45 protein-coding genes, 1 other RNA gene and 1 riboswitch (2 of these 47 running past the window's edge) are annotated in these 57671 nt (G+C 41.8%); of the genes, 32 read left to right on the top strand and 14 right to left on the bottom strand.

Annotated features, from left to right (window positions below; genetic code table 11):
- From DESDE_RS19535 to glpK, 12 genes are all read left to right on the top strand, one after another.
- A protein-coding gene (locus tag DESDE_RS19535; protein ID WP_014795753.1) for a hypothetical protein crosses the window boundary here: on the top strand, positions 1-923 show its 3' portion. Its footprint begins 178 nt before the window's first position; only the last 923 of its 1101 coding nucleotides appear in the window; its start codon lies off the left edge, out of view; it ends in the stop codon at positions 921-923.
- 27 nt (positions 924-950) lie between these two features.
- Positions 951-2060, top strand: coding sequence for a toxic anion resistance protein (locus tag DESDE_RS19530; RefSeq protein WP_014795752.1), 1110 nt, complete (start codon positions 951-953; stop codon positions 2058-2060).
- A gap of 292 nt (positions 2061-2352) precedes the next feature.
- Positions 2353-4962: a molybdopterin-dependent oxidoreductase gene (locus DESDE_RS19525; RefSeq protein ID WP_014795751.1), complete on the top strand. Its 2610-nt coding sequence runs from the start codon at positions 2353-2355 to the stop codon at positions 4960-4962.
- Between the two features lie 13 nt (positions 4963-4975).
- Positions 4976-5554 carry a 4Fe-4S dicluster domain-containing protein gene (locus DESDE_RS19520; protein ID WP_014795750.1) on the top strand — a complete coding sequence of 193 codons (579 nt, stop codon included), beginning with the start codon at positions 4976-4978 and terminating at the stop codon, positions 5552-5554.
- 3 nt (positions 5555-5557) lie between these two features.
- On the top strand, positions 5558-6391 hold the full coding sequence (locus DESDE_RS19515) for a dimethyl sulfoxide reductase anchor subunit family protein (protein ID WP_014795749.1): 834 nt from the start codon (positions 5558-5560) through the stop codon (positions 6389-6391).
- Between the two features lie 187 nt (positions 6392-6578).
- Positions 6579-8273: an ATP-binding protein gene (locus DESDE_RS19510; RefSeq protein ID WP_172637637.1), complete on the top strand. Its 1695-nt coding sequence runs from the start codon at positions 6579-6581 to the stop codon at positions 8271-8273.
- 50 nt (positions 8274-8323) lie between these two features.
- Positions 8324-9025 carry a response regulator transcription factor gene (locus DESDE_RS19505; protein ID WP_019851452.1) on the top strand — a complete coding sequence of 234 codons (702 nt, stop codon included), beginning with the start codon at positions 8324-8326 and terminating at the stop codon, positions 9023-9025.
- A 100-nt stretch (positions 9026-9125) separates the two neighbouring features.
- Positions 9126-9812: a TorD/DmsD family molecular chaperone gene (locus tag DESDE_RS19500; RefSeq protein ID WP_014795746.1), complete on the top strand. Its 687-nt coding sequence runs from the start codon at positions 9126-9128 to the stop codon at positions 9810-9812.
- A gap of 250 nt (positions 9813-10062) precedes the next feature.
- Complete coding sequence (locus DESDE_RS19495; protein ID WP_014795745.1) at positions 10063-10353, top strand: DUF2325 domain-containing protein; 291 nt, start codon at positions 10063-10065, stop codon at positions 10351-10353.
- Positions 10354-10388: 35 nt separating this feature from the next.
- Positions 10389-10982, top strand: coding sequence for a DUF3793 family protein (locus tag DESDE_RS19490; RefSeq protein WP_014795744.1), 594 nt, complete (start codon positions 10389-10391; stop codon positions 10980-10982).
- Positions 10983-11059: 77 nt separating this feature from the next.
- Positions 11060-12649 carry a prenyltransferase/squalene oxidase repeat-containing protein gene (locus tag DESDE_RS19485; protein ID WP_014795743.1) on the top strand — a complete coding sequence of 530 codons (1590 nt, stop codon included), beginning with the start codon at positions 11060-11062 and terminating at the stop codon, positions 12647-12649.
- A 199-nt stretch (positions 12650-12848) separates the two neighbouring features.
- Entirely contained in the window at positions 12849-14345 is a 1497-nt protein-coding gene (gene glpK / locus DESDE_RS19480; protein WP_014795742.1) for a glycerol kinase GlpK, read from the top strand.
- Here the strand turns inward: glpK and DESDE_RS19475 are convergent.
- The 9 genes from DESDE_RS19475 to DESDE_RS19435 all read right to left on the bottom strand — a co-directional run bounded on the left by DESDE_RS19475 (position 14340) and on the right by DESDE_RS19435 (position 26704).
- The gene (locus DESDE_RS19475; RefSeq protein ID WP_014795741.1) at positions 14340-15668 is read right to left on the bottom strand and encodes an efflux RND transporter periplasmic adaptor subunit; all 1329 of its coding nucleotides are present in this window, start codon (positions 15666-15668) and stop codon (positions 14340-14342) included. The two genes, glpK and DESDE_RS19475, sit on opposite strands and share 6 nt — an antisense overlap.
- A 57-nt stretch (positions 15669-15725) precedes the next feature.
- The gene (locus DESDE_RS19470; protein ID WP_014795740.1) at positions 15726-18104 is read right to left on the bottom strand and encodes an ABC transporter permease; all 2379 of its coding nucleotides are present in this window, start codon (positions 18102-18104) and stop codon (positions 15726-15728) included.
- On the bottom strand, positions 18098-18802 hold the full coding sequence (locus tag DESDE_RS19465) for an ABC transporter ATP-binding protein (RefSeq protein ID WP_014795739.1): 705 nt from the start codon (positions 18800-18802) through the stop codon (positions 18098-18100). Before DESDE_RS19465 ends, DESDE_RS19470 begins: the two co-directional genes overlap by 7 nt.
- Positions 18799-19452 carry a TetR/AcrR family transcriptional regulator gene (locus DESDE_RS19460; RefSeq protein ID WP_014795738.1) on the bottom strand — a complete coding sequence of 218 codons (654 nt, stop codon included), beginning with the start codon at positions 19450-19452 and terminating at the stop codon, positions 18799-18801. The genes DESDE_RS19465 and DESDE_RS19460 overlap by 4 nt, the downstream gene beginning before the upstream one ends.
- Before the next feature lie 120 nt (positions 19453-19572).
- Positions 19573-20964, bottom strand: a complete 1392-nt coding sequence (locus DESDE_RS19455; RefSeq protein ID WP_014795737.1) for a sigma-54-dependent transcriptional regulator — start codon at positions 20962-20964, stop codon at positions 19573-19575.
- Entirely contained in the window at positions 20961-23102 is a 2142-nt protein-coding gene (locus DESDE_RS19450) for a PAS domain-containing sensor histidine kinase (RefSeq protein ID WP_014795736.1), read from the bottom strand. Before DESDE_RS19450 ends, DESDE_RS19455 begins: the two co-directional genes overlap by 4 nt.
- A 187-nt stretch (positions 23103-23289) precedes the next feature.
- A complete protein-coding gene (locus DESDE_RS19445) occupies positions 23290-24639 on the bottom strand; it encodes a YeiH family protein (RefSeq protein ID WP_014795735.1) in 1350 nt (449 codons plus the stop codon).
- A gap of 274 nt (positions 24640-24913) precedes the next feature.
- Entirely contained in the window at positions 24914-25279 is a 366-nt protein-coding gene (locus DESDE_RS19440) for a hypothetical protein (protein ID WP_014795734.1), read from the bottom strand.
- 72 nt (positions 25280-25351) lie between these two features.
- Positions 25352-26704: a YeiH family protein gene (locus DESDE_RS19435; RefSeq protein WP_014795733.1), complete on the bottom strand. Its 1353-nt coding sequence runs from the start codon at positions 26702-26704 to the stop codon at positions 25352-25354.
- A gap of 167 nt (positions 26705-26871) precedes the next feature.
- Here DESDE_RS19435 and DESDE_RS19430 point away from each other — a divergent pair, with 167 nt between their 5' ends.
- The 13 genes from DESDE_RS19430 (at position 26872) to DESDE_RS19375 (ending at position 42553) form a co-directional block, all read left to right on the top strand.
- Positions 26872-27207: a hypothetical protein gene (locus DESDE_RS19430; RefSeq protein WP_014795732.1), complete on the top strand. Its 336-nt coding sequence runs from the start codon at positions 26872-26874 to the stop codon at positions 27205-27207.
- A 109-nt stretch (positions 27208-27316) separates the two neighbouring features.
- Positions 27317-27667, top strand: a transfer-messenger RNA (tmRNA) gene (gene ssrA, locus DESDE_RS21390).
- Between the two features lie 392 nt (positions 27668-28059).
- On the top strand, positions 28060-29004 hold the full coding sequence (locus DESDE_RS19425) for a phosphoribosyltransferase-like protein (protein WP_014795731.1): 945 nt from the start codon (positions 28060-28062) through the stop codon (positions 29002-29004).
- On the top strand, positions 28997-30931 hold the full coding sequence (locus DESDE_RS19420; protein ID WP_014795730.1) for an ORC-CDC6 family AAA ATPase: 1935 nt from the start codon (positions 28997-28999) through the stop codon (positions 30929-30931). The genes DESDE_RS19425 and DESDE_RS19420 overlap by 8 nt, the downstream gene beginning before the upstream one ends.
- On the top strand, positions 30928-31842 hold the full coding sequence (locus DESDE_RS19415; RefSeq protein ID WP_014795729.1) for a hypothetical protein: 915 nt from the start codon (positions 30928-30930) through the stop codon (positions 31840-31842). The genes DESDE_RS19420 and DESDE_RS19415 overlap by 4 nt, the downstream gene beginning before the upstream one ends.
- Before the next feature lie 21 nt (positions 31843-31863).
- Complete coding sequence (locus DESDE_RS19410; RefSeq protein WP_014795728.1) at positions 31864-32943, top strand: HsdM family class I SAM-dependent methyltransferase; 1080 nt, start codon at positions 31864-31866, stop codon at positions 32941-32943.
- A 391-nt stretch (positions 32944-33334) separates the two neighbouring features.
- Positions 33335-34603 (top strand): TniQ family protein, encoded by a 1269-nt coding sequence (locus DESDE_RS20845; protein ID WP_158309880.1) that lies wholly within the window; start codon positions 33335-33337, stop codon positions 34601-34603.
- A gap of 244 nt (positions 34604-34847) precedes the next feature.
- The gene (locus DESDE_RS19400) at positions 34848-37511 is read left to right on the top strand and encodes a DDE-type integrase/transposase/recombinase (RefSeq protein WP_014795726.1); all 2664 of its coding nucleotides are present in this window, start codon (positions 34848-34850) and stop codon (positions 37509-37511) included.
- Between the two features lie 35 nt (positions 37512-37546).
- Positions 37547-38716: an AAA family ATPase gene (locus tag DESDE_RS19395; protein WP_014795725.1), complete on the top strand. Its 1170-nt coding sequence runs from the start codon at positions 37547-37549 to the stop codon at positions 38714-38716.
- Between the two features lie 101 nt (positions 38717-38817).
- Entirely contained in the window at positions 38818-40113 is a 1296-nt protein-coding gene (locus DESDE_RS19390) for a TniQ family protein (protein ID WP_014795724.1), read from the top strand.
- Positions 40114-40425: 312 nt separating this feature from the next.
- Positions 40426-41262: a ParA family protein gene (locus tag DESDE_RS19385; RefSeq protein WP_014795723.1), complete on the top strand. Its 837-nt coding sequence runs from the start codon at positions 40426-40428 to the stop codon at positions 41260-41262.
- 11 nt (positions 41263-41273) lie between these two features.
- Positions 41274-41831 carry a hypothetical protein gene (locus DESDE_RS19380; RefSeq protein WP_014795722.1) on the top strand — a complete coding sequence of 186 codons (558 nt, stop codon included), beginning with the start codon at positions 41274-41276 and terminating at the stop codon, positions 41829-41831.
- Positions 41828-42553: a hypothetical protein gene (locus DESDE_RS19375; protein WP_014795721.1), complete on the top strand. Its 726-nt coding sequence runs from the start codon at positions 41828-41830 to the stop codon at positions 42551-42553. Before DESDE_RS19380 ends, DESDE_RS19375 begins: the two co-directional genes overlap by 4 nt.
- A 504-nt stretch (positions 42554-43057) precedes the next feature.
- Here the strand turns inward: DESDE_RS19375 and DESDE_RS19370 are convergent.
- From DESDE_RS19370 to DESDE_RS19360, 3 genes are all read right to left on the bottom strand, one after another.
- On the bottom strand, positions 43058-44248 hold the full coding sequence (locus DESDE_RS19370; RefSeq protein ID WP_085938409.1) for an IS256 family transposase: 1191 nt from the start codon (positions 44246-44248) through the stop codon (positions 43058-43060).
- A 179-nt stretch (positions 44249-44427) separates the two neighbouring features.
- Positions 44428-46389 carry a methyl-accepting chemotaxis protein gene (locus tag DESDE_RS19365; protein WP_014795720.1) on the bottom strand — a complete coding sequence of 654 codons (1962 nt, stop codon included), beginning with the start codon at positions 46387-46389 and terminating at the stop codon, positions 44428-44430.
- A gap of 154 nt (positions 46390-46543) precedes the next feature.
- Positions 46544-46628, bottom strand: a riboswitch (cyclic di-GMP riboswitch).
- Positions 46629-47021: 393 nt separating this feature from the next.
- Complete coding sequence (locus tag DESDE_RS19360) at positions 47022-47207, bottom strand: hypothetical protein (RefSeq protein WP_014795719.1); 186 nt, start codon at positions 47205-47207, stop codon at positions 47022-47024.
- A gap of 492 nt (positions 47208-47699) precedes the next feature.
- On the opposite strand from DESDE_RS19360, the gene DESDE_RS19355 reads away from it, so the two are divergent.
- Complete coding sequence (locus DESDE_RS19355) at positions 47700-48110, top strand: PH domain-containing protein (RefSeq protein ID WP_014795717.1); 411 nt, start codon at positions 47700-47702, stop codon at positions 48108-48110.
- A gap of 134 nt (positions 48111-48244) precedes the next feature.
- Here the strand turns inward: DESDE_RS19355 and DESDE_RS21880 are convergent, their stop codons facing one another.
- Complete coding sequence (locus DESDE_RS21880; RefSeq protein ID WP_158309879.1) at positions 48245-48382, bottom strand: hypothetical protein; 138 nt, start codon at positions 48380-48382, stop codon at positions 48245-48247.
- A 131-nt stretch (positions 48383-48513) separates the two neighbouring features.
- Here DESDE_RS21880 and DESDE_RS19350 point away from each other — a divergent pair, with 131 nt between their 5' ends.
- Both DESDE_RS19350 and DESDE_RS19345 read left to right on the top strand, forming a co-directional pair.
- Complete coding sequence (locus DESDE_RS19350; RefSeq protein ID WP_014795716.1) at positions 48514-49485, top strand: DUF2935 domain-containing protein; 972 nt, start codon at positions 48514-48516, stop codon at positions 49483-49485.
- A 151-nt stretch (positions 49486-49636) separates the two neighbouring features.
- Entirely contained in the window at positions 49637-51211 is a 1575-nt protein-coding gene (locus DESDE_RS19345; protein ID WP_014795715.1) for an FAD-dependent oxidoreductase, read from the top strand.
- 133 nt (positions 51212-51344) lie between these two features.
- Here DESDE_RS19345 and DESDE_RS19340 read toward each other — a convergent pair whose 3' ends face one another.
- Entirely contained in the window at positions 51345-52760 is a 1416-nt protein-coding gene (locus DESDE_RS19340; RefSeq protein ID WP_014795714.1) for a PQQ-dependent sugar dehydrogenase, read from the bottom strand.
- A gap of 154 nt (positions 52761-52914) precedes the next feature.
- On the opposite strand from DESDE_RS19340, the gene DESDE_RS19335 reads away from it, so the two are divergent.
- The 4 genes from DESDE_RS19335 to xsc all read left to right on the top strand — a co-directional run.
- Positions 52915-54114 (top strand): MFS transporter, encoded by a 1200-nt coding sequence (locus DESDE_RS19335; protein ID WP_014795713.1) that lies wholly within the window; start codon positions 52915-52917, stop codon positions 54112-54114.
- A 198-nt stretch (positions 54115-54312) separates the two neighbouring features.
- Positions 54313-55383, top strand: coding sequence for a PrpR N-terminal domain-containing protein (locus DESDE_RS19330; RefSeq protein WP_014795712.1), 1071 nt, complete (start codon positions 54313-54315; stop codon positions 55381-55383).
- 394 nt (positions 55384-55777) lie between these two features.
- The gene (locus DESDE_RS19325; protein WP_014795711.1) at positions 55778-56530 is read left to right on the top strand and encodes a GntR family transcriptional regulator; all 753 of its coding nucleotides are present in this window, start codon (positions 55778-55780) and stop codon (positions 56528-56530) included.
- A 293-nt stretch (positions 56531-56823) separates the two neighbouring features.
- Positions 56824-57671, top strand: partial view of a sulfoacetaldehyde acetyltransferase gene (gene xsc / locus DESDE_RS19320; protein ID WP_014795710.1) — the beginning only. The gene runs 898 nt beyond the window's last position; only the first 848 of its 1746 coding nucleotides appear in the window; it begins with the start codon at positions 56824-56826; its stop codon lies beyond the right edge, outside the window.

Below are 57671 nucleotides of genomic sequence, written 5' to 3'. Positions count from 1 at the left end.
ATATCAACCTGAAGGTTGACAATTGGAGCAACAACGCCCTCATTAAGGACACACTCGCAACCAAGGACAATAAAGGCTATGACTTTGTTTTTTTCAGCGACGAAAGATTTTACGAATACTATAAAAAGCCCGCCGCAGACGGCGAAGCGCCAAGGCTGAAGACCTTTAAATCCCAGATCACCTTATCCACGCCCATCGTGGTCTACAGCTGGGACAGCATCTGCGATGTACTCGTGTCCAAAGGCATCGTTAAACAGTCCGGAGATACTTATTATATTGCCGATATGCCCGCCGTACTGTCCTATATCGAAAAGAATACCAAATGGTCGGATATAGGCATAGGGGATATTTACGGCAAGATTAATATTGCCAGCACAGACCCGGTAACCTCTTCGCCCGGTGCAACTTACTACGGTCTGCTGGCCTCGATTATGAACGAGGGGTATGTGGATGAAAGCAATATCAACAAGGTTCTTCCCAAGCTCAAGAGCTTTTACAAGCTTTCGGGCTTTATGAACAATACTCCCGCCGACCTGTTTGACCTGTATCTCAGAATGGGGAAGGGTGCTTATCCCATGATCGTTGACTATGAAAAATCCATTATTGATTTTGCCAATAAAAATCCTGATGGCTTTGCCAAGGTAAAAGATAAAATAAGGGTACTGTATCCCAGTCCAACCCTATGGAACTCTCATTGCATCATGAGCTTTACGGAGGGCGGCACAGCCTATGTGGACGCCTTGGCTGATCCGGAAATTCAAAAAATAGCTTGGGAAAAATACGGCTTCAGAACCGGTGTGGTCGGAGGGGAATATGACGTTAAAGCAGTGCCTGTACAGGGAATCCCCCAGGAAATAACTTCGGTAACCAAGGGATTGCAAAAAGAGATTTACGATAAGATCATTGAGGCTCTCAAAAATTAATCGATGAGAAAGGGGCTTGGGATAAAAATGGAAGAGATAAAATTAGACTTCGGCAACGAGGTACAAGCATCACCGGCGAAAATCAAGGATGAGCCTGGCGGCGTCAGCCTGGCTTCCTTAACGACTGAGGAGCAAAAGCTGGTTTTGGAATTTGTGGATAAAATCGATATTACGGACAGCAACTCCATCGTTACCTATGGTTCCGGTGCCCAGACAAAGCTGGCAAAATTTGCGGACGACACCCTGGCAAATGTTAAAACAAAGGATTCGGGTGAGGCGGGCAAGCTGCTTACCGATTTGGTCGTAACCATAAAGAACTTTGATGCCACCGGTGAGAGCAAGGGCTTTTTAGGCAATCTGTTCGGAAAGGCCAAAACGGAAATTGACAGGCTGATTGCACGCTACAGCGATGTGGAAGTCAACATTGACAAGATAAGTAACATGCTGCAGGCTCACCGTCATACTATGCTTAAGGACATTGTCATGTACGATGAAATGTATAAAACGAATCTGGTGTACTTTAAAGAGCTGACCATGTATATCGTGGCGGGCAAAGAAAAAATTAAGGAAATGAATGAAAAAGTGCTGCCTGCACTCAGAGAGCGGGTTGCCCAATCAGGGGATGAGGCAGAGGCGCAAAAGCTGAATGATTTGGCCAATGCGGTAAACCGCTTTGAAAAGAAGGTCTATGACCTGCAGCTCAGCCGTCAGATATCCCTGCAGATGGGACCGCAGATCCGCCTGATTCAAAACAACGATGCTCAGCTGGCTGACAAAATACAGTCATCTATCGTCAATTCCATACCTCTGTGGAAAAACCAGATGGTTCTATCTCTCGGTCTGGCCAATGCCAAGGCCGCCCTTGAAGCGCAGACCAAGGTTACGGACATGACCAACGATCTTTTGAAGAAAAACTCCGAAATTCTTAAAGCAGGCACTCTGGGTGTGGCTAAGGAAAGCGAAAGAGGAATTGTATCCATAGAAACCATAAAAAAGGTCAATCAGGATTTAATAGAAACCATTAGCGGCGTGCTGGACATTCAAAGAAAGGGCAAAGAGGAAAGATTGGCCGCTGAGTCGGAGCTGGCTTCGATAGAATCTGAACTTAAACAGACATTGATATCTATAAGACAGTAAACGGAATAGTTGCTTGATTTGGAGTTATTAGAGATAACCGCAAACCCTGACGAGGAGGCGGTTATTTCTGCTTTGTATTCCCAACAAAGAATGTTGCAAATCAATTATGATATTATGTTAAAAGAAATCTATAAGTGAAAATATTAACAAAAATTAATAACTCATAATTTTTTGGAAATAGAATTAACATATTTAATTTGTTAGACTTTATACAAGGAGTAATAATATTTTCTTATAGTTGCTATGATTTACCACAATGAACTTGTATGAAAGTAAAGGAGGAAGGTGCTGTATGGGAAACATTCTTGAGGGTATTGTCAATCATAAAATTAACCGCAGGAATTTTCTAAAAGCCAGTGCTATTGGTGCAGCGAGCTTGACGTTGCCAGGCTGCAGCAGTAATACACTGACCAAAGCCGGAGCCGACGCAGCAATAGCTAACAACGAGGGTGAATGGATTACCGCAGGTTGTTGGCATAACTGTGGGGGACGGTGCTTAAACAAAGCCTATGTAGTTGATGGAGTTGTCGTCAGACAAAAAACAGATGATACACATCCAGACTCTCCTGATTATCCGCAGCAAAGAGGTTGTCACCGGGGGCGTTCCCAAAGACATCAAGTATTTGGGGCGGATCGAATTAAATATCCGATGAAGCGTAAGCATTGGGAGCCTGGCGGCGGCAACAAGGAGCTACGGGGAAAAGACGAATGGGTACGTATTTCTTGGGATGAAGCCTTGGATCTTGTCGCTGCTGAGTTAAAGCGGATTAAGGAAGAGCATGGAAATAAATCCATTCTTGGAACAAGCAGACTGCTGAATTTCTACGGCGGAGGCCTTGTAAGATGGGGTTCTTCTTCATCGGGTGCGTGGGGTGTGGTTCAAGAATGCATGACAGGCTTCTTCTCGTGGAAAGCCAACGACAGACCTGACTGGAGAAATGCTAAACTGATTGTTATGTGGGGAGCTAATCCTGCCCGATCCAACCTGGGCAATCCCACCTACAATTTATTGCAGGCAAAAAAGGCCGGAGCAAAGTTTATTTTTGTTGATCCGCAAGTATCACCCTCAGTAAAGACCTTAGCTGATAAATATATACCTTGCCGACCAGGCACAGATACTGCACTGCTTTTAGGAATGGCCTATCACATGATTGAACACAATCTGCAGGATCAGGATTTCCTTGATCGGTGTACTGTAGGATTTGATAAAGATCATATGCCTGAGGGGGCAGATCCCAAAGAGAATTTCAAAGATTATGTTTTAGGCACTTATGACGGGGTTCCCAAAACTCCTGAATGGGCTTCAAAAATCTGCGGAACGGATCCGCAACTGATTAGAGAGTTCGCGACTGAAGTTGCCACAACAAAACCGGTTATTTTCAACTCATCTTTTGCGCCTGCCCGCACCTATAGAGGCCAGCAATTCTGCCAAGCATTTTTAACAGTCGGCTGGATGACTGGAAACGTAGGAAAGCCAGGTTCCGGAGTATGGACTATGAACTATGCGGCAAATCAAGGATACGGTGGCAAAACTCTTGTCAAAGGCGGAGGCAGGGGCCTTCCCCCGGCCGTCAATCCGTTATTCCCGGATGCCACATACGGAGCATATGATGGCTACCGATGGGCAAACCCAACCAACCCCGATGCCAATGGAATGGCTTATTGTGAAACCTATGATGCTATATTAAAGGGCGAATATACCGGAACGGGAGGTAGAGGGAAAGTTCCTTGCGATATTCGTTTGATTTGGTTGGTTCGGGACGGCAGCGGATATAATTTCCTCAACCAATCCTCTGGAATCCATAAGGGAATTGAAGCATTCCGCAAAGTGGATTTTGTAGTGACCAATGATACTGTTCTCTCAAGTATCTCCAAATATGCTGATATTGTTCTCCCAGCAACCACAGAGTGGGAAAAAGAAGGGAAGATTTATCAAGGAAATCCAGAAGCTATCTTTATTAACCAAAAAGTGACGGAACCCCTTTATGAGGCAAAAACAGAAGAGTGGATGGATCGTGAACTAGCAAAACGCCTCGGGCTGAATCCGGATGAAATTTATCCGATCACTGAGAAACAGCAATTCTTTAACAGTCTCGCAGGAGCTGAAGTGATTGGTGGGGACGGGGAGACCTACGAGAGTCTGGTAACTATTACGGAAAAAGACATTCAAGAATGGGGAGTTCAGGGTAAACCGCAACTAGGAAAGATCGCCTTGAATGACTTGATGGCGCAGGGTGTTTACCAAGTAGAGAGAACTGCCGGTGATAGCTTAACTGTGATTCAAGGGGAAGATTTTGTTAAAGATCCTGCCGCTAATCCGCTCACAACCAAAAGCGGTAAGCTGGAAATCCACTGCCAACCTCTCTCTGATAAGATTGCATCTTATGGTTTGACCACGGTCCCGCCAATCGCCATGTATGAACCACCGCTGGATGGCTATGAAGATACTTTCGAAGATTGGCAAAGCAAAAAGAAAGGCAAATACCCCTTCCAGCTCGTTACCATACACTATGGAAGACGTTCCCACTCAGTATTCGATAACATTCCTCAGTTGAGAGAAGCCTATCCTCAGGACTTTGTGATGAACACAAGAGATGGGGAAGCACTTGGCCTTAAAGATGGGGATACCGTTTTAATTGAGAGTGAATATGGCAAATGCATTCGTCCCCTGACCCTCTCAGAGACATTGATGCCGGGTGTGGTAACCTTAGGAGAAGGTGCTTGGGTAGAAATGGATGAGGAAAAAGGAATTGATAAAGCAGGTGCAACAAACGTTCTTTGCGGAGCCCGGTTAAGCGGACAAGGGGAAGAGCCTTGGAATACTACTATTGTTAGAGTTGAGAAATACGCTGGTGAACCATTAAAACCGGATGCACAGTGGGCGCAAAGAATTATATTTTAGGAGGTGACACCTGATGGGACAATTAGGATTTTATTATGATATGGCTTCTTGTATGGGATGCAAAGCCTGTCAAATTGCCTGTAAAGATAGGAATGATCTCAAAGTAGGGGAACTATTCCGCAAAGTCTATGAATTTGAAGGTGGTACCTATCCCAATGTAGGGGGCTATTACCTTTCCATGGGGTGTAATCATTGTGCAGAAGCTAAATGTGTTAAAGGCTGTCCTACGGGGGCCATGCACTTTGATAAAGATGGTACAGTTCAACATGATAAAGAACTATGTATCGGCTGCAAATATTGTGTTTGGAACTGTCCATATAGTGTACCTCATTACTTCGAAGACAAAAATGTCGTAGGAAAGTGTGATTCCTGTAAAGAATTAAGAGATGCTGGACAGAACCCCGTTTGTGTGGATGCATGTATTATGCGTTGTTTGAAATTTGGAGATTTAGACCAAATGAAAGCAGAATACGGGGAGGATCTGGTCAAGGAGTTACCCATTCTTCCTTCGGCCACCAAAACCGATCCCTCCTTCTTAATCAAACCCAAAGCCGAAGCCCTAAAGCCCGGTTATAAGAAAGTGGGGGTGTAATCCATGGGTGAACATTTTGCCTTGACCACGTTTTCCATCTGTATCCAAGCAGCCGTGGGAGTTATGCTCTTTGTGGCTATTGGTCGGCTTGTGAATAAAGAAGGGGTATTCAAGAATGCTATGATCACGGCGACAGGCCTTGGCGTCATCGGCATGTTGGCTTCTCTGCTACACTTGGGGCGCCCTTTAAGTGCCATGAATGCTCTGTTTCAATTCGGTACCTCCTGGCTCAGCCGCGAGATTTGGTTTACTGCGATGTTTGTTGGGTTAACCGTTGTGGCTGCTGTGCTTCTCTATGTTAAACCCCAAGCAGCAGGAGCTATCACCGGCTTATCCGCAGCGGCTGCACTGGTGGGTCTGATCGATGTCTTTGCCATGGCGAAGATTTATAGCTCGGCCAGTGTGCCTGTATGGCAAAGTGCTACGACCACTGTTGAGTTCTATACCGCTGCACTATCCATGGGAGCCATGCTTTTCCTTGTTCTGAGTATGAAAGAAGCTGGGAAGATGAAGAAATTCGTGGCTTTAGCTGTCGCAGCTGTTGTAGCTGTTCAAGTCGCTGCTGTAGTCCCTTACTTTATTTCTCTGGGGGCCAGCACCAGTACCGCTTTGCAAGCCAGCCTTGCTATTCTCGGCAGTCTGAAGACAGCCACAGCCATTAAATGGCTGTTTATCCTCGCTGGAGCTGGGTTGGTTCTTTGGATGGCTAAAGATGAACTAAGCAAATCTGTATCCAATGCTGTCATCGGCGGTACAGCTTTGATTCTGGTTGGCCAGGCGATCGGAAGGTATGTATTCTACGCTGCAATGGTTATATCTGGGGTAGGGTTAACTTAATTCTCTGTCTGAACATGAGAACTATGAGTGCTAAAAAGGAGTATCGGATAAGATACTCCTTTTTACAATCGGAGGGTTCCTGGCATTATTCAGGCTATCGAAAATGCAAGAGATACTAATATAGGGGAAAGAATACGTTTAATTGACATTAACTGATATAATAATAATACATTTGAAACTGCCGGGGGTGAATAGGTTGGGTTTAAACAATGTTCGTATAAGAACCCGATTTGTTATATTATTAGTGGGTATTTTGGCGGTTTCGCTTCTTATGAATGTAGTTTGGATTTGGATGACTCAACAAAAGCAGGCTGAAAAGGAAATGCATGAAAAGGCTTACGTCCTCTCTCAACAGATGGATGCTGCATGGGAGTTTATGGTAATCAATCAGGATGTCATCAATTATGATGCCAATGGAGAATATAATTTTAAAAAACTACATTGTTCTCTTGTGGGGAAAAGCATCGGAAAACTATTTGGTAAAAAAACAGGTTATACTGTTCGCTATACTAATTTTAATCCACGCAATAAAGCGGATATTCCTGATGAATTTGAATTAGAAGCGCTCAACCTATTTGCTGAAGATGTGAATACAAGTGAATTCTATAAGGTGTCGGAATACGCGGGGAAAGACGCCTTTCGTTATACCGCTCCCATGCGTATCGAAGAGAACTGTTTAGAATGCCATGGGGAACCAGCCGGGGAGTTAGATATTTTAGGATATCCCAAAGAAGGTTGGGAAATAGGCGACTTGGCTGGCATTGTGAGTATTGTGATGCCTATAGATATGTATACGGAAAACATTCAATCTAATGTGGTAAAGCAAGTAGGTTATATTTCCCTGCTTACCTTGAGTATTATTATGGTTATTTACTACGCTATGTCCAAGCTTGTAACCAGGCCCTTAAATCAATTAAAAAATGCAATGGAGCATGTTAAAACAGGGGACTTGAAGGTTGATTTGAAAGATATTGATGCTCAGGGAGAAATTCGAGATGTGGCAGACCACTTTGAGATCATGACTAAAGAACTCCAGACTTTATATAATGACCTGGAGACCAAGGTTCAACTAAGAACTCAGGATTTAGCTCATGCTAAAGATACCCTGGAATCTCAGCGAATCCAACTGGAAGAAGTCAACAGACGTTTGCGTGAAGATAATCAGTATAAATCGGACTTCCTCACCATCATTAGCCATGAACTTCGCACGCCATTGACTTCGATTATCGCTTTTGCAGAGGTTTTGGAAAAAGTAAGCGGTGACAAATCCCCTAAAGAGCAGAAAATGACTCAGGAAATTAGAGCGAACAGCCAAGTTCTTTTGCGCATGATCAACAATATCTTAGAAATCGCTCGTATTGAAGCTGGGAAACAAGAATTGATCATCGAGCCCATTGATCTTGTTGACGTGATCAATGCTGTTGAAAATGTCGTTGAACCTTTAATTGAGAAAAAGAATATCAGTTATTCCAGTGTTATAGATCAAGACGTTCCTGTTATAGAGGGAGATCGCGAAGGGCTAAAAAGGATTGTAGAGAATCTAGTAAGCAATGCCTTGAAATTCACGCCTAAGGGTGGAGAGATCAAAGTCTGGGTTTCTTATGACCAAGAGCAGAATGAAGTGCTGATTAATGTTCAAGATAATGGTATTGGTATACGGAAAGAGGATCAGCCCTATATCTTCGAAAAATTTGTTCAAAGTGATTCATCCATCCACCGCCAATATAATGGCAGTGGTTTAGGTTTAGCATTAGCTAAGGAGTTGGCAGAACTTCACGGAGGCTGGATTAAAGTCGTCAGCGAACCCAACGAAGGGAGCTTGTTCATGGTAGGAATTCCGGCCGGGGAGGATAATGAAGACTGGCTTCACATGGATTTTTAAAGATTATGGGGCATTTAGTCAGGGTTCAGCAGAGAAAGGGGCGATAGAGGATGAAAATTATGCTGGCTGATGACGAAGAGAGCATTCTTATCGTCGTGGAACACATAGTCACGGAAGACGGCTATGATTTTTGCTACGCATCAGATGGTGTTGAGGCCTTGGCTGTTTTTGAGGCAGAAAAGCCCGACCTGGTGATTTTGGATGTCATGATGCCGAAACTCAATGGCTTTGATGTGTGTGCCCAACTTCGCAAAAAGGGCAGCAATGTCCCCATCATTATATTGTCTGCTAAGGGAGATATCGTAGACAAAAGCGTTGGGTTTAAGGCGGGGGCCGATGATTATCTCGTCAAGCCTTTTAGCTCTTTGGAATTATCCCTACGCATTGAAGCTCTTCTTCGTCGGCGGGATCACCAAGTCGGTTCATCAAGTGCAGCGGAGAAGAAAGAAAGCATTAAACTCGGAGATTTAGAGATCTTTTTCAAGCGTTATGAGGCTCGATTGAAAGGCAAGCGTGTGGAACTCACACCGAAGGAATTTAAGATCTTAGCCTATATGGCTGGTCATCCCGGGGAAGTATTTACTCGGGAGCAGCTTCTAGCTTATGTGTGGGGGGAAGACTATGTAGGTGAATTAACCAGTATTGCTGTTTTTATCCGCAAGATTCGGGAGAAGATTGAGGATGATCCTTCCAAACCCAAATATCTGCAGACAGTCTGGGGCGTTGGCTATAAATTCGGTGAGAAGGAGTAAGAATGGGTTGAAAATTTGAGTACAACATTATAGTATATGGAAGTAAAAATAAAATTAAAGATTAAGGCAAAATTATTAATATGAACAGGTGGTATAAGAAATGAATCAACAAAACGATGCAATCGCAATTTTGCTGGCCAACCGAAGTTATCTCTATAGATTATTGCAGCGGATCTTTGGCGGAGAACCCCAAGTCGAAGTATTGAAGGTTGTTACAGACACACACACCCGGGAAGCACTGCAGATCCTGCTCCAGGAAGATGAGCATCTCTTTGATAAGCATTTTGAGGTTTTAAGTGAGGTGGCTCAGGCCTTGGCGGCTGAACCTGAGCAGACCTTGGACAAGCTGAAAGGTGAATACACTTATCTGTTCATTGGACCTAACAGTTTGCCTGCACCTCCTTGGGAATCCGTCTATCTCACCAAGGAGCGGGTTCTGTTCCAAGAAAGTACGTTAAATGTTCGCCGTGCCTATTTGAAATATAACTTTTTACCTTCAAACTACCCCCATGAAGCCGATGATCATCTCGGCCTGGAGCTGGATTTTATGGCTCATCTATCTCAAGTGGCTCAGGACCATTTCGAGAATGGCCGGGTGGAGGAGATGAAAGCTATCCTCGAAGACCAGCAAGCCTTTTTGCGTGACCATTTGCTCCTATGGATTGGTGATTTTGCTCACGACATTCAAAAAAGCAAGACCCATTACTTCTATCCGCCTATGGCCGATCTGACCAAGCATATCGTAAAGATGGATGCCGAGCTTTTGGATGAGTTAACGGCACTTTAAAGTCATGATTACCGGATTCGCTAATTACTGTTAAGAAATTAGAAAAATACCGAAGGGATCCTTTCAAAAGGAGAGGGTCCCTTTTTGTGTTCTCAAAAACAGTTGGGTAATTGAAGGTGAATAAAAAGTGGCAAAGAACAAAAAATAGAAACAAATACGATATTGAAAATCATTATCAATTATAGTATAGTAATAGCAAGTTCATTTAAAACTATTGCAGGGAATAAAGGGAAAAGGAGTGTGTGGTTTGATGTCTATATTACTCATCGGTGGACTTGATCGTATGGAAAAGGATTACATACATATCGGATCAAAACGTGGGCATAATGTAAAAGTCTATACTCAGCTCCCGACGCGTTTTGAAAAAGTGATGGGGGATCCGGATGGGATTGTTCTTTTTACCGGAACCGTATCCCATGCTATGGTCAAAGTCGCCGTAAAGGTAGCCAAAAACCGGAACATTCCCATCATCCGCAGTCATAGCAGTAGTTTAAAAGCCTTGGAACGGGAGTTGTGTAAGTTAGAGGAATGTGCATGTTGATTAACTAAGGTATGTATTTTCAGGAGGTGGCAGGAATGAGCAAGGCATGTGTCCATGATTTTTTTAGAGCTTTAGACCGATTTGAAGATAGAGACTTTCTTCTCTATAAAATCCAATATGATATTGCTCCAACTTTGGCCGAAATTAAGCCATCCTCTTTGATGACCTTTGTTAACCATAAGCGAGAGATGCACACCCTTTGGGATCGTTATAAAGATGGAATCTGCAAACAGCTGCAGGTATGTTACTACGAGCTAAGGCGCAAAGAAGATCGGGTTATTGTTTTATTCTATCGGGATGAGACTCTGGCCAACTGTCTATCTGTCTGGAAAAATAAAAACTTCCTCAAAGGGCAAGGCTATGATGATTTGTCTAAGGTAGAAGAAAGCCTGTGTTTTTTAAAGAAACGGTTTGAGGAAGAATGTCCTCATGAACTGGGGATTTTCCTGGGTTATCCCGTGGAAGATGTGACCGCCTTTATTGAGAGTAACGGGGCGCCTTGTTTGGCCTGTAAGTACTGGAAGGTTTATCAGGATGTAGAAAACGCCTTAAAGATCTTTGAAGCTTATGACGAAGAACGGGAAAAAGTGATTCATGCTGTCCTTAGCTTACAAAGAAAAAGTGCATAGAGCAATGGAGTTCCCAGGAGGCAACAGCCTCCTTTTTTTATTCTAACAAAAAAAATGTTTATGCATAGGATAAAGAGATGGATGGAGGTGATCGATTGGATTTTGGTAAGAATTTAGGTGAATCTTTAGATAAAGCTAAGATTTATGTGTCCGAAGGGGTCGAGCAGATTTTAGCGGGCAAGCTTGATCAGGATCATGGTGTCTCTCCCAGCCCTGGGGCAACGGCCTTAGCATCCCTTGCCCTGCTGGCTTTGGGCCGGGAGTTTAGAAGTGCTCAACAGCGAGGCATTCAGTGGTTATGGCGGAATAATCGTGGAGGCTGGGGGAAGGTCCCCGGGGGGCAGCCCGATGAAGAGATAACGAAGATTGCGCGACTGGCCCTACAGGGGAGCCAAGGGGGATGGATGGCGAAGCTCCAAGTGCTCTCCCAAGCCAGGCAGTTTTCACAAATGATTTTGACCTTGGGTCAGCGAGTAGTTCCTGGGTTAGAAGGCCCAACCCCTGAAGAAATCGTCCTTCCCAAAATTCTTGAAGAAAGTGTACTTGCTAAATTGCCCCTCTATGGTCGGCCGGTTGTGGTAGCAGCTTCCCTACTCGCTACAGAATCCCAGGATGGACTGAATAAGGGAATTCAATATCTTCTCGAAACTCAGATGAAGGACGGTTCTTGGTCGGAGGATATTATCGCTACCAGCCTGGCTATTCTAGGGATTATGCGTTTGGGAGGTCAACAGGAGCAGTGCCAGCGAGCCGGGCATTGGCTTATTCAGAAGCAGTATGCTAATGGAGCTTGGCCGGCCTTTGATCAACTTAAGAACTGGGCTATGGGTTGGGCAATCTGCATCGCCGGAGAAACAAGAAATAGGTGGGGTGATAACTCCTGGTTGGAGCCGGGAGTCTCTTGGTTAGAACAGGCACAGAATGTCGACGGCAGCTATGGCAGCACTCCCCCCTATACTCATCCTGATTTGGACGACACGGCGGTTGCTTTGATCGGCCTCAATCAGGTCGGAGTAGAAAATTCTCAGGGAGTCCAGCTTCTCAAAAGGCTGCAAAACAAGGATGGAAGTTGGAGTACGTTTCCCAGCTTTGAAGGAACACCACCCCAGATAACTTCAGAGTTTCCTGTGTATATTTCTAGTGTTGATGTCACCATTCATGCTCTGGAGGCTTTATGGAGACGAGGGCGATCCCAGGAGGAATTCATCTATCGGGGGTTAAGGTGGTTATTATCTCAGCAGGATGCTCAAGGAGCTTTTTCTTCATCCTGGTACGAAGGGCCAGTCTATAGCACTGCCCAAGCTCTGGAACTTTTCAGTAAGTGGAAATTTAATTTGCAACAGCTCTATATAACCCGAGATATCTTAGAGGCAAGGCAAAAAGCCATCAACTTTATCGTGGAGTCTCAACAAGAGGACGGGGGCTGGGGATCTACAGTTGAGACGGGGTTGGCCCTGTCCGGACTGTTGAGATATGGCAGAGCTGTTCCTCAGGAAGTGCTGGATAAGGGCTGCATTAATCTTATGGATTCACAGGATCTCAAGGGTTCTTTTAAACCCTCCTATAAGGCCATCTATGCTAAGGGGTGGGACTACGAGGAACCTATAGCCACAGCACTCACCGCCATTCGTGCCTTAAGCCGGTATGAGCGTCTATTGATGAAATGATGGATAAACAATAACCAAGGGGCGTTAAGTGAGACCCCCTTGGTGTTTTCCTTTCCAGGCCTTTAGCGGTTCCTTAGTATCTATCTCACTATGGCTCACTATGGCTTGACGTAAGCTAAGTTTTCCTTATTATGAAGAGTAGGGAAGGGCTATACATGGAAAGCGGGCCAACCTAATCTTTCTTGTGAGGGGAAAAACTATGAAGAAATACATTCTTGCCTTAGATCAGGGGACAACCAGTTGTCGAGCGATCCTTTTTGATCGGGAAAGCCATATCGTAGGAGTGGCACAAAAAGAATTTACGCAAATATACCCTCAACCCGGCTGGGTGGAGCATGATCCGGAAGAAGTGTGGAGCACCCAATATGGGGTCATTGCCGAGCTTCTGGCCCGTTATCAAGTAAATATTGAAGAGATTGCCGGAATCGGGATTACCAATCAGCGTGAAACCACTGTAGTTTGGGATAAGCACACGGGGAAGCCTGTGGCCAATGCTATTGTCTGGCAATGTCGAAGAACAGCTCCCCTCTGTGATGAACTAAAGATGAAAGGACGAGAGCCTTTATTTAAGAAAAAAACAGGCTTGGTCTTAGACGCCTATTTTTCTGGAACTAAAATCCGCTGGATTCTCGACCAGGTGCCGGGCGCTCAGGAAAAAGCCGAAAAAGGAGAGCTGCTCTTTGGAACCATGGATTCCTGGTTGGTTTGGAATCTGACCAAGGGCCGTATTCATGTTACGGATTACTCCAATGCCTCCCGCACCCTCCTCTATAATATTAAGACTTTGGAATGGGACACAGAGCTCCTCCGCATACTCAATATTCCTTTAGCCATGCTCCCTGAGGTAAAGCCCTCCAGCACTATCTACGGGGAAACAGCTCCCGAAGGTTTTTTCGGGCATTCTATTCCCATAGCCGGAATTGCAGGGGATCAGCAGGCCGCCCTCTTCGGTCAGGCTTGCTTTGAACCGGGGATGGCCAAAAACACCTATGGCACCGGCTGCTTTATGCTTCTTAATACAGGGGAAGAACTCTATGAATCTCAGCACGGTCTCATCAGTACCATCGCCTGGGGACTTGATGAAAAAGTAGTTTATGCCCTGGAAGGCAGTGTCTTTATGGCCGGAGCAGTGATTCAGTGGCTGCGGGATGAATTAAAGCTGATCGAAACCGCAGGGGATTCGGAATATTTCGCAGGGAAGGTTGCCGATAACGGCGGGGTCTATCTGGTGCCTGCCTTTACAGGACTGGGTGCACCTTACTGGGATATGGAGGCTCGTGGGGCTATTTTGGGATTAACCCGGGGCAGCAATAAGAACCATGTCATTCGTGCAGCTTTAGAGTCTATGGCTTATCAGACCAGAGATATCCTGGAGGCTATGGAGGCGGACTCCCAATTGCCTCTCCAACTTCTGAAAGTCGATGGGGGAGCGGTGGTCAATAACCTCTTGATGCAGTTTCAGGCTGATATCCTGGGAGTAGAAGTGGAACGTCCTTATTGTATTGAAACCACAGCCTTAGGCGCAGCCTATCTGGCCGGGCTGGCTACAGGGTTTTGGAGCAATAAAGAGGAGTTAAAAGGGAAGGCGAACATCGAACGCTCCTTTAAACCTCAGATGGAAGCGGGGCTTAAGGAAAAGTACTATCAAGGCTGGAAGAAGGCCGTCACCCACACGATGGGCTCCCTCGACTCATAGAGCCTTGATCTTTTTACCCTCTTTAAGCCCAACAAGGTCCGTATCCAAAAGTATTTGATCTCCCGAAGCAAGTCCTTCCAGGATGATGACATCCCGGTCGTTTTCCATTCCCTTAACCACAGCCTGGATCTGGGCTTTACCTTCACGAACTACCCAGACGGCTTCTCCTCCTTCATAGGGAAAAAGAGCGGTCTTTGGAATCATGATCTGAGCCTCTTCTCTGTGGGTGATGAATTTTAGATCCACGGTACTGCCAATAATCACGGCCGTCTCGCTGTGTAAAAAGACAGTTACTTTAACTCTGTTTTCCTTTAACCCCAGAGGAGAAATACGTTCCACCGCCGAAGGCTCCACACTTTCGATGTCTCCGGCTAGAATTTGATTCCCTGAATTAGTATCCTGAATGATCTCCACAGGATCTCCTGTCTTAATAGAGGGGGCCTCTTTGGCTAAGATATAGCTTTCTACCTTGTAACCCCTATCCGCAAAAACATTCAATAAGAGTTGACCGGTGGCGGCGAACTCTCCTTCTTTAAGATGACAATCCCTAATAAAACCATCTTCCGGGGCAACTACTTTAGCTTTTTCAATCTTATTCTCAAGCTGGCTGATTTGTGCTTGCAATGCATCTTTTTGACCGGCATAGATCTGTTCTGCTCCGGGTAGAGATTGCTGCTCATAGATTAAATCTAGAGCGGTTTTTTGTTGTTCCAGAAAGTTCTGGGCTTTTTTCGCTTGAAGCTGGGCTTCTTCATATTGGGTCAGGGAAATTGCCCCTGCTTCATAGAGAGTCTTCATTCGGGTGTAGTTTTGTTCAAGAACCAGTGCGTCCCTTTCAGCTTGTTCAATGAGTAGTTTTTGCTGCTGTACCAAGGCATCCCTAGGATTGCTGGTTGTTTGAAGATGCTGGCCTTCCACACTTTTAAGCTGTGCCTTTAAAGCATCCAACTGATAAACCAAATCCGTAGTATCGAGTTCCAGCAAAACCTGTCCTTTGGCCACGGAATCGCCGTTGTGGACATGAATAGCAGTAATTTTTCCATCCACAGAATTATACAGTGGGAACTCTTTGGCAGCCAAAACCTGCCCCTCCTCCGTAAATCCTCGGACAAATTCCTTCGGCTCCAGGGTGAACACTGTTCCTTTGAGCGGCTTAAGACTCGAAGCCAGAACGGATGCCAGAACAAGGACGGCAATCATTCCGAAGATGATAACTTTTTTCTTTCGGGCGTTTTGCTGGCTGACTTTTTCAGATCCTTGTTTCCGGCCCTTTTTTAAGAAGGAGAACGGAAAACCTTTGACAGGAGATGGTTCAACAGACATAAGAATACCTCCTCAATTAGAGTCTATTTCATTGGATTGATGAGTCTTAAACAGGTGTTATTCTTTCGTAGCCAGAACCTCCACAAAAGGCATGGCAACAATTTTCCGGTGAGCTCGTGTCTGAGCGAACCATACGGACAATGCCGTTCCAACCACCGCGCCCATAAGAGCTGAAAGAGGAACTCCTGTGGGAATAGTGAAAAGATCCGAGCTCATGGATTGTCCCATCGCCTCTGAGAGGGCGAAGGAAAGTGGAATCCCTAGGCAAATACCGAGGAGGGTTAAAAGCCATTGTTCTGAGGTAATGACTTTAAGGACTTCCTTGGGTGTCATACCTAAAACCCGCAAGGAGGCCAGCTCCCTTTGCCTCTCGGAAAGAGAGATAATACTGGAATTATAGATTAATGCAAAACCGGCGATTCCTGCCAGAACGGCCAGAAAGTAGATGGTAAAGCCATAGGAGCCCATCATTTCCTCGATTTTTTCCAAGCTTTCTTTGGCGGATTCGATGGAACCCACTTGACTGGCATCCCTATACTTGCTCTTTAAGGCAGAGACATCCTCCTCATTCATCCCGATGAGCATTGAGGTAGCGATTTCTCCTTGCTGAAGAAAATCCTGGAGCGCATCGATTTCCATAAAAGCATTAAGGCCTACATACTGAGGGATGATTCCTCTGACCATAAGAGTTTGATCTTGCTCGGCAATAAACTCACGGCGGTAAGGGCTTTTCACTTGGATGGAGTCCCCTACCTTTACTTGAAGCAGATGGGCTAAGCGTTCTGAGAGTATAACTCCATCATCGGGTAGGGGGATTTTATTCCCTTTTTGATCGAGAACATGATAAAGGGTAGAATTCTGGGATATACCTAAGAGTGGCACCTCTTTTTTATGCCATTGGTTCTGCAGGGTAGCCGGGACTTCTAAAAGTGGTTCCAGCCTGGTGATTCCCGGCTCATGAGCTAATGAGTATTGAAGGGACCGTGAGGTGACAGGGCTATTTAACGAGATCTTGACATCATAGGTTTGAATCTGCTGGAATTGAAAGGTCGTGAGTTTATCCATCATATTTTCCATGGACCAGGAAACGGACATTAAGCTAAAGACGACAGCCATTCCTACTACGGTGAAGGCGCTGCGTACAGGGGCACGAAAAACATTACGAATGCCCATTTGGGTTTGGGAAGTGAAAGACCGCCATAGTCCGGGCAGTTTCTCCAGGGGTGTTTTCTTTGCCGAGCCCGGGGCCGCAGGACGCATGGCCTCGGCCGGATCCAAACGGAGGATGTCCAGACTCCCTTTCATCCCACTAAGCAAACTAAACCCCAGGGAAAGGGCTATCCCTAAAAAGAGATACTTTAAAGAAAAGGTGCTTTCTAAACCAGGCAGGGCGAAGAACTCTTCATAGAGAGCCGTTAAAGGATAAGAAAGAGCGATCCCTGCCAGTCCTCCCAGCAATCCTCCTACCCCTCCAATCAGGAGAGGATAGGATAAATAGTGAAGGACGATCTCTTGATTCGTAAAACCGAAAGCCTTTAAGGTTCCAATGTTTCCCCGTTGTTGTTCAATCAGGCGGCGCAGCATGGTATAGAGAATAATACTGGAAACGGCCAGAAAGACCATGGGCAAAGCTTGTGCCATGCTGCGTAAACTACTCAGCTCCTCTTCGAGGATAGCATGGCTGGTCTGATCCTTACGAGGGAATACTCCTTGGAGGCCATAAGGTTTAAGTTCTGTTTCCAGGAGTTCTTTAACATCCTCGAATTTCGCATTGGGTTCCAAGGAGAAGACGATGTCATTCACTTGGCCGGATTCCTTGACTAAAGTCTTAAGGGAGTTATGGGGCAAATAAGCGATACCAAAAGTCTCCGGGTCAGGATAAAGGTCCTGAGCGGAGCGCAAAGCATAGATAAACTCAGGGCTCTGAGCGGTTCCCACTACCGTAAAGGTGGAACGCTTTCCTTCCAGGATCAGGGTTAGGTTATCCCCCAGAGAAAGTCCATTGGCAGCGAAAAACTTTGGATCCACCAGGATTTCCAAAGAACTATCCACGGGAAAGCGTCCGCTGAAGAGTTGAATCTGATTGAGTTCAGGTGGAGTCTCGAAGCTCATGGAGACCAGCCGTAGAGAGCGATTGCTATCGGATTTTTCTTCAAAAAGCCGGGCATCCTTGACGATTCGCCCTTCACCATGATCGATCCCACCAAACTGAGCCAGCTTTTTCACCTGGCTTTCGGGATAGCCGGTAACTTTAATGAAACCATCGGCAAAATGAGTAGTCTCATAAAATTTGCTTTGAGCCCGCTCCAGATTTTCCAAAACGATGGACATAGAGGTATAAGAGAGAAGCCCGATGATTATCACCAAAATACAGGCAAAATAGACGCCTTTATTGGATTGGATCTCCCGGAACAGCTTCTTTCTCAGTACTACCATAAAAGTTCCTCCGGTTGGAGAGGATGCTCATTAACTTGGATTTTTTCCAACATCCCATCCTTGATAAAAAACACACGATCAGCCATCTTGGCAATTTCCCCATTATGAGTAATGATAATAATGGTTTTGTGGTAATCATGGTTGAGTTTTTGTAAAGCTTTTAAGACTTGAATACCCGTTTGAATATCCAAAGCCCCGGTAGGTTCATCACAAAGAAGCAAGGCAGGGTTTTTAACAATAGCACGGGCAATGGCCACCCGCTGCTGCTGCCCACCGGAGAGCTGGGAAGGAAAATGTTCTGCCCATGGTTCCAGTCCCACATCCTGAAGCACTTCATCCACAGACAGGGGGTCTTCAGCGATTTCGGCGGCCAGCCAAATATTTTCAAAGGCTGTAAGATTGGGCATCAAATTGTAGTGCTGAAAGACAAAACCAACGGCTTGACGCCGATAAAAGGTCAGTCCCGAATCATCTGCGTCATGCAAGGGCTCGTCGCGGTAATACAGTTCCCCTGAGGTGGGAGGAGTCATGCCGCCAATGATATTAAGAAGGGTGGTTTTCCCGGACCCGCTTTGACCAAGGATTACGATAAATTCACCGGTGAAGATTTGAAAATCCAGCCCTTTCAGGACCTCCAATTCAACCTCTCCGGTTTGATAAACCTTGCGGATACCTTTTCCTTCAAGCAAAAGAGTCATGGTATCACCTCCTTATTTTTCAAACCATGAGCAAGGAGATAGAGAAGCTTATTGATGATATCCAGATAGGTTTTATCTTCGAGGGCATTATTGAGATTGCTTTGCTCTAAAGGCAGGTAAGCGTCCGTCAAAGCTGTATTCATACCATGCATAAAGAAAACTGCGGTTGAGTAATCCACGGAAGGGTCCAGCTGTCCTAATTCAAAGCCTCGCTGGAGCATATTTCCGTAAAAATTGGTGGATTTAGGGGCTTGTTCAGCCATCACTTCCTCGCGAAGTTGGACGTTGGTCTCTTTCATAAAGCGATGACCAAGGGCCAGAAGCTCAGGATGATCCTGAGCAAACTCCAGGCCTACCGTGAAAAGCCTCTGTAATGTGGAGAAGAATTCAAAGCCATCGCCATGAAGGTCAGGGACTTTGGCCTCAAAATACTGGAGCTTCTTTTCTACAGCAAGGTTAAAAATGTACTTATACAAATCCTTGAGATTTTTAAAATATTGATAAAAGCTTCCCCGGGGAATCCCTGCTTGCTCAATGATGCGGGCAATACTCGCCTGGTCAAATGCATAGGCAGCGAATTCCTGGATGGCAGCCTCAAGGATGCGGTTCCTTTTTTCTTCAGGCAGATTGAAAAAGGTTTGAGTAGGCAAGGAAATCCTTCTCCTTTCTATAACTTTATATTCCATATGAGGGACTTTTCTAAAAGATGACACAGTTGTCATCTTAAGTGTATGACAGGAGTGTCATATCGTCAAGATAAGGCTGTATCTTTACTCATTCATATTATAAGCCTGGAGTTTGCGATAGAGATTGCGCACACTAATTCCCAATAAATTGGCTGTTTGAGTTTTATGTCCTTTGGCCTTTTTCAGGGTAGACAGGATAAAAGCCTTTTCCACATCCTCTAAAGAAGGATAGGAGCACTTCTGAAAGATACGGAAGAATTCTTCTTTCGAATCGAAAGCTGGTGGGGCTTTCAGAACTTGAGTCAATTTTTCCGGCCAAATGTCACTGGGGGTGATGGTGCCGTCGGAGGATAAGATTTGGCCGCGCTCGATAAGATGGAAGAGTTCACGAATATTGCCAGGGAAATCATAATTCAGCAATTGTTCCTGGGTCTCCGGCAATAAGATATACCGCTCATGGAGCAAATCTTTGCGTTGAGTTTTCAGGAAGTGATTGACAAGAGGGATGATATCCCGGCGCCGTTCCCGCAGAGGAGGAACCAGGAGGGTTAGCCCATTTAAGCGGTAAAAGAGATCCTCACGAAACCTTCCCTGAATGATCTCCTGCCACAGGTCGCGATTGGTCGCCGTCACAATGCGCACATCAACCCGTCGCAGCCGGGTGTCGCCAACCCGCCTGAATTCTCCGCTTTCTAAAAAGCGGAGCAGCTTGACTTGAATAGATAGAGGCATTTCCCCGATTTCATCGAGAAAGAGGGTGCCGTTGTCAGCCATTTCCACTAAGCCGATTTTTTGAGTCCCGGCACCGGTAAAGGCGCCTTTTTCGTGTCCAAAGAGTTCGCTTTCGATGAGAGCCTCAGGGATGGCCCCGGCATTGACGGGGATGTAGGGACGATTGACTCTGGAACTCCAGAAATGGATGGCTTGGGCAATCAGATCCTTGCCGACACCACTCTCTCCTTGGATAAGGACAGAGGTATCCGTCTGAGCAACTTTATGGGTTATCTCCAGGAGTGAAGTCATGGCTTCACTTTCCGCAATGATGGTTAACTCTGGAGTTTGGCGGTTGACAACTTGGCGCAGTCCGGTATTCTCCATCAACAGCTTGCGGTTTTCCAGGGCTTTTTGCAAAGTGATGTCAAGCTTTGATAAATTGCAGGGCTTGGTCAGGTAATCATAGGCGCCGAGTTTCATGGCTTCAATGGCGGACTCAATGGTCCCGTTCCCGGTCAGCATAATGACCTGCAGATCTGTTTGGATCTGCTTAATTTTGGGCAGCAGGGTCAGCCCATCACCATCCGGCAGTTTGATATCCAATAAGACAGCATCGACTAAAGTATCTTTAAGGAAAGCCATCCCTTCACTGGCCGTGCCGGCCTCCAAGACGTCATAGCCTTTGCGCTTTAAACGCTGAGCGATAATGGTTCGCAAAGTGTTTTCATCATCGAGGATTAAAACTTTTTGACTGTGCTTCATGAGCTTTGTTCTCCTGCTTCATGGAAGGGCAAGGAAATTTTCACCTTAGTGCCCTGTCCTTCCGTACTTTCTAGGGCCATTTCACCATGCATTTTGACAATAATTCCATAACTCACGTATAAACCTAAGCCTGTGCCCTGGCCTGGGGATTTGGTGGTAAAAAACGGATCAAGGGCTTTTTTGAGATGGTCCTGAGGAATGCCTTCTCCATAATCTTGGATGATAAACTGTATTGTATTGCCCTCCCGGTACCCCCGGACATCGATGGCTTTTCCTTCGGAAGAAGCATCCAGTGCATTGGTCACCAGGTTGAGCACGACTTGCTGCCATTCGTTTTCATTGCCCAGGACGAAGAGACTGTTTTCTGAATGAAATTGAATGTGAAGATGTTTTTGTTTGGCTTTATGCTCCAAAAGTCCCAGAGTCTGAGCGCTGGCTATCCCAAGATCAATGAGGTCACTGCCTGAATCGCGTTTGCGGGCAAAACCCAGCAAACCATCGGTGATTTGCTTGCAGCGGACAATTTGCTCCAAGACCGTGTCAAAGCCCAGCTTAATCTCTTCTTGGCTGGGGCCGGAATCCTCTTCGTCTAAACGTTCAAGTAAATCCTCACTATAGGCGGCAACGACAGCTAAGGGGTTGTTAATTTCATGAGCTACCCCCGAGGCTAAGAGTCCGATGGCAGCCATCTTATCCGTCTCAATCATGCGGGCCTCCATTTCCACTTCCTGAGTCACGTCATCAAGAAGCAGGAGATAAGCCGCATTCTCAGGATTATCCGGGGACAGTTCATAGTACATCTGACGAAAATGCCGGCGTTCCTCATGGAGAAAGACAGAGATGGTCCGGCCGTTTTCCAGGAGAATACCCTCTGTTCCTTGTCCGGCAATGACCTGCTCACAGGGGAGATGGGCGAACTGCTGACCAAACCACTGGGCAAACTTCGCATTCCACCAGAGTATTTTTCTTTCCGAATCCAACAGCACCATTCCGGCGCCGACTCCATCTACGACGGTGGTCAAGAGTTCTTTCTCGTTCTTTAAATTTTCATTCTTTTGATCTAAGGAATTGAGCAGCTGGTTAAAGGATTTTACCAGTCTGCCGATTTCATCCCAGCTCTCAATGGGGATATGGGATTCCAAGTCGCCGGTCTGGATAATTCGCCTGACTTGAGATTCAAGATTCTCAATGGGATGAACGACTTTTAAGCCAAAGGAAATGCTGATAATCATCACCAGGACCATGATTAAGACGGCAATCATAATGAGGCGAAGGGCCAACTCAAAGATGGGTTTATTGGCTTCGTGAGCAGGCTGTTCGATAAATACCCCCCAGTTGAGGGTATCCATAGAAGCAAAGGCGCCAATAACGTTCACGCCGGCATAATTTTTATACTCGCTCCCAGTGGAAAAAAGCTCTCCTGCCATGAAACTTTGGACGGCAGGAGCCTGACGAAGGTCTTCCTCATGGAAATGAAGATCGGAATCTGTTTGGCCTATCAATGTTCCGGACCGATCAACTAAGAAGACATACTTTCCTTCATCTAAATGAAAATTAAAATAGCGGTTGATCATAGTTGTTAGTTCGATGGTTCCCTGCAGATGCCCCAGGAATTTTCCATCCATAGGGTCTTGAATGGTCACAGTAAGGCGGATTTCAGGTTGGCCTTCCTGGGAAAAGTACAGGTCACTTATAGGAGAGAGACGTTCTGAAGAGAGGATAGGTTCAGGGGCGTTGGTTGATGAATTCGGCGGAGCACTTGCCTGACGATTGATTTGAGCTATGCTTCTAAAGTTGGCATCATAAACCTTAAGCTCTTTAAGAGAAGGTTCTTTCTGCAACAAGGTTTCCAAAATCAACTGACGTGATGCTTCATCGCTTCCCGTCAAGGCCTGAACAGTAGTTGTCTTCGTAAAAGTTAAGCTATTTTCGATAGTGGCGATGGCATCCTGAATTTCCCGGGCAAGTACGGAGACTTGGTCAAAGTTTTGCTCATAAATATCCATCTGAAGATTCTGCCGTACGGATGTAAAACCTAAATAGCCCAGAAAAAACAGAGGAAGAATCGACATGGCGATCCCAAACAAGAGAAAATGTACTTTTATACGCATCCACCAGGGAATTGAATTTTCTTTCAAGGTTTGGCCTCCATCCCAATGCTTTCATCATCACCATAAAATCATGCTTAAGCTTCTTCCAGTATATAATACAACCCTTTAATGTTCATGTCGAAATTTTTTTGAGTCCAGTTATGAGAAAAAGCCTTCCCGGTTGTGGAAGGCTTTTTCTTGATGGGGTGCGCCGCGCTGGGCATGGCGATGAACCTTATTGAACCATTGTCCAGTAGTTGCCCATCACGATGACCGAGAGGATGTAACCGAGAGGTACATTCACTAAAACCCCTGTGGTAAACGCGGCAAAAGGTTTCCAGCCAACGGAAGTGAGGTCTTTGAAGCGAGTGGTTAAACCGATAGAAAGGAAGGTGAAGATGAAGGCCCAGTTTCTTAACTCCTTGATGGGACCAATAACCTGCGCAGAGATTTCCTTTGAAGTAGGGGCATCCACTCCTGCTACCAAGGCGGTGATAATAATGGAAGCGACAAAAAAGCCTAAGACAAATTTGGGGAAGCGAGTCCAAATTTCACCGGCATTCGGTTTGGTTCCATCCTCGCGTTTTTCCCATTTGGTGATCGAGATGAAAGCCATGATGAAACACCAGATGCCAACGAACATATCCCGTCCCACGACCTTCATGAGAGTAAAGGTTTTGATGGCTTGTTCGTTAATGGAGGCTGCCGCAGCCATTCCTGCCGCATCGGCAAATTCAGAAGTTCCAATCCAGGCTCCGGCGGGACCGGGAGGAATGTTAAAGGCCTTAATAAACATGGGAAGAGCAAAGATCATGACAATGGCCCAAACAACAACTAAGGAAATGGCAATGGAAACATGCTGCTTTTCAGCCTTAACGGAACCCCCGATGGCAATGGAAGCGGATACGCCGCAGATAGAGCCGCCGGCAGCCAAAGTAGCGGAAAAACGGTTATCTAAGCCAAAGAGGCGGGTTCCAGCCCAGTAAATGGTCAGATAAGTGGTGACAGCAATAATGGTTGCCTGAAGAAAAGCCACCGGACCGGATTGGAGAATTAATGTGAAAGGAAGGGTGGCGCCCATGAGTACAATCCCGGTTTTAACAAAGAACTCCGTCCGCAAGGAAGCATCCATAAATTTGGGAAGCTTAATAAAGTTACCGATAATCAGTCCAACGGCAAGAGCGAGAAGGGGAGCTTCCAGGTTGAACTTTTTCATGACATCCCAGGACCCCAACACGGTGACCGCGAGACTCATGATAAAGACGATCGTAAATCCCGGAATAAACTGGCTTAGTTTATGGCCCAGAATTTTCACGGCGATGGAGAAGAGGACGATAAACAGTAGGTAGAGACCGATAATTCCGCTGACATGAGTGCTGACATAACTTGCTGCTTTGCTGAATTCCGAATAGCTCGGTACACTGATGGCCATCCATTTCATAGCGGTACTGCCTGTGGACCAGAGCAAAATCGCAACTAAGACTACCCCTAAACCAAGCCAGACTGCCCAATAGTCTTCCTTTTTCCAAAGATCGGACCAGCCTCCGGAAGGAGAGGTTGGTTTATTTGTTTCAACTTGTGCCATCTTAATACCCTCCAAAAGTAGTTTTTAGACCAGGTTGCCCAAAGACTGGGTTCAGCTTGAGGAATAAAACATAGTGTCATCTCCTTTTGTCGTATTTGTTTAGGTACTATTTGATTTCGTAAACTAATTTATAAGCAATTCTTATGCCAACGGTTTGCTCTTGTGAATTCTAGCTTAAATAAAGGGATTCGGGGTTCTTAACAAAGCCGGGGAGATAATAAAAAAACCGGACAATTTGTCTGGTTGTGACAAATTGTCCGGACATAATGTCAGGTTACAGGACGCCCCATTTGCGGGTATATTCCACTTTAAGGACAAATTCAGTGTCCTTAAAGCCATGATCTTTAAGGAGTTTGAGAGCATGATTAAAATCATAAGTTTCCGTTTCCAAAAGGATATACTCCTTTTTGCCCGTCATGGCCCAATCGTCATGAGCTTCCGTCAGAAGCTCCAACATAGTAGCAATCCGCTCTAATCGGATAGACAAAAAGTCCTTTAAATTGCGGACAGCTTGCGGGCTGATCTTCTTGCTTTTCAGGATGTCTTCTAAGGGAGGCTTTTCTCCAGGTTCCCAGGTTTTTTCAGAAAAATAGAAAAAGAATCGAGCCCTTTGTACGCAGGTTTCATTATCTGGGTGCATGTTTTTACTCTCCTTACTTTATATAAACTAGCCACAAGGCGTTGCAAGCCAAGGTGACAGTTTTGCCGATAGTTACTTGATCGTTGTCCAATAGTTGCCCATAATGACCACCGATAAGAGGTAACCCAAGGGGATATTGACTAAAACCCCTGCAGAAAAAGCAGCAAAGGGCTTCCAGCCTACTGAAGCCAGCTCTTTTATACGACTGGACAGCCCAATGGAAAGAAAGGTAAGAATAAAGGCCCAATTTCGCAATTCAATAATCGGGTTGATAATATGACTGTCAATGGCTTTTGAAGTAACGGCATCAGCCGAAGCGGCTAAAATCGTAATGATAATCGAGGCGATAATAAACCCCAAAACAAATTTCGGAAAGCGAAACCAGATATCCAGTGCATTGGGGCTGGTTCCGGAATAGCGTTTTTCCCAGCGTGTGACGGATGTGAGAGCCATGATAAAGCACCAGATGCCAATAAACATGTCACGGCCGACCACCTTCATCAGGGTAAAGGTTTTAATAGCTTGTTCATTGATGGCAGCGGCTGCAGCCATCCCCGGAGCATCGGCAAACTCTGCCGTACCAATCCAAGCTCCCGCCGGCCCAGGAAGAACATTCAAAGCTTTAATGGCTAAAGGCAGGATGAAAATCATGATAATGGAAAAAAGAATAATTACGGAGATGGCAATGGACACATGCTGCTTTTCTGCTTTTACCGCACCCCCAATGGCGATGGAGGCAGAGACACCGCAGATGGAGCCTCCTGCTGCCAAGGTTGCTGCGAATCGTTTATCGAGACCCAAAAACCGCGTACCCGTCCAGTAAATGGTGAGGAAGGTTGCCACAGCAATAATGGTGGCTTGGGCGAAGGCGGTTGAACCGGCTTGAATAATCAGGGTAAAAGGCAAGGAAGCACCCATCAGCACAATGCCTAACTTGACATAAAACTGAGTCTGCAGAGCGGCACTCAGCCAGTAGGGAATCCGTAAAAAGTTGCTGATTAACAGCCCTGCCAAAAGGGCCAGAAGGGGAGTCTCAATATTATAGCGTTTCATGATATCCCAGGAGCCTAAAAAGGAAACCAAAATACTTAATAAAAAAAGAAAGGTAAAACCTACTAAGAAGCCCTTGACTTCTCCGGTTAGGGCTTTTATAGCAATTGAACATAAAACGAGCAAAAACAGATAAAGTACGAAAAGGGAGCTTTTATGATCGAAGATATAATTCAGTCCGGTATGATAATCACTGTAGTCGGGTATTTTCAGGACAATCCAATTCATGAAATTATTGCCGGTACTCCAAAATAAGATAGCCAGCAGTACGATCGTCAGACCCAGCCACATGGCCCAATAATCCTCTTGTTTCCAAAGATCGGACCAGCCGCCCGAAGGAGTCGTGGATTTTTTTGTTGTAGATACATAGCCCAATGGTTGATCCCTCTCCTCTTTCAAGCTATTTATTCCTATTGTCACATGTTCATTCGATATCGTCAACAAGAGTTGTTGCAAGGGGAAGGGATATGCTATAATTGCGAAAAAGTGGAATATTTATAGTAATAAGGGTAAAAAGTTAAAGCGAGAAAAGGGGGATAAAGATGGATCATTTAAAGGATAATCTGAATAAAGTAGTCGATGCAGCGAAAGAGCGCATCGACGGTGCAGTGAAAAAGACAGAGGAACTTTTGGATAAACCTGAGGTAAAGCAAAAGGTTGAAGGAATTAAAGATTTAGCCGAAGACAAAGCCGGGGTTATAGCAGGACGGGCGGAAGAAATTAAAGATTACATCGAAGATAAATTGGGAGATATGATGGAACGTGCTGAAGAATTAAAGGATGTAGTGGAAGATAAGGCCGAAGAAATTGCGGATAAGTTAGAAGGCAAAGCCGAAAAATATAAGGATAAAATTGAAGGGATGTTCAAGAAAGAATAGATCATTTGGAATTATTATCAAAAATATCTAAAGAAAAGCTGGAAAAGTAAGATGTACCGCTATCATTTATGCAAAAAAATGATATACTATGTATTGTAAAACAACACAAGGGGGCGTTTTAGACTCGCTCGGGGAAGCGGTGGCAAGAGTTGCGCGTCGAGATTCCACCTGGTCTCGTTAAACGGTGGACCTTAATAGTTAACAACGATAATTACGCTCTAGCAGCTTAATTGCCGCTAGCATCCTGCCTTCTTAGCCTACGATGAAGGGTCAGGGTGTCAAATTAGTAGGACTGCTCTAATGACAATTCTCGGAGTTATTAGCTAAGATTATCGAGATAGCCTCGGAAGGATCCTGCCTTCTGGAGCCCATGAGGTGAAATTTAAAGAGAAGGATACACGCGTAGACGCTTTTGTGGCAGCTCTTCGATACAGGGGTGCAATTCCCCTCGCCTCCACCAAACAAACCCACCAGTTATAGAACATAATGTGTGGCAATACCCATAAAATTTCACTATTGAAAGGATATGCTGCCTTTTCGATTTTGAAAGTATATGCTTCCATATTAAATTATTTTAAGGTTTTAGATGATTTAAAAAGCCAGAGCCAGAACGATTTTTCGTCTGGCTTTTTTGTCTTAATAAAAATTAATAAAGGGAATTGAAGGAAAACATGGAATTATTGTAGAATGGTAGTGGTTCGCATAATTAATTGACTAATATAAAAATTTAGGGGATCTATCATATAAGTTATTAGTGACTGCTAGCCATGCTAGAAGGTATATATCTATATAAATTATTGTCATGGTAGCCAGAATATGTGCAGAGAATATTTTCAGAGGGTGGTATTGCCGATGGAAGGGACTGTAAATCAGCAAATTCACAAGTGCAAAGCATTTATTAATTTTATGCTTACGCAACAACAGTGGTCTGGTATAACAAAAGCAGAAATTGATCAATGGGTAAACAATTTCAAAGGACTTAATCCGAATGAGCTGCTGCTGGTTTATAAGTTATTGGCAAACTTGATTTACTATTCCGAAAATGACGTGATAGATGCTTTGCGAGAAGGAGTTTACAATTGCCTATTCTACAATATCCTTCTTGATAAGCAGAAGTCTGCAAAATTCGGTTTTAGTGCTCACGCTCTTTCAAGCGTTTTAAAAGACGAACTGAAAAAGACATGCTTTATTCCCCTTTTGGACAGTGACTCTCCGCACGAAAGTGCAAATTATTTGGCTCGTTTATTGGTTCAACAGCAACTGGTTGATGCTCATCAGTCTATGTTTTTGGATGATGCTGTGGGCCCTATAGAGACTGGACGTTATTCAAGGTTGGTTATTATAGATGATTGCATAGGAAGCGGAGATCAACTACGAGGTTTCTGGAATGACACGGCAAAGTTATCTATCGATGGTATAGAGATTTCTTTAGATGAATTTTGTAAACTGAACTCTGTTGACATTAGCTATCTCACACTTTTTGGCTACGATAAAAGTATTGACCAATTAAAGAGAGAAATACCACAGCTAAATATTTGCTGTGTGCGAATGCTAAGTGATTCCCAACGTGTTTTTTTTGAAAACTCTTATATTTGGACAAATGAAGAAGAAAGACATCAAGCCCAGACGCTTTTTTCTGAGCTGACAAAAGAACACGGTATTCCCTTATTTGGGCATGGGGACTTAGACTTTGCGTTTATTATGCATAAGACAATTCCTGACTGGTCTTTGCCAATGTTCTGGAAGGAACGTCCAGACTGGAAGTTGTTAATGAGGAGGAAGAACTCAAGTGCTTAATCAATTTAATCCTTTCAAAGAAAACCGCGCAGAGCAGATGAGGGATTTGTGGAAATACTATGTTCCTTTCCCAGGGCTTGACGGAGCTGGGAAACCGGTTATCGTGCAAGGGGGGCGAGGTAGCGGTAAAACCATGTTCTTCCAATGTAACTCTTGGCGTCAAGTATTATCTAAAATCAGAAAAGAGAAATTACATTCAAGCAAACTTCTTGACAATAATGAGTTTGTTGGAATATATTATCGCGTTGACACAACTTTTGTTTCTTCGATGTGCGGACGAGAAGAAAACCAATGGAATTCGGTTTTTGAAACCTACTTTAGTATTTGTATTGTACAAGAGTTAATAGATTTGATTATTGAAATCAGTCAAGACATGTCAATTGACGAAAAAGAACTAACAAGTTTTGTTTGCGATTTTTCTAAACGGTTTAATACTGCTAGTACCTCTAAAACGTTACTAAGTTTTCGCCAAGAAACTGATATGTATCTAGACATGATAGAAGATCAAATAAATGGAATAATGTTAAGTAATAATATTACGGGGTTACGGTGGGTAAATGCACATCGTCTAATTTCGGATATTTGTAGCTCCTGTAGTAAACTGTTTAGACGAGAGATTTTATTTAAAATATTTATTGATGAATATGAAACTCTTCAGTTATATCAACAGAAAATAATTAATACCCTTATTAAACATAGTACTTTGCCAGTCATTTTTAATATTGGCTTGCGCCCACAAGGCATGAAAACTAAGGAAACAATTTCTCGCACAGAGACTATTGAAGCTCCGCACGATTATGAAATGTTAACTTTAGGAATAGATTCTGAAAAATATCTGATTGTTCTTTGCGAGATATGCCGAAAAAGAATTTTATTGGGAAAGGAACAAGGAAAAATTCCTGAATATGCTTCTGAAGATATAGAATATTATCTTGGTACATATAAAGTGGATGATGAGTTAGAACGGATCACTGCGTCCACTTTTAACGCTCCTCATATAAAAAAATTGCGTGAAATAATCAAGAAATTAGGTAAAGAACAAAATACTACTAACGAAGAGATAGAAATGTACATAGCTATATTATGCGACCAAGCACCTCTTTTGGACTCACGACTACATTTTGCGTTGCTATGTCGGAAGACCACATATACACCCAGTTTAAAAGAATTATACGAAGCATATACTAGCAAATCAAAAAGATATAATGACTGGATGCATAATAGAAAACATGGTTTGATTTTTTTGCTATGTAAGGAACTTAAAAGAGAAAAGATGTACTATGGATTTGAAGTTTATGCTGCGCTTTCTTCGAATATCGTAAGATATTTCCTAGAACTTTGTGAACAAGCGTTCCGAATTACTTATTTAGATGATTATCATTGGAATAATCCAATTTCACCAGAAATCCAAACTGAAGCGGCAAAGTATGTAAGTGAATACAAAGTCTTAGACATTGCGAGCTATGAACCCCATGGTAAAGAGCTTCGTATTTTCATCCAATACCTGGGTCTGATTTTCTACAATTTGCATACAGCTGAGTTAAATACTTTAGGAGAACCAGAGCCGAATCATTTTAGCACAAAAGATCTTTCTTTATCAATGCACATTAAAGAACTAATAGCTTCTGCTATTATGTGGAATGTGTTACAAGAAGGTGAACCAACCAAAAGGAAGCAATCAAAACTCTCTCCTGAGACTGTAGATTACTACATAAATAAAATATATGTACCATATTTTATGATTTCGTATCGTAATCAAAGAAAAATTCAGCTAGATGCTAATATTTTAGAGCAGCTATTTAGTGGTGATGATAATAAGGCAAAAATGGGATTTAGGAGTTACTTTAAAAAGTCTCAAACAGAAGAAATAGTTCTAGAAACGACGCAAATGTCTCTCTTTGACTTTAGTCAAGGAGGTAAATTGTGATTAGAGAAGAATATGATTTCAACGATATAGCAGAATATCTTTATGATAATATTGATCTTCTTATTGCGGGAGTCCCTAGAGCTGAGGAAAGAAGTTCGTTTTTCTACAATTTGTGGATGGAAAGACGAAAAGATATTCTCCTTCTAGAATTATTGGACAATGAAAGAATTCAATATAATTATTATACTCAAACTGACTTACCGCGATGTGGAACAATAGACTTAACAATTGGGACCCCTAAAATCTTGAATTTATGTAGGGTGGAACAAAAGAATGTCATTTTAGATCTATGTAGCTTAGACCACGTGTTAATTATGTTTCTAACAAAACAACTGATAACACATACTATTCCTAGAACGCTATTTGCTACATATATTCGGCCACATCATTATAGTAAGCAAAGTGGTACTGTTGGCTATTCTTTATGTGATCAAATTTTAGGAGTGAAATCCATTCCTGGCTTTATACGGCGCGAGAGCAACTCCCAAACATTATGCTCATTTATTGGATTTGAAGGAATTAGATTAAAAAGCATATTAGAATCTGTGCATGATGTTAAAAAATTGATTCCAGTAGTAGCCTTTCCCTCCGGTGAACCTCAGTGGTACAATGTTACGATGTGGAATAGTATGGATATTCTTCAAAGTGAAACACCTGACCTTACAATACACAAATGCTTTTCTGAAAGTGTTTTTGAAGCAGTAAATTTAATGAAATCTTGCATTCAAGCGGATGAAAAAGTAGTCATTGCTCCTTTAGGAACTAGGCCGCATTCTATGGCTTGTGCCATTTTTGCTTGCAATCATCCTAATGCACGCATTGTTTATGATTATGTTGTCGAAAGAGAACATCGAACAGAAGGAATAACTCATATTAAGGTATATCATCTTTCATCATTTCTTAATACTTAACTTTAAGAAGGAGGGCGTTTCTTGAATTACAGTAAATTTTACACACCTCCTGCAATTGCTAAACTCTTGGTTAACCGAATAGAAATACCATCGCCAGGCGCAGTAATTGATATATGCTGTGGAAGCTGTAACTTGTTAAATGCGGCAGATAAACGCTGGCCTGAAGCAAATTTGATTGGTGTTGATGTTATTTGTCACAGCTCTTCTAACGTCTCAACAATACAGTCAGATGGACGAAAGTATGCTATTGAACATAGTGAGCAATACTCTCTTGTTTTAGCTAACCCTCCTTTTGATTTTGTAAGTCAAAAAAGGGAGTTTCCGGATTTATATATAGACTTACCTCGCGAATACTCGACTTCTCGCTTAGAAATAGAAATGCTTTTGGCCAATCTTCGTTTGCTTAGACAAGAGGGAACTTTGATGATAATTATGCCCAGTACATTTGTGAATGCTCAGAGTAACATCAAAATCCGTAAATACCTCGCTAACAAATACCATATTGAAGAAATTATCCGCTTGCCAGAAGATACTTTTGGACCTGCAAAAATCAATAGCTATGCATTGATTATTAAATCGACTAATTTACATAAACAGTATACAAAACTTCTTTCTGTTGCATTTAAAGATGCCAAGTATTTTACTTCAGAGATAGCCATTATACCCCAAGCTCAAATTAGAGCGGGAAAGTGGGATGAGGTTACCGTCATTGAGAATTCGGAATCAAAATTACAATTTCGACGTGGCAATATATCTAGTCACTCTTTCACTTCCACAGGGACTCCAATACTACACACAGCAAAGAGACAGGATCCGTGGAAACCTTCAATACGCTACGTTTCTGAAATCAAACGGACCCCTGTATACGCGGAAGATGGAGACATCATTGTGAGTAGAATAGGAAAATCTGCTGGTCAGTGGTGCAAGCACACTGGAGGTAATATAATAATATCGGATTGTCTGTATTGCATTAAAGATCCAAATGGAATTGTTGCCCAGAAATTAGAAGGACAGGTATACTCTTTTCCGTTAAAAGGCGTTGCTACTCGCTATATTACTATAGATGATTTTAGTACATGGTATGAATCGTTGGGAGGGTGATACGAGACCAGGCTATCTGTGTCATAGAAATGAACAATCCGTACCAAGTGATTGAATGGTGTATTTCTTGGCTTCTCTGGAGTGTTTTACCTAAAGAACTGTTCTAGGGGTAATTGTGAATAGACATATGTCAAGATACCGGCTATAATCCACCAACTGCCTGCGGGCATTCAAAACATCATCCTCCCAATTGAGATATTTTCTTTAATCTTTACCGTTTATACCTTAGCTATTCATTTATACTAACAAAAAAGCAATATCTGATTATTACGGTTGCTGGATGACCAGAAAAAAGCAATTTAAGTATAATATCCTAAATAAATGTCTATATAATGGGTATCATGTTCTATGTTTTGAGGTGATACCCATTAACCAGACGACTCTCTACAACTTGGAACCAATTGACCTGGGAAAAGGATCTGTTGAGAGCTTAAGTAGTTATTCTCTAAGGTTAGCTGAAGCCCATTCACTCACTGCCGGGAAATTAGTCGGTAGAAAAGTAGCAGTTGTTTTAAACAAAGCATACCTGATAAAGAGTGAAAAAGAAGGAGGCAGCCGATTCTATGAAGTGGCATATGAGATAAATGGATTAGGAAGCTTGGCTAAGAATTGGGCACAAGCATTGGTTGTGCTCACAGGGCGTAAAAGATTAGAGGAGCTTACTTTAATTAGATTCAATGAATGGCTACCAGATAGAGGACTGTTGAGAAGTCATCTTGCCTGGTGTCCGGCATGTTTGGAAGAATGGAAAGAAGGTAATAAAGAAGTTTATGAACCTCTTTTGTGGAACTTCAAAGTTGTAACTAATTGCATGATACATCAAACTCAACTGGAGACAGAATGTCCAAATTGCTTGAAAACGATTCAAATACTCAGCCGAAAGCGGCGAATTGGATATTGTTCAAGATGTGGAGCATGGCTAGGAAGACTAGAGCTACATAAGGAGATAACATCCGGTGAACATCTAAAGTGGCAGTTGTTTGTAATTCAGAACGTCCAGGAATTACTCGCGACATCGTCAAGAATAATTGTAGAACTATCTAATGCTCACATAACTGCTGCAATCAAGGATATGGTAAATTGTTTTGGGAGCAAGAGAGCATTCTCTAAAGAGATGGGTATCCCTGAAACTACGGTAAGAGCTTGGCTTGATGGTAAACATAGGCCTAGCCTAGAATCTCTTTTGAAGATTTGTTATAGCTCAGATCTTCGTTTAGTTGATCTAGTGAGTGGAAAATATGAAGGGGTTAAATACAGCTCTAGGATAATAAGTAGCGATAAAGGACAAATAAGAGCGACAAGGAGACATTTTGAGAGTCAACATATACTGAATATGCTATTAGGCTACTTAAATAATAAATCTCTTTCCATGAGAGAAGTAGCTAGGCGTCTAGGCTTTGATCAAAGGGTTCTTTATAATCATTTTCCTGATGTTTGTAAGGCAATAGCTCACGAACATAGACTATGGATACAAAAAATGCGGAAAATTAGGATTGATGCCTCCTGTAAGCTGGTCAGGGAGGCAACTATTAGTCTTTTAGATCAGGGAATATACCCTAGCAGACGAAAAGTCGAAAGTATATTACCTTCAGCAATATCACTAAGGGAAAAAATGTTACAAAAAACATGGAAAGAAACCCTTTTTGAATTTCATTATTAAAAATGAACTGAAGAATAGGAATAATTGATTTCTTTTTGACATTAATGAAGAATAGATATATTATATACTCGTTATAATTAAATCCTTTAAAGGGGCTTCTGATATGAAGATGTACATTGACTCTGCCAAAAGATATATTTGGAAAAAACCAGTTGAGTAAAAATCTCAGCTGGTTTTTTGCATTATATAATCACTATTTATAGTTTTTGTGCAAGAGAATTAAGGCAAGGGGGTTCAGTAGATAATGGATGAACTTAGTTTTCAAATTTGGTGTAAAGAATTAGAGCTTACGGATGCTGCTTCAGAGCTCATTAACCGGATTCGTAAGAGTGAACCTGCACGGAGAGTAGGTGGTGGAAGAAAAAATGTTGTTGGCGCATACCCAAGTAAAAAAATGGGGGTTTCGATTCAATTTGAAAGTCACCGTAATGAACTTGCAGGAATTTATCTAAAAGAACATGATAGTAATGTGCAAGAGTATTACGATCAGCCACCTGCAATTAAGTTGTCTTACAACTCACGAAACGATAAGGTAGTAGGTGTTTATCACACTCCGGACTATTTTGTGATTAAAAAAGAAGAGGCGGGGTGGGAAGAATGGAAAACTGAAGAGGAATTGCTTAAACTTACAGTTGAATCACCTAATAGGTATGTTCTAATCGATGGGAAATGGCATTGCCCACCGGGTGAAGAGTTTGCTCAGAACTATGGACTTAAGTATTGGCTTAAATCATCAGCGGAAATAAACTGGATACTTCAACGCAACCTGAACTTTTTAGAGGACTTTTTATTGGATTCAAAGGCGGAGGTCTCATTGAAGTCGTCCGAGTCCATTCTTGAGGCTGTAAAATGTAAACCTGTAATTTGTTTGCTTGATCTTCTTAAAAATAATGAGTTCCAGGTAGATGATATTTATTACCTTATTGCTCGGGGCGGCCTTTATTTTGATATTGAAAATGAACTTATAACTGAACCTCAACGTGTTCATGTATTTTGCGATGAACAAATTGCCTTAGCTCATAAAATAATGTTATCGAATCAAAGCGAGTCAATATTAAAAGATCACTCATTTGAAGTAGTCCCAGGTGCTCAAGTGACTTGGGACGGAAGCTTATGGTCTATTGTTAACTTGGGAGAAGAGAATATCTCGTTAATATCGGCCGGTAATATCATAGAAGTGCCACGGGAAATATTCTTTAAACTCGTTTGTGAAGAACGAATAAAAGGCGTTGAAATGATTGAAGTTAGAGGCGCTTTAGTGAACTCTATACTCGAAGAATCACGTGAGGAAGAGCTAAAAGTAGCTACTTCAAGGTATGAAGTAATTTTATCGCTTATAGAAGGTAGAGCTAAGATACAAGAACTTAATGGTTTAGGAGTTACAACAAGAACCATTCGCAACTGGTATAACGATTTTCTTCATGCTGAACGGGAATTTGGTGCAGGGTTTATTGGCCTCATTCCACGTATAAAAAAACGCGGCAACAGAACTCCTCGGATTTCAGCAGATATTTATGAAGAGATCACTAGTTTCATAAAAAACAATGAAAACCCTGTTAATCAAAAATTAAAAGTTATTTATGGTAAGCTTCAGGAGTATTGCAATCAAAGAGGATATATTCTTCCTAGTAAAAAGACTTTTGGGAAAATTATTAAAGAAAGGCCAGTAGAAGAGCGCATGTATGGTACTCAAGGCAGTAGAATGGCTTATCAACATGAGGATTTCTACTGGGAATTTGATTTGACCACTCCTCGGCATGGAGAACGGCCTTTTGAAATAGTACATATAGATCATACAGAAGTAGATTTGGAGACTATTCATTCCATTACTAATAAAAGCATGGGCAAGTTCTGGTTATCATTGATGGTAGACGCTTTTACAAGGCGCATACTAGCTTTTTATATTACCTTTGACTCCCCATCGTACCGATCAGACATGATGCTCTTAAGAGAATGTGTTAGACGGTTTAATCGCCTGCCGCAAATAATTGTAACGGACAATGGACGTGATTTTAAAAGCGTATACTTTCAATCTTTATTGGCTCGTTATAATATAACCCATAAAATAAGGCCGCCTCATAGAGCGCGTTCTGGTTCAGTTTGTGAAAGATTGTTTGGCACTTCTAACACTCAATTGTTTCACAACCTACAAGGCAATACCAAAATCATGAAAAATGTTCGTCAGGTTACAAAGTCCATTAATCCTAAAAGTCATGCTGTTTGGACACTTCCTGTCCTATACGACCTATGTACGGATTATTTTAATGAGTTTTATGATAACTCCGAGCACTCAGCTCTTGGAGAATCGCCAAGAGAGGCATTCGAAAGAGGAATAGCAATAGCGGGTAAAAGACCATTCAGATTCATTCCATATGACGAGGATTTCAAAATTATGACACTTCCTACTACTAAGGGTGGAACGGCAAAAATAGATCCACAGAGGGGAGTTAAAGTTAGATATCTTTATTATTATTGTGATGAATTTGCAAAAAAGGATGTGGCAGGGACTAATGTGCCAGTGCGTTATGATCCGTGGGATGCAGGGATTGTTTATGCCTATGTAAGGGGAAGATGGACGAAATGCTACTCTCAGCATTACTCAGTATTCAAGAGTAGAAGTGAAGTGGAGATTAAAATTGCTACGGAAGAATTGGTTAAACAGAAAGGTTTAAATGCTGGTAGATCCAAAATATCGGCAAAAGAACTTGGCGAATTTATTATGAAGGCTGAGGTCACTGAAGATTTGTTAAAACAACGTCTACGCGATTTAGAGATGGCGCCCCAGTTTACAGTTATTGATGGCGGAAATAGAGATGATAAAGATAATGAGACATTAGTACCAGATATCCAAGAATTTAGTTTTGATGAAATTAGCTTTGATTTAGATACTGATAGCGAAGGCTATTAGATGAATCCATTGGTAAGAGATGAGGCCTGTAGTAGATGACAAATGAAAGTGGTAGTGATTGGTTTCCGAAACATTTGCTAAATAAGGCGATAGAGGAGAGGAGACAGTACTTTAGAAGTCTTAAAATTTCTCATATATTTCTTAAGCAAGCGGTTGATCAATCTCTTTTTTGGATCAGAAGTATTGGGTCTGAAGGGATTGTCTTCATATGCGGACCTACTGGAGTGGGGAAAAAAGAGCTTGTTAGGCTCGTTACCGTGAGAATTTATGAGGTAGCTATGCCGAAGTTACAAACTAATAAAGGTTGTATACCAGTTGCAAATGTTGAAGCTTCGGCACCAGAACAAGGAAGTTTTGATTTTCCCAGGTTGTGGAAAGAAGCGATTAAGGAACTAAATGAACCCTTGGTAGATCATAAAATTTCATATTACGATGAAGTCGTTATGAATTCGGCTGGACAACGTATCATTTTATCAAAAACCAAGAAAGCAGATTATAGAGATGTGCTTCGGGATGTTCTAAAATACAGGGAGACATCCGCATTGATTATAAATGAAGCTCATCATATGTTGAAAGTAGCAAGTGGAAAGAAAGTTACTTGGGAAGTAGACAGTATAAAATCTCTGGTAAACAAATGTGCAACCCCCATTGTTCTGGTCGGAACATACGAGTTATTAACAATCTTAGAAGATCTAATCGACTCATCGATGGACCAAATTAATCGAAGAGCACGTTTAATCGAATTTCCACGTTATAGGCCGGATAGTAAGGTTCAAGTGGAGGCATATGGAAAAACGATTAAACGGATATTACGGCAGATGCCCTTGGTAAAATCACCTGAGAATTTAGTAGATCAGGACTTCATGTATTTTTATAAATATACTCTTGGATGTGTGGGTACCCTAAAGGAATGGCTAAACAGTGCATATGATTTTGCGTTACTAGAGAATGCACCTACTTTAACCAGAAAACACTTGGATGAAACACGAATCTCGGGGCATCGATCTGAAGGAATACTAAATAGCATTATTAAGGGAGAAGTGAAGATGAAAAAGATTCAATCAGAGGGTGATCTTGATAAAGCCCTTTGTCTTGATAGAGGAAAAGCCCAAAAAACGGAGACGAATCATAAGGAAACAGTAAAGTCATCAAAAGCTTTGCCTGGGACTCGTAAACCAGGGAGAGATCAAGTTGGTTTAGGTTAAATTAGCTATTAAACCAAGAACAAGTGAGTTAAAGAGAAAAAGTATAAGAACGCGAGGATTAAAAGATATAGTTTTGAAAGAGAAATATTGAGGGAAAAGATATGCATAAAGACAATTATGACAATAGACACAAACTCAGGTTATATTCACTAAAACCAGTTGGGTTAAATAGTCCACTAAGCGAAAGTTTGCCGAGTTATATTATGAGGCTCGCAATGGCTCATCATATTACAGTTGGTAATTTAGTTAAATACGAGATTGTTCCCAGGCTAGGAGTGAAGTATTTACTAAATCCAAAGGGCTTATGGAATTTTTATGATAGACAGGAAAGTTATAATTCCTCTTCCCAGCTTTCAAACAGGTTAATCGGAGTTTTAGAGGAACTAACTGGTAACAAAAATTTAGATCAGCTAATATTTAATATTAGCGAATCATTAGGCAAACAAAACGTTTTTAAAAATAAACGTTCTTGGTGTCCCTTTTGTTTAGATAAATGGAAGGCCGAAACGGGAATTATCTATGAACCTCTAATATGGAACTTCTCGGATATTGAATTCTGCAAAATACATAACTTCCCGCTACAGAGAAATTGTCCAAGCTGTGGACATGAGATATATTTACTTGCTGCAAAGTCCATCCCTGGATTCTGCTCAAAATGCGGTTGTTGGCTAGGGAATACAGAAAATTACCAAGGAGTAAAATATATGACAAATACGACATGGCATGAGTGGGCTTATGACAATATTGCTGAATTATTGACAGATTTAACTGAACTGTCACGAACTGATCTCTCCCAATCAATAAGAGGTTTTTTAGAAGTTTTGAAAAAAACCTATACAATTAAGGATATCTCTCAGGCTTCGGATATTCCAAAAGTTTCACTTCGTGAGTGGATAAGAACTAATAAACGCCCAAGCCTTAAGCATTTATTAAATTTAAGCTACTGTACTAATACAACCCTTCGTGAAATCCTTTTAGAAAAGCCATTTCTTAATCCATGCTTAGAAATCTCTTTACGCAAATCCGTAAAGAGATTTTCACTCAACAAAACAATAGTTGATCATAATTTATTTGTACAGAAATTAGACCTTGCGTTAAAGGATGATTTTCCGCCTTCGATTAGGCAAATAGCAAAGCAATTATCTGTAAGTCCCGACACTCTTCGCAGAAATTTTCCTGAAAAGGTTAAGGATATTACAAAGAAACGCAAAGATAAAAAAAGAATAAAAAAGATAGAAATTCAGGAGAAGATTAGGGAGACAGTCATACAAATTCATTCTGAAGGTAAAGTTCCAACGACACGTGGTGTCATTGAAGCACTGGGAGTAGGATATTTATTTGCACGAAAGGAAAATGTTGATGCTTATAAGAGTACGATGCAGTTTTTAGGATTTTGATAGATAGGCCGGCCGGAACTAATCAATGTTCAAAATTCTCCTAACAACAAGTGTTCATTATTTCAAGGCTTTTTACTTTGGTTGCGTAAGAAGCACTGAAGCTAGCTCAGAATATTGTATTCCTTACTACTTGTAACATAATAAGCAGTTTTCTAAGCATGGTCTTAAAGATTTACTAATTTATAGTTCTTAGTTAGGGTATCTAAGTTAGCTACCGCACACCCTTGATATTGTATAAGTATCCCAATTAATTAGAGGATTTACCAAAATTTTGGCGAATATTGGGTTATAATTCAATGGGGGAGTGATTAAATGTCAACCAATACCGTTTCTATTTTAAATATGAAGGGTGGAGTTGGTAAAACTACTATAACTTTTAACCTTGCATATTTCCTTGCTAACGAACACAATGCGAAAGTACTTGCTATTGATTTTGATCCACAAGCGAATCTATCGAGTGGTTTTTTAACATATGACGCATATCAAAACCACCGTAGGAATAGAAAAGTTATTTCTGATATTTTTACTCAAATTGAACATATTGTTGGCCCAGTATCTCAGAAGAATCAAAAGCTAATTACTCTTGAAGATATGGTTGTTAGAGTAAAAAACTTCTCAGGAGGAGGATTTATTGACTTAATCCCTTCCGAACTTGAGCTCTCCTCAGTCCTTGAGAGAACAGGAGGGAACAATATTGAAGATAGGCTAAAACTAATATTAAAAGATAAGAAGAATAGATATAATTATATTTTAATTGATTGTAGTCCAACCTATTCAGTTTTAACCAATAATTGCCTTAAGGCTAGTGACTACATTTTAATTCCGGTAAAACCGGACCCATTTTCAGCTCGCGGTATCCCCTTGCTACAGAATAAAATTGACATTCATAATCGTGCGAATACTAATGAAGATCAGGTTAGAGTGTTAGGAATTATTTTTTCTATGGTTGATGATAGTGTTCGTTATGTACAAAGCGTAAAGGCAGAGTTGTTTAGGGAACACTCGAATATCTTTAGTCAAGAGATAAGGCATAATGAATTATATTCTAGAGGTCTATTTGAAAATAAGTCGATTTTTGAAACTAATGCACAGACAACTTTTAAAGATAATTTTAGGAACTTTGGAAATGAATTCATAAGTAAGCTTTAGGAGAAATGAAAATGGATATACAAGACAAGATAAACTTCGTTCATAATCTTGAAAAGTTGTATAAGAACTTAAACGACTTAACTCTGGAAGATTATAAAGATTTAATTGATTTACCAGAAATTAAGGAGATTTTAGAATCAGAAGAAATGAAATTATTAATTGTAGAAAAATCAAAAACAAAAAGCAAGAAAAAACATATGCCATTTGAAGAATTTCGTTTTGACTACATAATGAATCGCTTAAGAAATACTGTTTTAAATAGATCATGTGAAAAAGATTCTGCTTCAGATATTGATTGGCTCTTAAAAATTTTGCTGGTTTCCCCTGAACTTTTTCCTACGGTAAAAGAATTAGATAATTTTTTAATCAATATGACTGGGAAGAGGCATAACACGAGAAGTACCGGTAGAGATAGAATAGTTGATTGGTACTTCAAAGCAATTGCTGAAATGGATATAGAAGAACAAAACAAAGTCTTCTATAAAATAGCAAAATACATTTTTATTAATATTCCTTCGAACTATAAGGAATGGCATAAGGTTCTCTCGAAGGAAGGTAAAAAAATATGAGAGCTTTACATTCACAGAAGTTAATAGAAGAAAAAAACGCATTTATAAATGAGTTATATTCCAGTATTCCTACCAAAGAAAATATAATAGAAGGTGAGTTAAATCAAAAGGCAAGAAGATTACATGAAGTTCTATTCCCTATATATATAATGAAACATTATAATGGTAATATTTTTGAATCGGAATATTTTGATATGATTATTTCAAATTTAGTTGAGGCGGAATCTGCATTAATTTTAGGTTTAACAAATGCAGGTATATCTTCTTTGCGTGGAGCTCTTGAATCCTCATTTAAATTTTTATATTATGAATACCATCCAGTAGAAAACAGATTACACAATGAAGGTAAACATAGTCTTTCAAGCTTGGACTATAGAGAGTTTTTCTACAATTTCCCTGGTTTGTCCAATATAAGTTTTAGCTCAAGGTCTATCGTTGAGGGTCTTTGGTCATACTTATGTCGGTATGTGCATTGCGATTTTAGAGTTTTAAAAGAAATAAGTTTAGTTTCTGACATTTCCTCAGTCCTTTTGTATGAAGAGAAAGATTTCAAACAAGTATTAGACGTTATAAAATTGATTGTAAAGCTGATTGTCTCGATTTTTTTCTGCGTGGACTCATTCTGGATACAAAATGTTGAAAAGGCTTACTTCGATGCAACACTTGAAGCGTTTTCCACGGCTGAACGTCAAGAAATTTTACAAGAGCTCAGAGTAGCCTAAGTTGTGATTCATTTAGTTGATAAAGGGATTTGTTAACAACTCCTGGTCAAGTAATGAATAAATAAGGGGGAAAGAGTACAACCGATTCCTACATGATTTACAATGTATATCTAGGAAAGGATGTAGGAAAATTTATGGTTCATTTATGTGCTTAAACGAAAATATATGCTTCTGCAATGGCATTTTTGCTCAAACGGAAATGAACATAAAGCGACATTTAAGGAAAACATATGCTTCTTCATATGGAAAGTAAATGAGTGTTGCCACATAATGAGAACAAAAGCCTTGAGGCACGGGTGTGAATCTATTTCAGTGTAAATGGAATAATCATCCAGACGATTGACAATACTATGGTTGCGGTATAAATCGGGCAACGCTGAGGAGCGACCCAACGCCTATCGCGGCTTATACGATGAACGGTGGAGTGTCTTCCGCCGTTTTTTGTTCATCGGTAAGCTCTAAGCGGATAAACCTCGGGAGTTTGAGGGCAGAGCCCTCAACACCTTACGCTGTAATCCTGTCTGCAAAGAAGATCATCATCTGGCTGTACGCCATGGGCCAGTCTCTTGAAGGCTGCGTCCATTTTTTCGTGATTTCCTTCGTCGAAAGAAAGACCACTTTCCGGATGGAATCATCCGTAGGGAAAATGGATTTGGTCTTCGTAAATTTCCTCACCATTCTATGATACCCCTCCACGGCGTTGGTCGTATAAATCAAATGCCGAATTTGTTCGGGATAGCTGAAAAATGTGGTGAGGTCTGCCCAATTGGCATCCCATGACCTCAGGATCGATGGATATTTTCTATCCCATTTTTCCCTGAATTCCTCCTTGGCATACTCCGCATCATCAAGGTTGACCGCACCGTAGATTTTCTTCAGGTCAGCGCAGATGCTCTTTCTGTCCTTGTACTGTACGAATTTTGTTGAATTCCGTATCTGATGGACGATGCATAATTGTTGTTTCGTCTTGGGAAACACCGCGTTGATAGCTTCACCAAGTCCTTTCAAGTTGTCATGACAGGCGATGAAAATATCCTGTACGCCACGCTTTTTAAGGTCGGAGCAAATCGAGGCGTAAAAACTTGCACTCTCGTTTTCGCTGATCCAGATGCCCAGAATATCTTTCTGTCCGTTCATATCGATGCCCAGCACCGAGTAGACGCATTTGTTGATGATTTGGCTGTCCTTGCGGCTTTTGAATACGATCCCATCAAAGTAAATAATGGGGTAGAGCGACTCCAGTGGCTGGTTTTGCCACTCGTTGACTTCGGGAAGAATTTTATCGGTGATTTTGGAAATCAGTGTCTGGGGGATCTCTGCTCCGTAAATCTCCCGCAGATTATCTTCAATATCGCGCTGACTCATTCCCTTGGAATACATAGCCAGGATTTTCTGTTCAATTTCATCGGTTCGGGTTTGCCGTTTTTCCAGAATTCTCGGCTCAAATTCGCCGTTTCGGTCGCGAGGTACGGCAATTTCACTTTCGCCGTAATCGCTGATGATCGTCTTACGGTTATAGCCGTTGCGACTGTTGCCAGAGTTGTTTCCCTCAATGCTGTTTTTTTCATAGCCCAGATGGTCTTCCATCTCGGCTTCCAGCATCTGCTCGATGGTTCCGGCGAACAGTCTTTTTAGTTTCGACTGAATATCCCCTGTGCTTTGGCAGTCTTGCATCAGTAGGCTGATCAGTTCCATTTCCTTGTCAGTAAGAATGTTTTTCGATTGTTTCATTTCATAACCTCCACTTTTGTTGTATGTGGAGATTATTGCCATTTACACAGGTGTTTAGTCAGTCTCTGAGGCACATAAATTCTGTGCGCTCAAGGCTTTTTTGTTATTAGGCTCTGTTTTCTATAACGACCACAATGCAAAGATTATTCAATTTTAAGCTTCGCAACTTGAGTGAGGAGTTCGTGAGCCACATTTTCTAATTGCCCGGAGGAATGAGCAATCGTTTCGATTGAAGCTAATTGTTCTTCTGAAGAAGCTGAGATTTCCTGCATACCAGCCGAGGCTTGTTCAACCACTGCGGAAATATTCGTGGCTTGGTCAGCAACTTCTTTCGTCTGATTATTGATTTCCTCTAAGGCTATGGAAATTTCATAGGAGTTTTGCGCAAGCTCAGTAATTGAAGCAAAAATCTTCGCAAAGCTTTCTTTAGTATCTTCTGCCGAAGATTCCATAACAACAACGCTTTCTTTAGCCTGATTCATATTATTAACGGCTTCCGTCACCTTACCATTAATGCCATTGACAATATCTTCAATTTTCTTGGTGGAACTGCCGGATTGTTCAGCGAGTTTGCGAATTTCTTCGGCTACGACGGCAAATCCTCGTCCTGCATCACCAGCACGGGCTGCTTCAATCGAAGCATTTAATGCAAGCAGATTGGTTTGTTCGGCGATACTGTTGATTGCACTGATCATGTTGCGAATCTCATCGGCCATTGTGGCCAGTTGAAGGATCGATTGACCAACAGCATTCGAATACTTGTTGTTTTCTTCTATTTTTTGACTTTGGCGTTCAAGAGCCTCTTGACCGGCTTTAGCAAGCTCTAATGATTCTTTGGCCTTGACTGTACCAACATCTGTTTTTTGCGTAGCTTCGCTGACGATATTATTAACCGTATTAATCGCATCTGTTGAACCTTGAATCATTAAAGCCTGATTGCTATTGCCTTGAGCCATTTCGTTTATAGTTGTAACGACTTGGGTTAAGCTCTGAGTGGTTTCCTCAGTTGTTGACGATAATTGCAAGGAATGAGATGCTAGCGTCGAGGCAACCTCTTGAATGTTGACTACAAGTCCCCTTAAGTTTTGAGTCATTGTCTTAAGACTATCATAAAGTTGGCCGATTTCATCTTTTGACTTAATTTTAATTTCAAAGTCTGTCAAATCTCCGCTCGCAATTGTTTCGATAACGGAGGATAACTGGACGAGTGGCTCGGTAAATCGTTTTGAAAAGATAAGGCCCAATAAGCCGACAACAATGCTCACAGCTAAGAGCAAGCCGATTGAGGTATACAGGAGTCTATTAGCGGAAGCCATCGCCACCGAAACAGGGGTTTCCACAGCGATTAACCAGCCCGTCAGTTCGTTCAAAGTATGGCTGGCAATAACCTCTTCACCTTGAATATTGGTCGTTTGTATAGTCATATCCTGTCCGGTAAAACCTGTTTGCACAAATTCTAAAGAGCTAAAATCTTCTTGGTTTTGAACATATTCGATAAGGGGATGGGCCAATACGGTCCCTTGTCTGGAAATCACATAGATGCTTGAACCACCTTCTGAAAGCTCTGTGACAAAGTCACTGAGCTGAGCGAGTTGAATGTTCGCTTGAAGAACCCCGACAATGTTATTATTCATATCACGAACAGGTGTAGAGATCACGACAATCAATTCACCGGTAGCCTTTGCGACGAGAATATCGGATACATACTCTTCTGTACCGTTCATGGCTTGCTTAAAAAAATCTCGCTCATTGATTTTGGTTAAGGCATCATCATTACTTTTAACGACTTGTTGTCCTTCGGTATCGTCGAGAGCAATAATAAGTTCGGGATTGACTTTAACGGCATCCAGCAGAATATTTTTCGCATTAGGTAAATCGAAATTGCGAATGGCCGGTTGATTGGCAACCATATGTAAGGTATTGAAATTTTTATCCAACATCCCGTTTATTTCAGCTTTGGCAATTGCTATTTTGTCCTGGCTTAGCTGATAGGAACTCTGTTGGGAGCTTGAGATAAAAGAGGGTATGGATACGGCAGAAAAGATTAACAGTGGAATTAAGCTAGTAGCTAAGAGCATTGAGAATAAGCGTGCCTTGAGTTTCAAAATAGTTCCTCCTCACATAATAAAATTTGTTCCTACTAGAAGAGCTTGACCATTTACTTTATGGTCTTGACCATATTACCGAAGACTTATTCTAAATTAGGACTGAAAAAACAATAAAAAAAGCCGCATTCATTTAGCGACAGTAAAAGAAGACTTCGGCAGCTTGGCAACCATCAGCATGATCTGGAAGGCCCATAGCTTTGCGTCCTCAGCTTTCGCTAAGTTTGCCTTTGTCGCAATATAAGGAAGTATATCTAAGTATAATGGTATGTGGTATGTGGTATGTGGTATTACCTAATCAATTCTACTATAAATTATTACAATTTGAAAGGTAATTCGTAAATAAATCTATCTTCTCAAATAAACCCTGTAGGTTATCTCTACGTCAAAACTGTTAATATCCTTAGATGGTTTAATAATTCGATCAACATACTCTTGAAGGACTTTTTTCTTTTCCTCTTCATTGGCGGAAAAGAGGAAGTCCTTTTGCTTATTTATCCATGCTGTCTACCTTAATCCTAAACGTATTACTGTTCCTTCTTTTCCATTTAAAGTGGCTAGGTAAAATATTAACTAGCCGCTTATGACAACAAAAAGGCCAGGGTAATTCGCCTGGCCTTCCTTTGATTGTTTTAGAAAATTACACCAAGAGCAATCAGGATAAGAATTGCGATAAAGATAATTCCTACGCCAACGCCAACGCCAACACCTGTAACTGGGGGGACAGGGAAGACAGTGGGACGGCTGGTTACAATTGGTCCAATGTGTGGTGGAGCACCGACCGGTGAAATATGAGGAAAATGACTAAACCCGCCCATTAATATTCCTCCTTCCTTAAAATTTTGCACTTAGACTAGAACACGATTCCCATTGCGATAAGCAAAAGAATGATTACAACTACGATTGCAATACCTTCGAATCTCTCTTCACGACGTTCAACTCCGTCAAAACCAAGTGCCATTTGAATTCCTCCTTTACTCGAAGATACTACAGTTTATGCTTTGTCTATAAGACTTGCCACAATATGGGAATTTGCGCAAGGCGGTGATGCAGTTGTGCAGATGTAGGTTATATAAGCCTAAAGAGGCAAACGCAAAGGAGAATTGCGTTAACGGCCACTGATGAAATTAAAGGAATACCTTCCTTTTTGTCAAATATTATTAAATTATAATCGGTATATTTTATAGTTTCTAATTTTATTATAGGCTAATAGTCTCTGTTTTTATTAAGGTTAGAAGGGGAGAAGGTATGGTATACATGACACTATTGAAGCTACTATTAAAAATGCTGGTTGGGGAAGAAAGAAAGCAATGCAGGAGCAAATTGACTTAATAGAAAGATCACTTTTAAAAGGGGAAAAACTATTGGCAGTTGGGGCCTCTTTTCCGGATCCGACTGAGCAAGTTTATGTAACGGATAAAAGAATCATCGTCCAAAAGATAAAAGGCTTTAACAGCACCAAAAAGGAAATCCCTCTATCGGCAATCGGTTCAGTAAACAAAAAGTTCACGCTTTTTCACGGCGGCACACTACAGATCGTGGCATCTAACGATTCTGCAACAGTGGAGAAAATACCGTTGGATGTGCTACAGGAAGTTAAGCGTATTATTGATGAATTGCTAAATCAGCCCGTACAAGATGATTCAGTGTTGCAACAGGCACCATTACCAGAGCAAATCACTGTAAATTGTCCCGGATGTGGGGCTACAAATATTAAGTAAGTAGGTAAAACTATTTTTTGCGAATATTGTGATAGGACCTTATAAATAACTTTTTGGAGAAGTTGAGACATGAGAAACTTACTGTGGCATTACCCTCAAAAATATAACATAAACAAAAACGATGACCTCCAGTTTTAGTTTGCATCACTTCCACCGCCTGATGACGTTACTACAGGTTCCCAGCCAAGTTTACGCATGGCAGCCTGGGCAATTGATATTGCTTGGAGCTCGGACAGATTGTGGCTTCTGGCTTCCCCATGAATTTCTACCATCTCCGGTACAATATTGGTTGCAAGACCTCCTACGGCTATACAAGGGAAAAGATAGCATTTTTGCTGAATTTGCGAATATGCTTTGACAGATAAGTGTCATTAGCTGTATACACTTTAGAAGGGGTGTGCCTATGAGTACTGTATCGATGGCTGAATACTATATTCGAGAGTCACTTGAACTCAATCTTTTTTGGACAAGGATTATAAAAGAGCACTTTATCTTCATGCAAGCCAATTTAATGTGCAAAGATGTTGCTTATATCCAACAGGCCGAAGAATTTAAATGTCTGTTTGAAGGCTTTTTACATCAAACAATTCGTTTGTCCAATGGAGTTATCAGTCCTGAGGTGTTATTATCCGGGGAATTGTTGACAGGTAAGACATTGTTGGCTGAACAAAAAACAGTAGAGTTAACCGGGATTAGGATTGGAATACCGATCACTGTTGAAGAGTCGAATTTAACTCCAGGGCCCTTGTCCACGCCAGTATTAAGTCCCGAACGCGTTGCCAATATTTCCGCTTTAAACGAACAAATTTTGACCTGTGCCAGTTCTGTTGCTGAATTTATGGAGAAAGTGTATCAGGATGTTATCCATTGTCGGTTATATACCACCAAGTTACCGTCCATTTATGCCCATCAACGCCGTGAAACCCTCAACTATATTACACTTTTACGACGGTTACAGAATCGTCAAGTGCTCGATCCTTATTCCAGTGTGGCCGAAGCAGAAAAGTTTTGGAACTACAATATGATGGTACATGCTGAAGCGATGAGGCAACTCCTGGATTTTTCCGAACAGGCAATGATCAAAAAAGCAAATGATTTCGCCCTGTACTTTCACCAATTGGTTAGCAAATTTCCCGATGATGCAAAACCACCAATCAACCTGGGACAAATGACGAGTGAAAGTCGGCGTGCTACAGTTGCCATCCGTGATTTCAAAGCGGCAAGTACAGAGATGCTGCTTGCGTGCCAACTTAAGGGGGCTATGACCGCTTTGCTTACGGACCATCTTTTGCGGGAAGCAAATTATTACCTTCGCATAATAAACAGAGGAGTACCGGAGTTTAAGGGCGGAAAAGGGTGGGCTTCTTATACTTAAAATAAAAAAATTGTATAGCAAAAAAATAGGGGTTAGGCACAGGGCCTTACCCCTTAATAATTATCTACTCTTTAGTTTATACGGATATTTCACTGTAAGAGAGTGCAAAATAAACTTTAAGACTATGACAAGGCTATATGGAGGGATCATCATGAGCGAAAGGACAAAAGAGTATTTTACAAAACCACCTCAACCCTATTGGATGGCCTCAACAGCCAATACTGATTATTCCACCTTGGATAAGGATATGAAGGTTGACGTGGCAATTGTCGGAGGCGGTATTACTGGTATATTATGCGCCTATTGGCTGAGTAAAGAGGGAGTAAAAACAGTAGTACTTGAGGCGGATCACATTTTACAAGGTACCACTGGGCATACCACTGCAAAAATAACCTCACAACATGAATTGATCTATCAAAAGGTACAAAAACAAATAAGCGAGGAATTTGCCAGGCAATATGCAGATGCCAACCAAACCGCCATAAAGATGTATCAGTCGATAGCAAAAGAATATAATATTGAATGCGATCTTGTCCCACAATCCGCCTATGTATACACTCTTGAAGATAAATATAGTGAGGATATTGTCAATGAAGCGAATGTCGCCTCTTCCCTTGGCATTAAAGCTACATATCTTGATAAAATACCATTACCATTTGATATAAAGGCTGCTGTACGTTTTGATGATCAGGCACAATTTCATCCTCGCAAATTCTTGTTGGCTCTTGCCGATAAAATCACCCATAACGGAGTTCAGATAGTTGAACAAACCAGGGTTGTAGACATTGAAGACAACGGAGATCATGGTGATTATGTTTTAATGACCGACAGGGGAACAAAAGTAACAGCACAAAGGGTTATTATAGCTTCTCATTACCCATTCTATAATAAACATGGAATGTACTTCACGAGACTATATACGGATCGGGCCTATGCCGTTGCCATCAAAATGAAGGAGAACTATCCAGGTGGTATGTATATTACAGCAGAGGAACCTGGTCGGTCACTCCGCAGCCAAACTTCAGATCAAGGGGAATTAGTATTTGTTACAGGGGAACATCATAAAACCGGACAAGGAGAGGATACAATTAAACATTATGAAGCACTAGTGGATTTCGCAGAGCAAACCTTTCCCGTCGAAGATATTCTCTATAGATGGTCTACACAGGACTGTATGACATTGGATGGCTTACCTTACGTGGGGCATTTCACGTCAAATACTCCCCGATTATATATTGCAACTGGGTATGGTAAATGGGGAATGACGAACAGTATGGCCTCTTCAATGATATTAAGAGACTTGATTGTACACGGAGAAAGTCCTTGGCAGGATGTTTATAATCCATCAAGAGGAACTATAGGGGCCTCCGTCAAGAATTTTGTTGTTGAAAATTTTAATGTAGCGGATAAGCTCATAGAGGGTAAACTTTCTCCTCTTCCGGAGAGTGTAGATATTCAATTGAATGAGGGAAAAATTATTAAAGCCGATGGTCAAAGAGCTGGAGCTTATCGAGATGGACAAGGTACACTGCACGTTGTAAACACAACGTGCACCCACATGGGATGTGAATTAAACTGGAATTCCGCTGAGACATCATGGGATTGCCCTTGTCACGGCTCAAGATTTACTTATGAAGGCGATGTAATAGAAGGTCCCGCACATAAACCATTGGATAGACACAATGAAGTAAATACCATTGAGAAACTTGTTAAAGAAGATTATTAAGATGTTTAGAAGCTATTGAGAATCTTCAACAATAAATAAATCCAATGCCGATCACGCACTATTCGGTATTGGATTTATTTTTTTACACAGTGGAACTATGGCAAGCCTAATGGACAATGAAATGAGGTTTTGATCATGGGATGATTTCAAAGACAGTACCTTGCTTAGGATCAGTCACTCTCATAGAACTATAAACCCCTAAATAGAGTCTGGTTTGATCCAAATTCGTTCCCAAACTAACATAAAAAGCCGATTGAGACCCAAAATTATAATCGGTTTCAATAACACTAAAATCATTAAGTTTACAATCCGTCCTTACCTTGGTATATGCTAAAACCCCTCTAACCGGAAATTGAGATTTCCGGGCAAAATCGGTAAACACAACGCTTCCCGTTAAATAGGGGATTTCGTTCCCCATATAGGGCTGGACCCCTGTAAGTGAAGTTCCTCCAAACTTATCGGGCCGGGGATCTTTATGAAAATAACTTGTAAGAGGTTGAATACGCTGTACGGAAGTTTTTACTGCGTCATTGTAATAAGCCATTGTTTTCTCATCCAAAGCAGGATTTGCAGAGCAGCCTTTAATAAAAGAAGTAGGAAAAGCACCTTCCCACCCACGCCAACCAAAGTTAATAAATCCCTCTTGATCAGGTTCAGACTTCATGAAAGAAGCATGAACGAGCTGAGTGACCGGTATGGGTCTATACTGAACAAATGAAAAAATAGACTCTACCAGATCCTGTCCGACATTTCCGACATATTTAATATACTGGTTATAGAGCCATTGATATGAAATGCCTGGAATATTGCGAACCCCTTTGGCAATTACTGTGAGCGTTTCCTGAATGGGTCCAGGAAGTTCATTGAAACGTGTGACAACGGGTGGATTATAAATGAATGTATCCTTCATGACATCAATCTCAATTATTTTACCGGCGATTTCCATATTATCCTGGCTTAAATTAAATGGATCATAGCCTGAACCACCATCTCCGGTTGTTAAAACAAGTTTTCCTGTTTCGGGTGAAAAGTTTAAGCTATTGACACCATTATGATTAAAAAATGGTCTTCTTAAATTGAGCAATGTCCGCCTTTTTTGAGGTTGACCATTCGGTCGCAAAACCCATTCTTCAATTGTATCAATATGATCATAGAGTATTTCTCTGTTTACCCACTTTAGGTTTAAGGTTCCGGCGTCACATGGGTTAGGCTTAAACGATTCAGGAAGGGCACCTGGAAAAGCACCTGGACCTTGTGTTCCAGATACTGAATAATGAAGATAAAACAGTCCGTTATTATAAAATTCGGGATGAAACGCTAGACCTATCAATCCCCGTTCATCATATCCGCCACCAGAAGCACCTAGCTTTATGATGTGTTGGCGAATATCTAAAAAGGTCCCTATAACTCCATAGCCGATGTAAAAGATTTCTCCTGTCTGGGTCGCAACAAATAATCTTTCGATTGAGTCACCCGGAAGCACCGCAGTCTTTAGAACAGTGGGTAAATTTATTTTACTGATAACGGGCCTTAAACTAACTTTTATCAACTAAGTTAAACCCTTTCTTATTGTTTTTCTTTATTAAGAATATGATTTGAACGATTCTATTAGTACCCAAGTCACGGTGCTTATGGGATTGGTTTCCTTGTATTTATATGGTAAGATTCTATAAATATATTATTTGTTAGGGGAGGGGATAAAATTGGGTAATCATCAGGTTCAGGGCTCATATAAATGGGTGGTATTAGCACTTTCCTTTTTTATGATGATTAGTTTTGCTTTATCTTTACAAGTTCTGCCACCACTATTTGAGCAAATCATGGAGGACATATCTTTTTCTAACTCCCAGGCAGGGATCCTAATGGGGGCTTATGCAATTCCCGGTATTTTTCTTCCTTTTATAGTAGCTTACTTAGCCAACCGTTTTGATATGAAAAAGTTGATCATCGCAGCGTTGATTATTATGATCTTAGGATTAGTAGCCTTTTCCTTAGCGGGGTCTTTTTCACTCTTAGTAGTGTGTAGATTAGTGGCGGGGATAGGAGCGACGGTGTTGGTAGTACTCGCTCCTCTCTTAATCACGATGTTTTTTGATCAAAAGAATATCGGGATTGCGATGGGTATTTTTAACACAGCCGTGCCATTAGGTACTGTCTTAGCAGCCAACCTTTTTGGTTCTTTGGGACGAATCCTTGGCTGGAGAGTTATATTGTACGGCGTTGCGGGCTTTTTAGGAGTCATTCTACTTTTAGTAATCTTTGCCCTTTCCTTACAAAAAAATGATGGCAGTACTCATTCCGATGATGTAAGCAAACAGTCGGCACCAAAGTTCAGAGGCAGTTTGAGTCTATGGTTCCTAGCTGCTATTTGGGTTTTGGCTAATTTTCAGCTTTTAGCTTATGTTACCTTTGGTTCCCAATTTTATCAGTCCCTCGGTCTCGCGAATCAACATGCAGGATTTTTGACAAGCTTAATTATGCTGGCCTCGATTTTCCTGGCACCGATCATAGGGGTGGCTTTCGATAAAACCGGCCGCAAAAAGCCCTACCTGATCACAGGGAGCGTCATTATCTTAATTTCTTTTGTTTTAATGGCCGCCCATTTCCCTGGTCTGCCCTTGTGGGCAGTTGCGTTGGGAATAGGTTTTGCTCCTATACCTGTTTTCGTATTTGCTCATCTACCTGAGACCGTTAAACCTCATGAGGTAGGAATGGGTATGGGGATGCTCACGATTGCTTCGAATTTAGGCACAACAATAGGACCATCTGCCCTTGGCTCAATCCTTGACAGGACAGGTGGCAATTTCTCAATTTCGTTTATGGTTTTGGCAGCGGTATCTATCATCATTATCGCTTTTTCGTTGGGATTAAAGTCCAGGAGTTCGAGAAGCGAAAGTCAGTGAAGAGGTCTGCATTCTTAAGTCAGCTAAAAAGCTGACTTTTTTATTTTTTATAAGATTCTCAGGAGTGACTATAATTCTGGAGGATTTTGCTAGAATAAAGAGAATATTAGAATTTATTATACTTTTTATCTAATTATCCATTTACGGGGTGTGATCTTAAAGATTAGGGAAAAGAATTATTTAGGAGGTATTCGCTTCATGGAATCCATTTTTTTCGTAGCTCTAACCCCCGGTATGGCCCAGATTGCAGAGAAAACAAGGCAAGATTTAAATTTATCTTTTCCCATTGAAGTCGTAAGCTTCGAAAAAGGCAAAGAGATCATCAAAGCCAATCCTCAAGTTGATGTGATGATTAGCCGGGGGCTGATGGTTGATTTGCTGCGCGAAAATACCGATAAGCCAATCGTTGGGCTTACCATGACCATCGACGAGATGCTGGAAGCGGTTCAGCGGCTCATCGCTGAAGGAGCGACGAAAGTGGGTGTAGTAGCCCATAGAGGATTTTTGGATATGGAAAGTTCAGACTTTACTTTAGGAGATTTAACGATTCATATCAGACCATGGAGCACCCTGGGGGATATACCAACGATACTGGAGCGGCTGAATAAAATCGGCGTTCACGCTATAGCAGGGGACAAAGGTGGTTACACTACTGCCGAAGAGCGAGGGTACATGGTAGAGTTGCTGGAGTCGGGGCCCCTTGCGGTGAGAAGGTCTGTAAACGAGGCTTTGAAAATAGCCAGAGCTCAGGAACGAGAGCGGGAAAAGGAGCATGAAAAAACACGTCGTTTTGAGCAGGTGTTATCGGAGCTGTATTCCGGTCTAGAACAATCCGCCTCGTTTGTTGAGGAACTGGCTGCATCTTCACAAGAGCTTGCCGCATCAAGTCAGGAATCCTCCGCCATTGCTCAAACAACCACTCAGGAGATGAATGGAATTACGGAAATCTTGGATGTCCTGCGACGGGTTGCCCAGCAGACCAATCTGCTGGGACTTAATGCAGCGATTGAGGCGGCTCGCGCAGGTGAACATGGTCGGGGATTCTCAGTCGTGGCAGAAGAGGTACGTAAGCTGGCGGATGAAAGTAGCAGGTCGGCTAAGAATATTGAACAGATGCTGAAAAGATTCCATGAGTCGGTGGTTCAGGTCCAGAATAATGTCGAAGCCAGTAGCTCGATCACCCAGGAACAAGCAAAAGCGACTCAAGTCTTGTCTCAGAATTTAGAAGTGCTTAGAGGAATAGGGGATAAGCTGAGAGTCATGGCCTAAAAAAGCTCTCGGAAGATCGAGCGAAAGGATTTAAAGAATTAGGCAAGGAGCACGAAAAGGAGAGAGTCGCGAATTACTTTAAACAAGTGATTCGGCGACTTTCCCTTATTATCGCTAACAGCTGGACGTCCCGCAGCCAATCTAGTCCATAGGTTTTCATTTTGTAGTTTTTCGGTAAAAATACAATAGTGTGCGCACAATTTTACGAAAATAAATAGGTTCTATTTCCAATATGTGCTATAATCGAACAGAATCACTTGAGAAGTAATGGAAGGTAATGTATTTTACACATAAATGAATATTACAAAAAAATTGAGTTGCCCGGTAATTGACAAATTGATTTAAAAAATATCGAAGATGAATTACAACATCTTAAGTTGGCGGTGATGAAATTATGAAATTGGATCCCTATAGCCCTGTTCCCTTACATGCACAGCTTACAGAGTATATAAAAAGTGAAATATTAAAAGGCAACTATACAGGGAAAATTCCCAGTGAACGCGAGTTTATGGAGGAATTTAATGTAAGCCGGACAACAGTGCGTGAATCCATTTCAACCTTAGTTCGCGATGATTTTCTTGAAAAAAGACATGGGAGAGGAACCTTTGTCAATTTACGGCCTGTTCATGAAATGTGGCATGGTAATTTAAAGTCTTATACCGAAAACATAGAAGCTGCAGGAATGAAACCTGGTGCAAAATTGCTTTTTTCAGGCATAAGAAGTAAACCGGAAACAATAGCCAGAAAGTTTAACAGTGAGTCTTTTTATTTTATCGAACGCCTTCGCTATGCGAATGATAACATCATGGCTATTGAACGAAAGTTTTTCGATCTGGAAATTGGTATAAAACTAGCAGAATTTGATCTTGATCAGGCTAATATTTATGAAATTTTAGAGAACTCCTTGGGTGTTACTCTTTGTGAAGCAGAGGAGACGATTACCAGTCAAGTTCCAAGTTTAGAAGATGCAAAGTTACTGGGTATAAGTAAATCTTCAAGTGTGCTTGTCACCGAACGCTCCACTTATAGCCCTGAGAAAAAGCTGATTGAAGTTGTCAACACGGTTTTTCGTGCTGATAAATATGCAGTTACAATAAAAATGAAACGTAATAATAGTCGTAGTAAAACGATTTCTGTAGAAGGTTAGTATAGCCTACAAATAGCTCCTTTATCATACGTAGGGATTTCCTTCTAGAAGAATTTAAATTGTAAAAAGCTTGAACACCCAATATTTGCAAGGTGTTCAGGCTTTTTTTACCCAGTGTGCATGGCGAAAATCTGGTGAGGAAATAGGCGTGGGGTTAATAATAATAAAAATCAGAAAACTCTATTGACACATAACAAAGAATAATAGTAAACTATGATTAAAGCAACTGGTAGTTACGTCATTACGTTACGACGTGATTAAGTGTTTCAATTATTTCAAGGAGGAAAGAAAAAATGGCAAAAGTAAAAATGACACCTAGCGAGGCAATTTGTGAAACATTAGTAGCAGAAGGCATTCAACACGTTTCCGGTATTGTCGGGTCCGCTTTTATGGATCTGATAGACCTATTTCCAACTGCAGGTATCGAATTCATATCTGTACGTCATGAACAATCTGCAGGTCATATGGAAGATGCCTTTTGTAGAGTGACAGGAAAAGCCGGCGTTCTTATCGGCCAAAACGGCCCTGGCATCACAAATATGGTAACTTCTGTAGCCGCCGCAAATTCTGCGCACACCCCAATGGTTATAATTTGTCCATCAGCAGGCACACCCACAGTAGGGTGGGACGGTTTCCAGGAAGCAGATACAGTTCAGATTTTTAAAGCGATTACCAAGGCGGTAATTCAGGTTCCTCATCCTTCCAGAGCTGCAGACTGCTTACGTACCGCATTCCGTATAGCATACGCAGAGCGTGGTCCTGTTCTCTATGATATTCCGAGAGACTATTTCTACGGGGAAATCGAAGAGCAAATCCTTGAGCCCCATCAATACAGAGTCAGTCAACGTGGCTGTGGGGATCTGGCATCTCTGGACAAAGCTGCGGAATTACTCCTTTCTGCAGAACGTCCGGTCATTATCTCCGGCCGTGGTGTTGTTGACACTAATGCCAGAGATATAGTTGCTAAAATAGCTGAACGCCTAACAGCACCGGTGGCATGTACCTATTTACACAACGATGCCTTCCCTGCCGATCATCCCCTTTGGGTCGGCCCTATCGGTTACATGGGATCAAAAGCTGCAATGTATAGCCTAGCCGAAGCGGATGTTATTCTCGCCCTTGGAACTCGGCTTTCAGTATT

Source organism: Desulfitobacterium dehalogenans ATCC 51507 (assembly GCF_000243155.2).
Lineage (GTDB): Bacteria > Bacillota > Desulfitobacteriia > Desulfitobacteriales > Desulfitobacteriaceae > Desulfitobacterium > Desulfitobacterium dehalogenans.
This window is presented reverse-complemented; position numbering and strand designations above follow the sequence as displayed.

Excerpts from the sequence above, each read along its gene's own strand:
- DESDE_RS19380 (WP_014795722.1), top strand. The coding sequence starts at position 41,274 with ATGGATATACAAGACAAGATAAACTTCGTTCATAATCTTGAAAAGTTG.
- DESDE_RS19385 (WP_014795723.1), top strand. The coding sequence starts at position 40,426 with ATGTCAACCAATACCGTTTCTATTTTAAATATGAAGGGTGGAGTTGGT.
- DESDE_RS19445 (WP_014795735.1), bottom strand. The coding sequence starts at position 24,639 with ATGGCACAAGTTGAAACAAATAAACCAACCTCTCCTTCCGGAGGCTGG.
- DESDE_RS19500 (WP_014795746.1), top strand. The coding sequence starts at position 9,126 with ATGAATCAACAAAACGATGCAATCGCAATTTTGCTGGCCAACCGAAGT.
- DESDE_RS19400 (WP_014795726.1), top strand. The coding sequence starts at position 34,848 with ATGGATGAACTTAGTTTTCAAATTTGGTGTAAAGAATTAGAGCTTACG.
- DESDE_RS21880 (WP_158309879.1), bottom strand. The coding sequence starts at position 48,382 with ATGGTAGAAATTCATGGGGAAGCCAGAAGCCACAATCTGTCCGAGCTC.
- DESDE_RS19520 (WP_014795750.1), top strand. The coding sequence starts at position 4,976 with ATGGGACAATTAGGATTTTATTATGATATGGCTTCTTGTATGGGATGC.
- DESDE_RS19375 (WP_014795721.1), top strand. The coding sequence starts at position 41,828 with ATGAGAGCTTTACATTCACAGAAGTTAATAGAAGAAAAAAACGCATTT.
- DESDE_RS19330 (WP_014795712.1), top strand. The coding sequence starts at position 54,313 with ATGGAATCCATTTTTTTCGTAGCTCTAACCCCCGGTATGGCCCAGATT.
- DESDE_RS19515 (WP_014795749.1), top strand. The coding sequence starts at position 5,558 with ATGGGTGAACATTTTGCCTTGACCACGTTTTCCATCTGTATCCAAGCA.
- DESDE_RS19455 (WP_014795737.1), bottom strand. The coding sequence starts at position 20,964 with ATGAAGCACAGTCAAAAAGTTTTAATCCTCGATGATGAAAACACTTTG.
- DESDE_RS19530 (WP_014795752.1), top strand. The coding sequence starts at position 951 with ATGGAAGAGATAAAATTAGACTTCGGCAACGAGGTACAAGCATCACCG.
- DESDE_RS19345 (WP_014795715.1), top strand. The coding sequence starts at position 49,637 with ATGAGCGAAAGGACAAAAGAGTATTTTACAAAACCACCTCAACCCTAT.
- DESDE_RS19395 (WP_014795725.1), top strand. The coding sequence starts at position 37,547 with ATGACAAATGAAAGTGGTAGTGATTGGTTTCCGAAACATTTGCTAAAT.
- DESDE_RS19370 (WP_085938409.1), bottom strand. The coding sequence starts at position 44,248 with ATGGAACTGATCAGCCTACTGATGCAAGACTGCCAAAGCACAGGGGAT.
- DESDE_RS19470 (WP_014795740.1), bottom strand. The coding sequence starts at position 18,104 with ATGGTAGTACTGAGAAAGAAGCTGTTCCGGGAGATCCAATCCAATAAA.
- DESDE_RS19475 (WP_014795741.1), bottom strand. The coding sequence starts at position 15,668 with ATGTCTGTTGAACCATCTCCTGTCAAAGGTTTTCCGTTCTCCTTCTTA.
- DESDE_RS19355 (WP_014795717.1), top strand. The coding sequence starts at position 47,700 with ATGCAGGAGCAAATTGACTTAATAGAAAGATCACTTTTAAAAGGGGAA.
- DESDE_RS19430 (WP_014795732.1), top strand. The coding sequence starts at position 26,872 with ATGGATCATTTAAAGGATAATCTGAATAAAGTAGTCGATGCAGCGAAA.
- DESDE_RS19325 (WP_014795711.1), top strand. The coding sequence starts at position 55,778 with ATGAAATTGGATCCCTATAGCCCTGTTCCCTTACATGCACAGCTTACA.
- DESDE_RS19485 (WP_014795743.1), top strand. The coding sequence starts at position 11,060 with ATGGATGGAGGTGATCGATTGGATTTTGGTAAGAATTTAGGTGAATCT.
- DESDE_RS19505 (WP_019851452.1), top strand. The coding sequence starts at position 8,324 with ATGAAAATTATGCTGGCTGATGACGAAGAGAGCATTCTTATCGTCGTG.
- DESDE_RS19360 (WP_014795719.1), bottom strand. The coding sequence starts at position 47,207 with ATGGGCGGGTTTAGTCATTTTCCTCATATTTCACCGGTCGGTGCTCCA.
- DESDE_RS19350 (WP_014795716.1), top strand. The coding sequence starts at position 48,514 with ATGAGTACTGTATCGATGGCTGAATACTATATTCGAGAGTCACTTGAA.
- DESDE_RS19425 (WP_014795731.1), top strand. The coding sequence starts at position 28,060 with ATGGAAGGGACTGTAAATCAGCAAATTCACAAGTGCAAAGCATTTATT.
- glpK (WP_014795742.1), top strand. The coding sequence starts at position 12,849 with ATGAAGAAATACATTCTTGCCTTAGATCAGGGGACAACCAGTTGTCGA.
- DESDE_RS19465 (WP_014795739.1), bottom strand. The coding sequence starts at position 18,802 with ATGACTCTTTTGCTTGAAGGAAAAGGTATCCGCAAGGTTTATCAAACC.
- DESDE_RS19495 (WP_014795745.1), top strand. The coding sequence starts at position 10,063 with ATGTCTATATTACTCATCGGTGGACTTGATCGTATGGAAAAGGATTAC.
- DESDE_RS19390 (WP_014795724.1), top strand. The coding sequence starts at position 38,818 with ATGCATAAAGACAATTATGACAATAGACACAAACTCAGGTTATATTCA.
- DESDE_RS19490 (WP_014795744.1), top strand. The coding sequence starts at position 10,389 with ATGAGCAAGGCATGTGTCCATGATTTTTTTAGAGCTTTAGACCGATTT.
- DESDE_RS19440 (WP_014795734.1), bottom strand. The coding sequence starts at position 25,279 with ATGCACCCAGATAATGAAACCTGCGTACAAAGGGCTCGATTCTTTTTC.
- DESDE_RS19525 (WP_014795751.1), top strand. The coding sequence starts at position 2,353 with ATGGGAAACATTCTTGAGGGTATTGTCAATCATAAAATTAACCGCAGG.